Below are 55,133 nucleotides of genomic sequence, written 5' to 3'. Positions count from 1 at the left end.
GGTGAAGCCGTAGACCGCGCAGGGCATGCCGCCGGCCACCGCCTTGCCGGCGACCAGGAAGTCCGGCTGCAGCCCGAGCCGGCGCCCCAGTCCGCCGGGACCGCTCGACAGCGTGTGCGTCTCGTCGAGCACCAGCAGCGTGCCGTGGCGCCGGCAGGCCGCCTGCACCGCCTCCAGGAAACCCGGCAGCGGCGGCACCAGGCCGCAGTTGGTGAGCGCAGGCTCGGTCAGCACCGCCGCGATGTCGCCGCCGGCCAGCGCCGCCTCGACCGCCGCGGCATCGTTGAAGGGCACGACGACGGTGCCGATCGCCAGATCCTGCACCTGGCCGAGCAGACTGGCGCGGGTGAGCGTGCGCCCGTCGTCGGCGCGGTCGACCAGCGTGTCGTCGACGGTGCCGTGATAGCAGCCCTCGAAGACCAGCAGCTTCGGCCGCCCGGTGATCGCGCGCGCCCAGCGCAGCACGAAGCGGTTGGCGTCGGTCGCGCTCAGCGTGACCTGCCAGCGCGGCAGCCCGAACAGCGCAGCCAGCCGCCGGCCGATGTCGGGCAGCGTCCCGGGCGGCAACATCGCGGTCAGGCCGCGCCCGGCCTGAAGCGCCAGCGCCTGCGCCACCGGCGCCGGGCCGTGGCCGAACATCGCGCCGGTGTCGCCCAGGCAGAAATCGTCGTAGACATGCCCATCGACGCAGCGCAGCCGCGCGCCGCGCGCCTCGGCGACGAACAGCGGCCGCGGCGCCGGCCAGTCGCGCATCCAGTGCATCGGCAGGCCGTAGAGCCAGTGGCGGGTGGCCTCGTCGGCCAGCGCGACCGAACGCGGGTGGGTGTCGAGATAGCGCTGCACCTCGGCGGCGTGCAGGGCCTGCAGGGTTTCGGGCGAGGTCTTCATGCCGCGGATCTTGCACACTGCGGGCCTGATCGACCCTCGGTTCAAGCCATGAGCGACCACGCCTTCGCCTTCCTGTCCGCCCACACCTTCATGAAAGTGCCTGCCGGCCCGCAGCCCCGCCCCTTCGGCCTGGCCGGCATCGCCTGGGACGGCGCCGTCACCAACCGCCCCGGCGCGCGCTTCGGCCCGCGCGCGATCCGCCAGGCCAGCCACATGCTGTGCGACGGCATCCATCCGCTGTTCGACGTCTCGCCCGACGCGCTGCTGTGCGACCACGGCGACCTGGCGCTGCCCAACACCAGCCTGGAGCGCATGCGCGCGGCGCTGGAGCCGCAGGCCGCGGCGCTGCTGGCGCGCCAGCACATGGTCTGGCTCGGCGGCGACCACTCGATCACGCTGTCGCTGCTGCGCGCCCAGCGCCGGCAGCACGGCCGCCCGCTCGGCGTGCTGCACTTCGATGCCCACTGCGACACCTGGGAAGACCATTTCGGCGAGCCCAGCGGCCACGGCACCTGGGTGTACGAGGCGATCCAGGAGGGCCTGGTCGATCCGCAGGCGTTTGCGCAGATCGGCATCCGCAGCGCCGGCCACCGCGCCGCGCGCGACTACGTGTGCGACCAGGGCGGCCTGATCTGGACCGCGCGCGACCTGCGCGGGCGCGAGAGCGCCGCCCAGCTCGCCGAGGTCATCGACACGCTGAAGGCGCGCTGGGCCGCCCGCGGCCAGCCGCCGCTCTACCTCAGCTTCGACATCGACGCGCTCGATCCGGCCTTCGCACCCGGCACCGGCACGCCCGAGCCCGGCGGCCTGACCACCGCGCAGGCGCTGACGCTGCTCGAGGAGCTGGCCGGCGAGAACTGGGTCGGCATGGACTGCGTCGAGGTCGCGCCACCCTACGACCACGCCGATCTCAGCAGCAATGCCGCCGCGACGCTGGTCTGGACCTATCTGTGCGGCCAGGCGGCGAAGAAGGCACCAGAATGAGGCAAGATCGGCACGGATGCACCTGAAATGTGAATTTCCTCCGGACTGATCCCGGGTTGACCTCGCTCAACCCGCGTGCCGGCGACAGGCCAAGAATGGGCCCATCGCGCTGCTGCAGCGCACCACCCAGGAGTCGATCATGAGCCTGTCCGCATCCCTTGCCGCTGAAGCCGTCCTGCCGGTGCCGATCCCGGTCGAGCAGGAATTCGAGGCGCTGGACACCTGCCACCGCGAGGTGCTGGCGACGCTGCGCGACATGGCCGCCCTGGTCGATCATCTGGACGACAAGGGCGTCGATGCGGTGGCACGCCGCATGGCCTCCGACATCGTGCGCTTCTTCAGCCAGACCGCACGCGCGCACCATGCCGACGAGGAGCGGCTGGTCTTTCCCGGCCTGCTCGCCAGCGGCGACGCCGAGCTGGTGCAGCACATCCTGCGCCTGCAGCAGGATCACGGCTGGCTCGAGGAAGACTGGCTGGAGCTGTCGGCGCAGATCGATGCAGTCGCTCAGGGCTACAGCTGGTACGACATCGATGCGCTGCGCCAGGGCACCGCCGTCTTCACCGAGCTCTACAAGGACCACATCGATCTGGAGGAGTCGCTGATCTATCCGGAGGCGCGCCGCCAGCTGATGGTGCGCCCGCAGGCCGGCGAGGCCCGCGCCCGCCGCGCGCGGAGCAGAGACGCACGGAGCTGAGACACTCGGGGCATGTCCGCACTTGATCTGCCCCTGAACCTCTCCCATCTTCTGCTGCTGAGCGCCTCGGCGCTGGGCGCCGGCGCGCTCAACGCGATCGCCGGAGGCGGCAGCTTTCTCACCTTTCCTGCGCTGGTCTGGACCGGCCTGCCGCCGATCGTCGCCAATGCGACCAGCGCGGTGGCGGTCAGTCCCGGCTACCTCGGCAGCGCGCTGGGCTTCCGGCGCGAACTCGCCGAGCTGCCGGCCGCACGCCGCCATGCCGAGGCGCTGATCTGCGCGCTGGGCGGCCTGGCCGGAGCCGGGCTGCTGCTGGTCACGCCGGCCCGGCTGTTCTCGGCCGCGGTGCCGTGGCTGCTGCTGTTCGCTACCGTGCTGTTCGCGCTCGGACCGCGCCTGGTGGCCGCACGCCGGGCGCGGGACGCCAGCACGTCGGCGCCCTCGCCCTCTTCTTCCGCCTCCTCGCTGCGGGCGCAGCGGCTCGGCCTGTTCGCGGTGGCCGTCTACGGCGGCTATTTCAACGGCGGCCTGGGCATCCTGCTGATGGCGCTGTACACGCTGACCGGCGAATCCAGCCTCAACACCGCCAACGCGCTGAAGAACCTGAACTCGCTGGTGCTGTCGCTGCTGTCGGTGGCCGCCTTCGCCTGGGCCGGCGCAGTGGCCTGGCCGCAGGCGCTGGTGATGATGGTGGCCGCCACGCTGGGCGGCTTCATCGGCGCGCGGCTGGCACGACGGCTGCCGGCTGCCTGGGTGCGCACCGGCGTGGTGCTGACCGGCCTGGCGATGACGGCGGCCTTCCTGATGCGCGGTTGAGCCCTCAGGATCCGGAATGCTGGCCGAGCGCCCGGAGCTTGCGGTAGAGCGATCTCTCGCTGATGCCGAGCTGGCGGGCCAGCTCGGCACGTGTGCCTTGATGGCTGCGCAAGCGCTCCTGCAGCACGGCCAGCTCGACATCGCGCAGAGACCGCTGCGGCGGCACGGCCACAGGTTCGGGCGCCCGCGTGCCCAGGAGCGGCGCCGGCACCGACAGGGCATCGGCACCGAGCGCAGCCTCGATCTCGTCGACCCCGATCTCGAGCTCGTCGGCCAGCAGGGAGGCACGCTCGAGCACATTGCGCAGCTCGCGCACATTGCCCGGGAAGGCATGCCGCTGCAGTCGATCGAGCGCGCCGGCAGACAGCACCATGCGCGGCCGGGATGCCACCCGCTCGAGCAGGGCCTGCGCCAGCAGCGCAATGTCGCCCGCGCGTTCCCGCAGGGGCGGCAGCACGATCGGGAAGGCACTCAGCCGGTAGTAGAGATCCTCGCGAAAGCGCCCATCGGCCACCATCGCCTTCAGGTCGCGGTGCGTGGCCGCCACCACGCGCACATCGGTGCGCCGCAGCTCGGTGCTGCCCACGCGGCGATAGGTGCCGCTTTCCAGCAGCCTGAGCAGCTTGACCTGCATCGGCAAAGGAATGTCGCCGACCTCGTCCAGGAACAGGGTGCCGCCGCTGGCCGACTCCACCAGCCCCGGCCGGCTCGTGCCGGCCCCGGTGAAAGCCCCCCGCTCGTGGCCGAAGAGCTCGCTCTCGAACAGCGTCTCGGGCAGGCTGGCGCAGTCCACCACCACCAGGCAGTGCGCCGCACGCGGGCTGGCCTCGTGCACCGCCTGCGCCACCAGCTCCTTGCCGGTGCCGGACTCGCCCAGCAGCAGCACGCTGGCCCGTGACGGCCCGACCCGGGCCACCTGCGACAGCAGCCGCCGGAAAGGCTCCGAGCGGCCGATCAGGCCCTGGACCGCCGGCTGCCCCTGCGCGACACGCAAGGGCTCCATCTTCTCGATGAAGAAGGCCTGCTCGCCGCGGGCATCGCGCAGCGGCACCAGCTCGATGTTGACGTAGGACTCGCCCTGGGGCGTGTGGTGCAGGTGCAGCACACGCTCGCGCTGCCCGGACTCGCGCGAGCGCGCCAGCGGGCAGCTTTCCCCGGCCTGGTCGCAGGGCACGTCGAAGTGATGGGAGACCTCATGACAGGTGCGCCCGATCACCGATCCCTGCGGACTGAACTGGCGCCGATAGGCCGCGTTGGCCGCCATGATCCGGTACTGCCGGTCGAACAGGATGTGAGGCTCGGGCAGCCCTTCCAGATAGGACACCAGTTCGGGCAGGACAGCGGCCATCGGATTCATGCTCCAGGAAGATCGGCGGGGTGGGACCGAGTCTACGGCCATCATGACAGCGGCTGCATGAATGGCATGTCAATGCCATGAATGGCAGCCACTGAACTGCCAAACTGGCATGAACAAAGATCGATACTTCACAAGTCATTGTTCTGAAAGGATTTTTTCCAATCTCGATCCGTGGCACGCATCTTGAGAAAGAGAAGGCATGAACAAGCCCTCTGCCCAGGATCGCCTGGTCCGCCATCTGGCCGTCGCCATCGTGCTGAAGCTCATGGTGCTGACCGGCCTGTGGGCAGCCTTCGTGCAGGACGAACAGGTCAGCGTCGATGCCGATCGGGCTGCGGCCCACCTGGGCGGCCCTGCACCTGTCGTCACCCGCGGAGAACCCTCGTGATTCCGGAACAACTCGTCGACCTGTCGCGCCTGCAGTTCGCTGCCACCGCGATGTACCACTTCCTCTTCGTGCCGCTGACGCTGGGCATGGTGTGGCTGCTGGTGATCATGGAGAGCGTCTACGTGATGACCGGCCAGGTCATCTGGAAGGACATGACCCGCTTCTGGGGCAAGCTCTTCGGCATCAACTTCGCGCTTGGCGTCACCACCGGCATCACGCTGGAGTTCCAGTTCGGCACCAACTGGGCCTACTACTCGCACTACGTCGGCGACATCTTCGGCGCGCCGCTGGCCATCGAAGGATTGATGGCCTTCTTCCTGGAGTCGACCTTCATCGGCCTGTTCTTCTTCGGCTGGGACCGGCTGACAAAGACCCAGCACCTGATGGTGACCACGCTGATGGCCGTGGGCACCAACCTCAGCGCGCTGTGGATCCTGATCGCCAACGGCTGGATGCAGAACCCGGTGGGCGCGGAGTTCAGCTACCAGACGATGCGCATGGAAATGACGGACTTCTGGGCGGTCGTCTTCAATCCCGACGCGCAGGTCAAGTTCGTGCACACCGTCTCCGCGGGCTATGTCACCGGCGCGATGTTCGTGCTGTCGGTGTCGAGCTGGTACCTGCTCCGGGGCCGCGATATCGAGTTCGCCAAGCGCAGCTTCCGCGTGGCGTCGGCCTTCGGGCTGGCCAGCGTGCTGAGCGTGATCGTGCTCGGTGACGAAAGCGGCTACACCGTGGGCGAGGCCCAGCAGACCAAGATGGCCGCCATCGAGGCCATGTGGGAGACCGAGCCCGCGCCCGCCAGCTTCAACGTCATCGCGGGCATCAACGAGGCTGAACAGAAGAACGACTGGGCTGTCGAAATCCCGTGGGTGATGGGCCTGATCGGCACCCGCTCGGTGACGAAGCAAATCCCCGGCATCCACGAGATCAAGGCGAAGAACCGTGAGCGCATCGTCAACGGCATCACCGCCGTCGCTGCACTGGAAACCCTGCGCAAGAACCGCGACGACGCCGAGGCCAAGCGCGTGCTCGAAGCGACCAAGGGCGACCTCGGCTTCGGCCTGCTGCTGAAGAAGTACACCGCCGACGTGCGCCAGGCCACCCCCGCGATGATCGACCAGGCCATGCACGACACCGTGCCGCGCGTGACGCCGATGTTCTGGAGCTTCCGGATCATGGTCGGGCTGGGCTTCGCGATGCTGCTGCTGTTCGGCCTGAGTTTCTGGGCCACGCTGAAGGGCGAGTTCCAGACGCGGCCCTGGCTGCTGCGCGCTGCGGTGCTGATGCTGCCGGCGCCGTGGATCGCCTGCGAGCTGGGCTGGGTGGTGGCCGAATACGGCCGCCAGCCCTGGACCATCTACGGCGTGCTGCCGACGCACATGAGCGTCTCCACGCTCAGCGTGAACAGCCTGTACGGCTCGCTGGCGGGCTTCATCGGCTTCTACACGGTGCTGCTGATCGTCGAGATCTACCTGATGCAGAAGTTCGCGCGTCAGGGGCCCGGCTCACTGGGCACCGGCCGCTACCAGTTCGAACCCGCACACGCCTGAGGCACGCACCATGATCGACTATCCGACCCTCAAGATCATCTGGTGGCTGCTCGTCGGCGTGCTGCTGGTGGGCTTCGCCATCATGGACGGCCACGACATGGGCGTGGGCACGCTGCTGCCCTTCGTCGGCAAAGGCGATGAAGAACGCCGCGTCGTCATCAACACCGTCGGCCCGCACTGGGACGGCAACCAGGTCTGGTTCATCACCGGTGGCGGCGCCATCTTCGCGGCCTGGCCGCTGGTCTATGCCACGGCCTTCAGCGGCTTCTACTGGGCGATGCTGGCGGTGCTGTGGGCGCTGTTCTTCCGCCCGGTGGGCTTCGACTACCGCAGCAAGATCCACAACGCCACCTGGCGCAGCACCTGGGACTGGGGCCTGTTCGTCGGCGGGGCGGTGCCGCCGCTGATCTTCGGCGTGGCCTTCGGCAATCTGCTGCAGGGCGTGCCCTTCGGCTTCGACGACTATCTGATCAGCACCTACACCGGCACGTTCTGGCAGCTGCTCAACCCCTTCGCGCTGCTGGCCGGCGTGGTGAGCAGCGCGATGATCACGATGCACGGCGGCACCTACCTGGCGCATCGCACCGAAGGATCCATCCAGCAGCGCGCCGTGCGCGGTGCGGTGGGCGCGGCGCTGGTGATGGTGCTGGCCTTCGTCGGCGCCGGCCTGTGGCTGAAGTTCGGCGACATCGAGGGCTATGTCATCACTTCGCAGATCGATCCTGCCGCCCTGCCCGACCCGATGTCGAAGACCGTGGCACGCAGCGCCGACGCCTGGTGGCTCAACTATCGCCAGCAGCCGCTGCTGTGGCTGCTGCCGGCGCTGGGCATCGCCGGCGCGCTGGCCGCTGCCACGCTGGTGGCGGCGCGGCGCACGCTGAGCGCCTTCATCGCCTCGGCGCTGGCCCTGGTGGGCGTGATCGGCACAGCCGGCGCGGCGATGTTCCCGTTCGTGATGCCGTCGTCGAGCCAGCCCAACGCCAGCCTGACGGTGTGGGACAGCGTCTCCAGCCATCTCACGCTGGGCCTGATGTTCTGGGCCACGCTGATCTTCATGCCGCTGATCGTGTTCTACACCGCCTGGGCCTACCGGGTGATGCGCGGCAAGGTGACCGCGGAACACATTCGCGCCAACGAGCACACCGCGTACTGATCCCTGTCTCGACCTACGGAGCACGTCATGAACCCATCACTTCCCGTCGCCTGCCCCTCGATCGACACAGCGCCACATGATCCCGAGAAGCGGCTGTGGCTGATCGCCACGGGCGTGGCCGGCGGTGTCGCAGCCTTGACCACCGCCGTGCCCTTCGTGTCGACCTTCGCGCCCAGCGAGCGCGCCCGAGCTGCCGGCGGCCCGGTGGAGGTCGACATCTCCGACATTCCCCCCGGGGGATCCAAGACCGTGGAATGGCGCGGCAAGCCGGTATGGGTGGTGCGGCGCACACCCGAGATGATCGCGGCGCTGCAGGGCCACGACGACCAGCTGGTGGACCCGCAGTCCGCCCAGGCCCAGCAGCCCGACTACGCGCGCAACCCGGCGCGCGCCGTCAAGCCCGAGGTCTTCGTGGCCATCGGCATCTGCACGCACCTGGGCTGTTCGCCCAGCAACGCGCCCCAGGGCGGCAACAGCCCCAGCCTGCCGGCGGACTGGCCGGGCGGCTTCTTCTGCCCCTGCCACGGCTCCACCTTCGACGGCGCCGGCCGCGTCTTCAAGAACAAGCCGGCTCCGACCAACCTCGAGATTCCGCCGCACCGCTATGCGGGCGACACGCGAATCCTCATCGGCGGCGACGCTGCCTGAAAGGAAAGAGTCATGTGGTACTTCGCCTGGATGCTGGGGGTCGGCTTCGCCGTGCTGCTGGCGATCATGAATGCGATGTGGGGCGAGAACGAGGCTGCACGAGCACAAGCCACTCGCGACGGTGATGACGGAGCCATGCAATGAACACCGTGCACGTGCCGGTGCCCACGCCCTCCCGGATCCAGTGGCCCAGCCTGACAGTGGCCCTGTTGATCATGGTAGGCGGCACGCTGTACCCCCCGCTGATGGCCGATGCAGCCGGCAAGGCCGACCACAACCTGGCGATGGCGCTGTTCTGGGCCATGAGCGCGGGTTTCGTGCGCGGCGTCGGCTTCGTGCCGCGACGTTGGATCTGGCGCGCCATCTTCTCCGGGTGGGCCTGCGCCGCGGCGCTGCTGCTGGCCGCCGTGCTGAAGCTTCAGCACTGACAAGTGCCCAGGGAGCGATCCATGTACTTCCGACTCCTGCACGACGAACGCAGCGGTGCGGTGAGCTACCTGCTGGCCGATCTGGATGCCGGCGAAGCCGTCTTGATCGACCCGCGCGGCGCCGACGTTCCCCTGCTGGGAGCGATGCTCGACGAACACCAGCTGCGCCTGCGCTGGCTGCTGCGCACCCATGAGCACGACGCGCTGCTGACGGGCGAGGCCGCGGCGCTGGATGCGCTGGGTGCGCCCCGCATCCAGCACCACCTTCCCGCCGCGGCGGCAGCGGCAGCGGGCGAGGCCGAGCATGGCGTGCTGACCTTCGGCAACGAGCATGTCCAGGTGCTGCAGACACCGGGCCACACCGCCGGATGCCTGAGCTACCTGTGGCGCGACCGCCTGTTCTGCGGCGGCCTGCTGGCCGTGGACGCCTGCCCCTTCCAGCCGCGTCCGGCCCTGCCCGAGGCCTTGTGGGACAGCGTGGTGAACGACGTCTTCAAGCGGCCGGCCGAGACGCTGCTGTTCACCGGCCATGCCCAGCGCTCGCGTGCCGTCTCCAACGTGCTGGAACAGCGGCGCTGGCATCCCTGGTTCGGCGGCGCCACGCGCGACGAGTTCCTGGCCCGGGTGCGTGAGCTGCCTCTCGCCGAGCCCGCCTGACCCGCTCTGACCTTCACCCCAACACCGCCCCAACACCGAGCATCGAGCCCATGACCACCGCCTACGCCCTCACCATCGACCTGCCGCAGCCTCTGCCCTCTGCCATCGAGACCTTGAGGGCGGCACTTGCGGCCGAGCACATGGGCATCGTCAGCGAGGTCGACGTGCAGGCCACGCTCAAGGCCAAGCTGGGCCTGGACAGCCACCCGCAGAAGCTGCTGGGCATCTGCAGCCCCAAGGTGGCCCACTCGATCCTGAGTGCGGAGCCCGACATGGGCGCGATGCTGCCTTGTGGCTGTGGCGTCGCCGAGGCCCGTCCCGGCGTGACACGCATCGCGCTGCAGGACCCGGCGGTGATCGCGGCAGCCACCGACAACGCCGCCGTGCACGCCGCCTGCGAGACGGCCACCGCCGCGCTGCAGCGGGTGGTGGCGCGCCTGGCCAACGGCAATGAAGGCACGGCCAGCACAGCAGCGAACGCCTCATGACCGCTCGCAGCAACCCCGCCCACATCACCGTGCTGGGCGACGGTGGCCGTACGGTGCACACGAGCCTGGGCGAAGTGACCAACGATGCACTGGTCATCGCCACCGGCGGTCGCTTCATCAAGAGGCTGCCGGGCATCGAACACGCGATCACGCCCTGCGAGGGCATCACCGCGGCCGAGCGCATCCGCGACCGCCTGCGCGAGATGCAGGGCGGCACCATCGCGGTCGGCTTCGCCGGCAACCCGAACGAGCCGACCGCGGTACGCGGTGGGCCGATGTTCGAGTTTCTCTTCGGCATCGACGAGCAACTCCGGCGCGAAGGCCGGCGCGAACGCTTCGAGATCGTCTTCTTCAACCCCAGCACCGAGCCCGGTAACCGCCTCGGCCCCAAGGCCGTGAAGCACCTGCTGGGCGAGATGGCGCGGCGCGGCATCCGCACCCACCTGGGCTACAAGCTCAAGCGCTTCGACACCGACAAGGTCGTGACCGAGGGCGGCGAGTTCGCCGCCGATCTGATCCTCTTCATGCCCGGCATGACGGGCAACGCATGGTTCGACACCACCGGCCTGCCGCGCTCGCCCGGTGGCCTGCTGCAGGCCGATGCGCAGTGCCGCATTCCCGGCACCGAGCGCGTCTACGTGGTGGGCGACTCGGGCAGTTTCCCCGGCCCCGACTGGATGCCCAAGCAGGCGCACATGGCCGACCTGCAGGCCGCGGCGGCAGCGGAGAACCTGCTCGCCGACCTGCAGGGCAAGCCGTCCAGCGCCACCTTCAAGGTCGAGCTGATCTGCATCGTCGACGCCGTCGACCACGGCACGCTGATCTGGCGCACGCCCGAGCGCAACTGGCTGCTGCCGTCCACCCGTCTGTTCCATTGGGCCAAGCGCGGCTTCGAGTGGAACTATCTGCGTCAGTACCGGTGATCTGCCGCTGATTGGCGCTTGAACTTGCCGCTGAACCTGGAAACCCGACACACCATGACCGAAGCCCTGGCCGAAACTGCAGTCGCGACCGACAGCGTCTATGCCCGATTGGGCGGCGCATCGGCGATCCGCGCCCTGGTGGACCGCTTCTACGCGCTGATGGACGAGCTGCCCGAGGCCTACACGGTGCGCCGCCTGCACCCCGAGAGCCTGGTTGGCAGCGCGGACAGCCTCTTCAAGTACCTGAGTGGCTGGTTCGGTGGGCCGCCGCTGTACATCCGCGAGCGCGGCCACCCCCGACTGCGCATGCGGCACGCGCCCTACGCCATCGGCGTCATGGAGCGCGACGAGTGGATGCTGTGCATGCGGCAGGCACTGGCCGAGCAGGTGGCTGACCCAGCATTGCGTGAAGCGGTCGAGCGGGCCTTCACCGGCATGGCCGAGCACATGGTCAACACCGGCAACGCCGCACGGTACCCGCGATGAACCCGATGAATCCCCGCCAGCCTGGCATGCGCGCCGCCTGGGCCACAACCCTGACCGCGCTGATCTGTGCCGTGGCCTTGTCCTTGCCGCTGAGGGCAGATGCCGCGCCACTGACGGAAGGCTCGGCCATGCCCACACTGAGCCTGAACGACCAGCACGACAAGCCGGCTGCTGTCAGCTCCCAGACACGTTGGGTGATCTTCACGTCCGAGAAGCCGGTCAGCGACATGGTCAGTGCCGTGCTCGCTGCCGAGCCCGCCGGTGTGGCCGAGCGTATGCGCCTCGTCTACGTGGCCGACATCAGCGGCATGCCGGCGCTGGTGACCCGCATGTTCGCCCTGCCCAAGTTGCGCGAACTGCCCTTCCCGATCGCCCTCGTCCGCGAAGGCGCTCATCTCGCGCAGGTGGCCGACATCCCGCGCGTGAAGGGCGCCGCCACCGTCCTGCGGCTGGACAACGGCCGTGTGGCCCAGGTGGCCACGGTCCGACTGGCCGATGAACTGCGCACGCTGCTGGGCTTGCCTGCGAAGCCGACCACACTTTGACCAGCTTCAGCAAGACGTTTTTCTTTTCAACCCTGTTCCTCAACCCTGTCCACCCACCCCTGGAGTTCTGACCCATGAAGAAGTCTCTGATCATCGCCGCCGCCCTGCTGTCCACCGCCGCCGCGGTGCAGGCCGAGGAGCTGTTCGTCAACATCCACTCCGGCAATGCCATGGCGCAGGGCGCCGGGCTGGTGCTCGCGGGCCAGGCCCTGGAGCAGAAGGCCACGGTGCGGGTGCTGCTGTGCGACGCGGCCGGCGACATCGCGCTGACCGGCAAGGACATGCCCACGCTCAAGCCGCGCAACGTCACGCCGCAGCAGATGCTGCAGGGCGTGATCAAGGCCGGTGCGAAGGTCGAGGTCTGCGCCCTGTACCTGCCCAACACCGGCAAGCAGGCCAGCGACCTGATCGCCGGCGTGACCCCGGCCAAGCCGGCCGAAGTGGCGGCCCACCTGCTCAAGCCCGGCGTCAACACGCTGGCCTTCTGACCCCACCTCGAACAGCGCAGTCCACTGCGCGTCCGGGCCGGACCGCGGCCCCCACAAGGAGACAAGCATGAAGCAGAACCGCCCCACATCTGGCATGGACTCGTCCCGCCGACGCTGGCTGCAAGCGCTGACGGCAGCACCGGTCCTGGCAGGTGCCGCCGCAGGGCCGGCACCCGCGCGTGCCGCCGTCAAGACATCGGCCCGCATCGTCATCGCCGGCAGCGGCCTGGGCGGCATCGCCGTGGCCAACCGGCTGTCACGCATGCTCGATGGCGCGAAGATCACCATCATCGACCGCAAGGAAGAGCACAACTACCAGCCCGGCTACACGCTGGTGGCCACCGGCGTGTGGCCGGTGGAGAAGGTGCGCGACCGCAACGCCGACTACCAGCCTGCCGGCGTGGAGTGGGTGAAGGACATGGTGGCCGGCTTCGACCCGGCGGCCAACACCGTCGTCACTGCGGGTGGCCAGCGAATCCCGTACGACTTCCTGGTGGTGGCCACCGGCGTGCACCTGGACTTCGCGCAGATCGAGGGCATGGATGTCGGCGCCATCGGCACGGACAAGGCACCAGGCCTGGCCAGCGTCTACCCCAGCCCGCAGGCGGCACAGGCCACCTGGGCGGCCATGCAGGCCTTCACGGCCAAGGGCGGCAACGCCGTGATGACGCTGCCAGCCACGCCGCTCAAGTGCGCCGGCGCCCCCTTGAAGATGAGCTTCATGCTCCGCGACCGCCTCTTGAAGGCGGGCACGTTGGGCAACTCGAAGATCAGCTTCCAGTCGGCGCTGGGCAATGTCTTCGGTGTCAAGGTGGTCAACGACAACGTGCTGGAGCGATGGAAGTCGCTGGGCATCGATGTCGAGTTCTCGCGCAAGCTGGCCGCCATCGACATCGGCGCGCGCCGCGCCACCTTCGTCTCGCCCGAAGGCGAGAAGCAGGAGATGCCCTATGACTTCATCCACGTCGTGCCGCCGATGCGCGCGCCTGACGCCGTGAAGAACAGCGAGCTCGCCTGGAAGGAAGGCCCCTTCGCCGCCGGCGGCTGGCTGGAGGTGGACAAGAGCACGCTCCAGCACCGCCGCTACCCCAACGTGTTCGGCATCGGCGACATCAACGGCACGCCGCGCGGCAAGACCGCGGCCACGGTGAAGAAGAGTGCGCCGCTGGTGGCCCACAACCTGGTGGAGGTGATCGCCGGTCGCCAGGCCGACGAGACCTTCGATGGCTACACCTCGTGCCCACTGATCACACGCGAGGGCTCGGCAATGCTGATCGAGTTCGACTACGAAGGCCGGCTGACACCGTCGCTGCCGATGATCGAGCCGCTGAATGACAGCTTCTTCGCGTGGTTGATGAAGTACCGCATGCTCAAGCCCGCCTACATGGCGGTGCTCAAGGGCCGGGTCTGAACAGGAGAGACGACATGTACGAAATCTGGCTCGTGATGAACATCGTCTGGGAGATCGCGCTGGGCCTCTGGCCACTGCTGGCACTGGGTGCCCTGGCCTGGCTGGTGCTGATGATGCGGGCAGGGCGTCGGTCGATGGCGCAGTGGCGCAGCGCGCTGCCTCTGGCCGCGAGCACGGCAGCACTGGCTGCGGGAATCGGCTTTGTGGTGGTGCCGGCGGCGACGCGTTCTTCACTGCAGGAACTGACCTACTGGGTCGACTGGGCGAACCTGGCTGGCATCTCGCTGGGCATGGGCGCGGCCGCACTGGCCTTCGCCTGGCCAGTCATCACGCTGCGGCTTCACCATCCGGACACGCCATGAACCTGCAGACCGTGCCTCCGCCAGCCACGCGCCGTCTGCCGCGTGCGTGGCGTGCCCTGCTGCATGTCCTGCTGCTGCAGGGTCTGCGACCGACGCGCAGGCCACCGCCGCGCAACAGGTGGCTCGACCAGCAGCACGGCCAGGCGCTGACCCCGTTTGTCGTGCACGGCGCACGCGGTCAGCGCCTGGCCTGCTGGCGAGCCGAACCTCAGGGCGTCAGCACCGAAGAGCCCGTACCGGTGGTCGTGGCGGTGCACGGCTGGGGATCCCATGCCGCCATGCTGTCATCGCTGATCGTGCCACTTGTGGGCGCCGGCATGGCGGTGGTGCTTTTCGATGCGGCCAGCCACGGAGACAGTTCCCGCGAGGCCTTCAGCTCGCTGCCGCGTTTCGCGGAGGATCTGGCCGCGGTCCTGGAGGCGCTGCGCCGCTTCCCGGCGCTCGACACGCGCCGCGTCGGGCTGCTGGGCCATTCTCTGGGCGGTGCGGCCGTGCTGCTGCACGCGGCGCGCCATGGCGAGGTGAAGTGCGTCGCCAGCCTGTCGTCATTCGCCCATCCCCAGGAGGTGATGGAGCGCTGGCTTCGAGCGCATCGCATTCCCGGCCGCTGGATCGGCGCAGCCATTCTCGAGCATGTGCAGGAGGTGATCGGCGAGCGCTTCGATCACATCGCACCCGAGCGCCAGATGGCACGGATCGGCTGCCCGGTTCTGGTGGTGCACGGCGCCCAGGACCAGACGGTGCCGCTGTCAGACGCACTCCGACTGCATGAGGCGCTGCCCCGTGGCCATGGCAGGCTGCTGATCGTGGACGGCGATCATGATCTGCGGGCACCGCTGGTGCATCGCATCGATGAGCTTGTGGACTTTCTCGGCATGCATCTCGGGGTCAGGGCGGCGGCCGCACTGGCATGATGCTGGGCTCTCCCATCCTGGCGGTCCTTCCTCCATGGGCCGCCACAACTCCAAGGACTCCATGAAAGTCGACATGCACATCGTCGAGGCGGTCACCGGCCGCTGCACCGTCGAGCGGATCCGCGGCCCGCGCCGCGAGCTGCGCGCCCAGGTCCGGGCCTGCGTTCGTCGCGAGGGCGTGGCCTCGGCCTGGGCCTGGGCCACCAAGCCGCTGGCCCAGCAGAGCCAGAGAATGCTGGAGTCGGCGGACGCCGATCTCTGACCACTGACCACTGATCGGGTCGCTCCAGCGATCCAATGCGCGAAGCCCCTGGGGGAGAGTGATCTCCCAGGGGCTTCGTGCTTGTGTTGGGCGGATGTTCTGGCACAGGGCCAGCAAGCCGACTGGCCTGCCCGGAGGGACTCGAACCCCCGACCTGCTGCTTAGAAGGCAGCTGCTCTATCCAGTTGAGCTACAGGCAGAGCCCTGCATGATACCACCGGGGTTCAGATCCGCATGAATCTGCCGATACCGGAAAGCACGTTCAACCAGTGTCGATCACGGCAGGAACAAAAGACATGGCTCTCTGGCCCGCACCCGGCGTGACACGCCGCCAATATCTCTTTTCCATGCTGACGGTGACGCTGATGGCTGGCACGGCCGGCTTTTCATACTGGAAGCTCGGCGAAGCCAACGACATCGCCCGACGGACCGAAGCGGTGCGCACCGCGCAGCTGCGCGAGATCGCCCAGATCGAGCTGTATGTCACCCAGTCCTCGCTGCAGCTGCGCCACGGCATGCTGGCACGCAACGCCGACGAACGTCAGGCGGCGATCGACGACATCCTGAAGCGGCGCCAGCTCATCGAGCAGTCGACTGCCAGCTACGAGAGCAAGCTCTTCAGCGAGCAGGGGCGCCAGCGCTTCTCGAGCATTCCGGGCCTGATGAAGGCCTTCTGGACTCATGGCGAAGGCAATCTGGAGCTGGTGCGGCAAGGGCGCAGGGAGGAGGCATTCGCCTACCTGGTCGACCACACGATTCCTGCACGCAATGCGCTGCTGGCGGCCCTGCAGGACAACGTCGGCTACCAGGATGCGGCGCTGAAGAACGAGATCGAGCAGATCAACCAGGCGGTCAACCAGACCCTGACCGTGCTGCTGGCGATCCTGGCACTGCTGGCTGCAGGCATGCTGTGGAACATGGTGCAGCTCGGCCGCACGATGAGCCGGCGGGTCGAGGAGAGCACGCGCATCGCCGAGCGGGTGCGCGACGGCGATCTGGCCACCCCGGTGACCGACCGCGAGCATGACGAGTTCTCGCCGCTGCTGCGCGCGCTGCAGGAGATGCAGGCCTCGCTGACGCAGATCGTGAGCGGCGTGCGCGGCAGTGCCGAGACGGTCGCCCAGGCCAGCAACCAGATCGCCGAGGGCAACAACGACCTGAGCCGGCGCACCGAGGATCAGGCCAGCGCGCTGCAGCAGACCGCCGCAACGATGGACGAGCTGAGCAACACCGTGCGTACCAACACCGGCCATGCCCAGGAAGCCACCCGGCTGGCCCAGGATGCGGTGCAGATCGCCACCGGCGGCGGCACGCTGATGCGCGACGTGGTGCAGACGATGGACGGCATCAGCGAGTCCTCGCGCAAGATCGGCGACATCATCGGCGTGATCGACTCGATCGCCTTCCAGACCAACATCCTGGCGCTGAATGCGGCCGTGGAGGCTGCGCGCGCCGGCGAGCAGGGCCGGGGCTTTGCGGTGGTGGCCAGCGAGGTGCGCAATCTGGCGCAGCGCTCGGCCGAGGCGGCGCGCGAGATCAAGAACCTGATCTCGACCAGCGTCGGCCGGGTCGAGCAGGGCTCTGCGCTGGTGGGCCGCGCCGGCGCGACGATGGAAGACATCGTGCGCTCGATCGAGCGGGTCAGCAGCATCGTCGCCGACATCAGCGACGCCAGCCAGGACCAGAACGCCGCCATCGAGCAGGTCGGTCAGGCGATCACCCAGATGGACCGCAGCACCCAGCAGAATGCCGCGCTGGTCGAGGAGAGTGCCGCCGCCGCGCAGGACATGCGCGAGCAGGCCGGCGGCCTGCTGCAGGCGGTGGCCTCGTTCCGCACGCCGGCCTGAGGCCTGAGTCGCTGGCCGAAGCCGGCCGCAAACGAAAACGCCCCGCATGGCGGGGCGCTGGATTCGGTGGTCGGGGTGGTGGGATTCGAACTCACGACCCTCTGCTCCCAAAGCAGATGCGCTACCAGACTGCGCTACACCCCGACGAAGACCGCGATCATAGCAAATTCTCAGACCTGGGCGCGCAGCTCGGCGCGGCGCGGCAGATCCGGGCCGCGTCGGGTGCAGGTGATCGCCGCAGCCCGGGCGGCGAAATCGGCCACCCGACCCACTTCATCGGGCGTGATGTCCGCCAGCGCCTGCGGCGACAGCCGCCCGATCTCGGCCAGCGCGATCAGCGTCGCGGCCTGGAAGGTGTCCCCGGCGCCGACGGTGTCCTGCACCGTGACCTTCGGCGCGGCGACCTGCACCCGCCCGGCCCTCGTCCAGGCGAAGGCGCCCTCGCCGCCGCGGGTCATCATCACCAGCGCCACGCCGGCACCCAGCCAGCGCTCGGCCAGCGCCTCGATGTTCTCGCCCGGGTACAGACGCTCGAAATCCTCGTCGCTGAGCTTGAGCAGATGGGTACGCGAGGCCATCCACTCGATGTGCTCGCGCCAGACCGCATGCGAGGGCTCGACATTCAGGCGCACGTTCGGGTCGAAGGAAATGACCGTGTCGCGGTGGCGTGCCTCGACCAGCGCACGCAGCGTCGAGCCGATCGGCTCGACCACGCAGCCGTAGGAGCCGAAGTGGATCGCCGCGACCTGGGCCGGCAGCGCCGCCAGATGCGCGGGCAGCAGCTGGCGGTCGGCGCCGCCGTGGCCGTAGAAGCGGTAGCTCGGCACGCCGGCGGCATCCACGCCGACCAGGCTCAGCGTCGTCGGTGCGTCGCAGCGCACCAGTGCCTCGGTCGAGATGCCTTCCTGCTCGATGCTGGCGAGGATGCGGTCGCCGAGAAAGTCGCGCGAGACCGCGCCCAGGAAGACCGCGCGGCCGCCCATGCGCTGCACGCCGGCGGCGACATTCAGTGGCGAGCCGCCCACGACGGCATCCAGGTGCAGTCCGTTGGGGGTCGTGCCGTTCTGGAACACATCCAGCAGGGATTCGCCACAGATGACGATGGGCAGGCTCGCGCTCATGGGTCTTGTCCGGTTCTTGTCCTGTTGAGGAGGCGACGCAATGGTTTGCGTGTCGTGTGGGCAATCATCGTCTCATTTCAGGCTCGGCAAGACACTAGGGAAAGCACTAAATCAAGCTAGTTGATTTAATTAGTCCCAAGGACAAGAATTCATCCCACACCTCACCTCACCACCGGGCCTGCCAAGCGGGTCGTTCCTAGCGCAACGGAGACAACACCATGAAGCGTCTTTCCACCCTGAGCATCGCCGCCGCTCTGGCCTGCATGGCCTCGTCGTCGATGGCGGCCGAGCCGGTCATCGGCCTGATCACCAAGACCGAGACCAATCCCTTCTTCGTCAAGATGAAGGAAGGCGCCCAGGCCGAGGCCAAGAAGCTCGGCGCCAAGCTGCTGAGCGGCGCGGGCAAGACCGACGGCGACAACGCCGGCCAGGTCACCGCGATGGAGAACATGATCGCCGCCGGTGCCAAGACCATCCTGATCACCCCGAGCGACTCGAAGGCCATCATCCCGGCCATCAAGAAGGCGCGCGACAAGGGCGTGATGGTGATCGCGCTGGACAGCCCGACCGATCCGGTCGACGCCACCGATGCGCTGTTCGCCACCGACAACTACAAGGCCGGCGTGCTGATCGGCCAGTACGCCAAGGCCGCGCTGGGCGGCAAGGCCCCGGTGATCGCGACGCTGGACCTGTTCCCCGGCCATCCAGTGGGTGCGCAGCGCCACAACGGCTTCCTGCAGGGCTATGGCCTGCAGTCCTTCGACGCGAAGAACAACGAGCTGGCCAAGCCGGCCGAGGTGGTCTGCATGGCCGACTCCTTCGGTGACCGCGCCAAGGGCCAGACCGGCATGGAGAACTGCCTCCAGAAGAACCCGAACATCAACCTAGTCTACACGATCAACGAGCCGGCCGCTGCGGGTGCCTACAACGCGCTGAAGGCCGCCGGCAAGGAAAAGGATGTGGTGATCGTGTCGGTCGACGGTGGCTGCGATGGCGTCAAGGACGTCGCCGGCGGCAAGATCGCCGCGACCTCGCAGCAGTACCCGCTGAAGATGGCCGCCATGGGCGTGGCCGCCGGCGTCGAGTACGCCAAGACCGGCAAGAAGGTCAGCGGCTATGTCGACACCGGCGTGACCCTGATCGCCGCCAAGCCGGTGGCCGGCGTCGACAGCAAGGACACCAAGGTCGGCGTCGACCTGTGCTGGGGCAAGAAGTGATCTGACGGTGATGGCCGCCGGCGCTGATCCGCGCCGGCGCCCAGACCTCGCCCGGTGCCCGACGCGGCACCGCGGCGCCCCTTCCGGTTCTCCTCCATGGCCCTCGCAAGAGGGCCTTTCGGCTCCTGCCGTGCCGCGGCCGGCGCTCGGCCTCGTGCCGCCCGTCGCCCGCCTTTTTCGCCCTCTCTCCTCCTCTTGCGCAAGGATTCCCGCGTGACTACCTTGAAAGACAAGCTGCCGCCGGTCAGCCAGCTCGGGCCCTTCATCGCCCTGGCGATCGCCTGCACCATCTTCGGGCTCACCACCGACAACTTCTTCAGCGGCGCCAACTTCGCGCTGATCCTGCAGCAGGTCATGGTCGTGGGCGTGATCGCCATCGGCCAGACGCTGATCATCCTGACCGCCGGCATCGACCTGTCGTGCGGCATGGTCATGGCGCTGGGCTCGATCGTCATGACCAAGGTCGCCGAGGACTTCGGCATTCCCGCGCCGCTGGCCATCCTGCTGGGCATTGCCGTCACCGCCGGCTTCGGCCTGGTCAACGGCCTGCTGGTGACCCGCATCAAGCTGCCGCCCTTCATCGTGACGCTGGGCACCTTCAACATCGCCTTCGCGATCACGCAGCTCTACTCCGGTGCGCAGACCGTCACCAGCGTGCCTGACGCCATGCTGTGGCTGGGCAACACCTTCAAGATCGGCGACACCCCGATCGCCTACGGCACGGTGCTGATGGTGCTGCTCTATCTGGGCGTCTGGTTCTGGCTGCGCGACACGCCCTCGGGCCGCCATGTCTACGCGGTCGGCAACAACCCCGAGGCCACCCGCCTGGTGGGCATTCCGACCGACCGCGTGCTGCTGGGCGTGTATGTGCTGGCCGGCGCCTTCTACGGCGTCGCCTCGCTGCTGGCGGTGGCCCGCACCGGTGTGGGCGATCCCAACGCCGGCCAGACCGAGAACCTGGACGCGATCACCGCGGTCGTGCTGGGCGGCACCAGCCTGTTCGGCGGCCGAGGCGTGATCCTGGGCACGCTGGCCGGCGCCATCGTCGTCGGCGTGCTGCGCAACGGCCTGACGCTGATGGGCGTGTCCTCCGTCTACCAGGTGCTGATCACCGGCATCCTCGTCATCATCGCCGTCACCGTCGACCAACTGTCTCGCAAGGGAGCCCGCTGAAATGAGCGCCACCCCGAATCAACACAAGATCGTCATGCAGGCCCGCGGCCTGGTGAAGCGCTACGGTCAGGTCACCGCCCTGGACGGCGCCGACTTCGAGCTGCGCGCCGGCGAGATCCTGGCGGTCATCGGCGACAACGGCGCCGGCAAGTCCAGCCTGATCAAGGCGCTGTCGGGTGCGACCGTGCCCGACGAGGGCGAGATCCTGCTCGAAGGCCGCCCGGTGCGCTTCCGCACCCCGATCGAGGCCCGCCAGGCCGGCATCGAGTGCTGCTACCAGGATCTGGCAGTGGCCCCGGCGATGACCATCGCCGAGAACCTCTTCCTGGGCCGCGAGCTGCGCCGCGAGGGCTTCGCCGGCAATGTGCTGCGCATGCTCGACAAGAAGAAGATGCTCGAGCAGAGCATCGCCCGGATGAACGACCTGAAGGTGGGCATCCGCTCGATGACGCAGGCGGTGGAGACGCTCTCGGGCGGCCAGCGCCAGTGCGTGGCGGTGGCGCGCGCCGCCGCCTTCGCCAAGCAGGTGGTCATTCTCGACGAGCCGACCGCGGCGCTGGGCGTCAAGGAAGGCAACATGGTGCTGGAGCTGATCCGCCGGGTGCGCGACAAGGGCCTGCCGGTGATCCTGATCTCGCACAACATGCCGCATGTCTTCGAGATCGCCGACCGCATCCATGTCGCCCGCCTGGGCCGGCGCGCCGCGGTGCTCGACCCGAAGAAGATCAGCATGAGCGACACGGTCGCGGTGATGACCGGCGCGATGCCGCCGGAGCAGATCCCGGCCGAATGCCTGGCGCACTGAAGAAAAACCCCGGAGATCCTTCGTCATGCTCAAGGGAATCGATCCGCTGCTGACGCCGGACCTGCTGAAGGTGCTGGCCGAGATGGGTCATGGTGATGCCATCGTCATCGCCGATGCCAACTTCACCGCCGCCCGGCTGGCCACCGAAGGCCGCAGCAAGCCGGTCATCCATCTGCCCGGCGCCGATGTGCTGCGCGCCTCGCAGGCAGTGCTGTCGCTGATGAATCTGGATGCGGCGGTCGAGCAGCCGGTGGCCTACATGCAGGTCTGCACCATGCCCGACGGCTACCGCAGCCGGCTGCAACGCGATGTGGTGGCGATGCTCGAGCAGGGCGGCCATGCCCGCTCCGAGCAATGCGAGGCGGTGGAGCGTTTCGCGTTCTATGATCGCGTCCGCGAGGCCTTCGCGATCGTGCTGACCTCCGACCTGCAGCCCTACGGCAACTTCCTGTTCAAGAAGGGCGTGATCGGAGAGCCGCTCGACGTCTGAGGCTCGGCAGCACCCGCCTCATTCCTCGAGACCGGCCCGCCTTCGTGCGGGCCTTCTGCCATGGTGAATCCGGATCAGCCCTTCCCTGACGCCCCCTCCTCTTCCAGCCGCCGCCCGCCGCGCGGCTCGAACCAGAACGGCATGCGCCAGTTCAACGAGCGGGTGGTGCTGCAGGCCATCCGGCTGCACGGCGAGCTGCCCAAGGCCGAGCTGGCGCGGGTCACCGGGCTGAGCACCCAGACGATCTCGATGATCGTCAACGCGCTGCTCGACGAGGGCCTGCTGCTCAAGCGCGAGCCGCTGCGCGGGCGCATCGGCCAGCCCTCGGTGCCGATCGCGCTCGATCCGGAGGGCGCCTGGGCGATCGGCGTCAAGGTCGGGCGCCAGCATGCGGATGTGCTGCTGGTCGACTTTCTCGGCCGGGTCCATCACCGCGAGGGCCTGCCCTACGCTTGGCCCGATCCCGAGCATCTGCCCGCGGCGCTGCTGGCGATGATCCGGCGCTGCCGCGAGGCGCTGAGCGCACGCATGCTGCCGCTGGACCGGCCGGAGCGGCTGTGCGGCATCGGCGTGGCCGCACCGCTGTCGATCGGCGGCTGGACCGGGCTGTTCGGCATGCCCGAAGCCCAGGCGCGGACCTGGGAGACGCTGGACCTGGCCGGCCATCTGGCCACGGCGACCGGCCTGCCGGTGCATGCCGCCAAGGACACGGTGGCCGCCAGCCTGGCCGAGCTGGTCGGCGGCGAGGGCCGTCGCCTGCGCAACTTTCTCTACATCTTCGTCGACACCTTCAGCGGCGGCGGCCTGGTGCTCGACAGCCGGCTGCATCCCGGCGCCCACGGCAATGCCGGCGCGATCGGCTCGATGCCGCTGGCGGTGCCTGGCGCAGGCACCGCCAGCACGCAGCTGCTGGGTGCGGCCTCGCTGCTGAACCTGCAGCGCCTGTACGAGACCGCCCGGATCGATCCCTCGGCCGCGCTGGACGAGCGCGCGCTCGAGCCGCCCTGGCATCCGCACACCCAGGCCTGGCTGGGCCATGCCTCGCGGGCGCTGGCGATGGCCATCGTCGGCGCCAGCTGCGTGCTCGACATCGACGATGTCGTCATCGACGGCGTGATCGACCGCCGCCTGCTGGCCCGGCTGATCGCCCAGAGCGGCGATGCGCTCGATGCGCACTGCTGGGAGGGCGTGCGCCGCCCTCGCCTGCATGCCGGCAGCATCGGCTCGGACGCGCGGGCGCTGGGCGGCGCGCTGCTGCCGCTGCACGCCGACTTCGCGCCGCACCCCGAGGTCTTCCTGAAGGCCGACCCGCGCCGACAGGACAGCGACTGAGGCGCCTCAGGCCGAGGCCGAGCCGCCCCGCAGCTTGCCGACCACGAACAGCAGCACCACCGCACCGACCACCGAGGCGATGAAGCCGGCCGGCTGGCCGACGCTGTACCAGTTCAGCGCCTGGCCGACATAGCCGGCCGCCAGCGAGCCGCCGATGCCCAGCAGCGTGGTCAGGATGAAGCCCAGCGCCTGCGTGCCGGGCAGGATGGCGCGGGCCAGCCAGCCCACCAGAAAACCGATCACGATCGTGCCGATGAGACCCATGGTCACTGTCCTTCCAGAAAGGATTGCGCCACCGGTTCGATGGCGTTCCGATTCTGATGGAAAATCGTGACGGATGTCACGACCAAGGTTGTGGCATCACATCGACATCTGCGCCCAGACCTTGTCCAGCCGCTTGGTGCTGACCGGCTGCGGCGTCTTCAGCTCCTGGGCAAAGAAGCTGATGCGCAGCTCCTCCATCAGCCAGCGGTACTCGTCGAGGCGGGCATCGGGCGCGCCCTTGAGCTCGGCCACCCGCCGGCTCCAGCGCTGCTCGAGCGGGCGCAGCTCGGCCAGGCGCTGCGCATCGCGCGCCGGATCGCCGCGCAGCTTGTCGAGCCGCAGCTGCACGCCCTTGAGGTAGCGCGGCAGGTGCTGCAGCTGCGCCCACGGCGTCGTGGCGATGAAGCGCTTGCCCATCAGGCGCTGCAGCTGTGCGGCGATGTCGTCGGCGACCTCCCTGGGCGCGCGGGCGTCCTTGAGCTTGCGCTGTGCCGCGGCGAACTCCAGCAGCACCGTGCCGGCCTGACGGGCGATTTCCTGCGCGATCAGGTTAAGCCGGGTGCGGCCCTCGTCGATGCGCGCCTGGAAGGAGGCGGCGTCATGCGGCAGCGGCTCGGCCAGGAAGGCGCGCTCCAGCGCCACATCGATGATCTGGGTGCGCAGTTCCTCCTGCGTGCCCAGCGGCATGAAGGCCACCGCCATCTTCTGCAGGTCGGGAATGTTCTTCTCGAGGTACTTCAGCGGCTCCTTGAGATTCAGCGCCAGCAGACGGCGCAGGCCGGCGCGGTGCTTCACGGCCGCGGCGGCCGGCTCGTCGAAGACCTCGATCTCGACCTGCGTGCCGCGGTCGATCAGCGCGGGAAATCCGATCAGCGTCTGGCCGGCCTTGCGGATCTCCATCAGCTCGGGCAGCTCGCCGAAGGTCCAGGCGGTGTAGGCCTGGGGCGCAAGCGGCTCGGGCGCAGCCGGCGGCGGCGGACTGACCTTCGCGCTGCGGCTGCCCGCCGACACGGCCGTCGGCGCCGGCGTGACCGCGGCGGCCGGGGACGTCGGGCCACTGCCCGTCTTCAGCGCCGCCAGCGCCTGGAAGGCCGAACGCGCCTGCCCGCCCAGCTCGGCCTTCAGCGCCGCCAGGTTGCGTCCGGTGCCGAGCTGGCGGCCATGCTCGTCGACGACACGGAAGTTCATGAACAGGTGCGGCGCCACCATGTCGAGCTTGAAGTCGTTGCGTTGCACCGCCAGCTGGGTGCGCTCGCGCACCGCCTTCAGCAGCGTCTCCAGCAGCGGCCCCTGCGCGAACGGGTTCAGCTCGACGAACTCGGCGACGAACTCGGCCAGCGGCATCAGCCGCGAGCGCGGGCGCTGATGCAGGCTCTTGACCAGCGCCAGCACCTTGGCCTCCAGCATGCCGGGCACCAGCCAGTCGCAGCGCTCCTCGCTGACCTGGTTGAGCGCGTAGATCGGCACGGTGACGGTCACGCCGTCCTTGGCATCGCCCGGCGCGTGCAGGTAGGTGGCGGTGCAGTCGATGCCGCCGAGGCGGATCGTCTTCGGGAAGGCCGCGGTGGTGATGCCGGCGGCCTCGTGGCGCATCAGCTCGTCGCGCGTCAGATGCAGCAGCTTCGGGTTGAGCTTCTGCTCATGGCGGTACCAGCGCTCGAAGCTCGCGCCGCTGACCACCTCCTGCGGCAGCTGCGCGTCGTAGTAGGCGAAGATCAGGTGCTCGTCGACCAGCACATCCTGGCGGCGCGACTTGTGCTCCAGCTCCTCGACCTGGCGGATCATCTTCTGGTTGTGGGCCAGGAAAGGCAGCCGCGTCTCCCACTCGCCGTTCACCAGCGCCTCGCGGATGAAGATCTCGCGCGCGGCCACCGGGTCGACCAGCCCGAAGTTCACCCGGCGCTGGTTGTAGACGACGATGCCGTAGAGCGTGGCGCGCTCGAAGGCGACCACCTCGCCCGCCTTCTTCTCCCAGTGCGGCTCGAGCAGCTGTTTTTTAAGCAGATGGCCGGCGATCGGCTCGATCCACTGCGGCTCGATCGCCGCCAGCCCGCGCCCGAACAGGCGGGTGGTGTCGACCAGCTCGGCGGCGATCAGCCAGCGCCCCGGCTTCTTCGACAGGTGCGCGCCCGGATGGCGCCAGAACTTGATGCCGCGCGCGCCCAGATACCACTCGTCATCGTCGGCCTTGCAGCCGATGTTGCCCAACAAGCCCGCCAGCATCGACTGGTGCACCTGCTCGTAGGTGGCGGGCGTGCCGTTCAGGCGCCAGCCGTGCTCGGCCACCACGGTGTGGAGCTGGCTGTGGATGTCGCGCCACTCGCGCACCCGGCGCGGGTTGACGAAGCTCTCGCGCAGGCGCTGCTCCTGCTGGCGGTTGCTGAGCTTGTGGGTGTCGACCTTCTGCCCGGCCTTGGCTGCATCGGCGTGGCCGTGGCTGCCGCGGCCCTCCTCGATCCAGTTCCAGAGCTTCAGGTAGCCCATGAACTCGGAGCGCTCGTCGTCGAATTTCCTGTGCTTCTCGTCGGCCGCCTGCTGGGCCTCCAGCGGGCGGTCGCGCACGTCCTGCACGCTCAAGGCACTGGCGATGACCAGCACTTCATGAAGCGCCTCGCGGCTGCGCGCCTCCAGGATCATGCGGCCCACGCGCGGATCGAGCGGCAGCCTGGCGAGTTCCCGGCCGATGGCGGTCAGCTCGTTGGCCTCGTCGACCGCGCCCAGCTCGCCCAGCAACGCGTAGCCGTCGGCAATCGCCTTGCGCGGCGGCGGCTCGATGAAGGGAAAGTCCTCCACCAGCCCCAGGCCGAGCGACTTCATCCGCAGGATCACCCCGGCGAGCGAGGAGCGCAGGATTTCCGGGTCGGTGAAGCGCGGGCGGCTCTGGAAGTCCTTCTCGTCATAGAGCCGGATGCAGATGCCGTTGGCCACGCGGCCGCAGCGGCCGGCGCGCTGGTTGGCCGCCGCCTGGCTGACCGGCTCGACCTGCAGCTGCTCGACCTTGTTGCGGTAGCTGTAGCGCTTGACGCGCGCGGTGCCGGCGTCGATCACATAGCGGATGCCCGGCACCGTCAGCGACGTCTCGGCCACGTTGGTGGCCAGCACGATGCGCTTAGCGCCGCCGGTCTCGAAGACGCGGTCCTGCTCGGCCTGCGACAGCCGCGCGAACAGCGGCAGGATGTCGGCATGGCGGTGCAGCGGCTGGTGGCTGAGGTGCTTGCGCAGGTGGTCGGCGGCCTCGCGGATCTCGCGCTCGCCCGGCAGGAAGATCAGGATGTCGCCCCCGCCGGCGCCGCGCCAGAGGTCGTCGACCGCGTCGGCGATCGCGTCGTTCAGGTCGTAGTCCTTCGCCTCCTCGAAGGGCTTCCAGCGCTGCTCGACCGGAAAGGTGCGGCCGCTGACCATGATCACCGGCGCCGGCCCCTGGCGCGAGGCGAAGTGCTGCGCGAAGCGCTCGGCGTCGATGGTGGCCGAGGTGACGACGATCTTCAGGTCCGGCCGGCGCGGCAGGATTCTCCGCAGATAGCCAAGCAGAAAGTCGATGTTGAGGCTGCGCTCGTGCGCCTCGTCGATGATCAGCGTGTCGTAGGCCTTCAGCAGCGGATCGGTCTGCGTCTCGGCCAGCAGGATGCCGTCGGTCATCAGCTTGACCGAGGCGCCGGCCTGCAGCCGGTCCTGGAAGCGCACCTTGTAGCCGACCACCTCGCCCAGCGGCGACTTCAGCTCCTCGGCGATGCGCTTGGCCACCGAACTGGCGGCGATGCGGCGCGGCTGCGTGTGGCCGATCAGGCCGGAGCCGCCCGCGCCCAGGCCGCGGCCCAGCTCGAGCGCGATCTTGGGCAGCTGCGTCGTCTTGCCCGAACCGGTCTCGCCGCAGACGATGACCACCTGATGATCGCGCATCGCCTGCGCGATCTCGTCGCGGCGCGCGCTGACCGGCAGGCTGTCGGGATAGGTGATCGGCGGCACCGGATTGGGCGCCACCGGCGGGCGCGCAGCACGGGGCGGACGGGAGGAACGCGGCGGGCGGGCCGGCGGCGGGGCGGTCGGGGAAACGGTCGGTGCAGTCACGGGGCGGGATTATCCGCGCTCAGCCTGCACCCACCCGGCCCAGGGCCAGCTCGAAGCGGCCGGTCGCCTCGGCACGGCCGGGCAGCGCGCGCAGCCGCCCACCGTGGCGCCGCGCCACGATCTGCACGAACTGCAACCCCAGGCCGACCCCGCCGGCATCGCCCGAGGGCAGGCCCTCGTCGCCCTGGTTCAGCCGTTCGCGCTGTTCGGCCGACAGGCCCGGCCCCTGATCGCACACCGTCAGAGACAGCGCGTCCTCCGCATGGAGGTCGGTGTCAGCATGGGTGCGCACCCAGATCACGACCTCGCCGCCGGCCGGGCTGTGCTTGATCGCGTTGGAGACCAGATTGCCTACCGCGCGCTGCACCAGCGCCCGGTCCATCGGCCAGACCGAGGCAGATCGACCCGCCGTCGGATCGGTCTGCCAGCCCAGCCGGATCTGCGCGGCCAGGGCCTGGGGCCGGAAGTCCGCCACCACCTCGTCGAGCAGCGCAGCCAGCGCCACCGGCTGGCATTGCAGCGGCCGGGTCTCGACATGCGCGACCCGGACAAAGTCGTCGGCCAGCTGCTGGGTGCGCGCGCCCAGGCGCTGCACCTCGTCGAGAAAGGCTTCCTGCGTCATGTCCATGCGCCCGCGCCGGTACAGATCGGCCATCAGCATCAGCGCATTGGCCGGCGAGCGCAGATCGTGCGAGACGAAGGCCAGCGCGCGGTCACGGCGTCGCTGGGCCTGGCGGATGGCGCTCACATCCGAGAAGGTCACCACCCAGCGCTGCTGGCCGAGCAGCAGCACCGGCGCAAAATGCAGCAGGAAGTCACCCAGGCGCTCGGCGCGGGCCTCGACCACGCAGGCCGCCGGCGCGGTCGGTCCGGGCTGGAAGATCGCCTCCAGCTCCGTCACCGGCGCGCCCGGCACCGGCATGAACTCCACCAGCAGGCCCGGCAGCTCCAGGCCGGGCATGTCTTCGGCCCGATCCAGCTCGAAGAGCTGCGCCGCCAGCGCATTGGCCAGCAGCACCCGGCCGCGCTCGTCGGTCACCGCCATCGCGGTGGGCAGGCCGGCCAGCGCATCCGACAGGAAACGCCGCGCGCTGCGCACCGTGTCGGTGGCCGCATGCAGCGCATCGAGCCGCAGCGCCAGCGCATCGCGCCGGCGCGAGGGCAGCGGCGCCGGCGCACCCGGACTCAGGCCGGCCTCCGGACCGAGAAGGCCGATCTCGGCATCCAGCGCATCCACCGCCTGCTGCAGCCGCCGCCAGCTCCACAGCGGATAGGCCAGCACCGCCGCCAGCCCCCAGGGCACCGGACTCCACCACACTCCGGCCCCGAGCGCCGCCAGGCTGATGCCGACGACCAGCGGCACCGAGCCCACCGCCAGCACCAGCGCACCCCGACCGGCACCGAGCCGCTCGATGCCCGCCAGCAGCGCCAGCACCAGCGCCGCCGACAGCGTCGCCCCCTCCAGCGGCGAGAGCGGCCGCACGGTATCGCCGCTGCGCAGCGTGTGCAGCGTGTGGGCGAGCACCTCGACACCCGGCATCGCATGGTGCTGGCGGTTGACCGGCGTGGCCACGGTGTCGCCCAGGCCGGTGGCGGTCATGCCGACCAGCACATAGCGACCGGCCAGGCGCTCAGGCGGCACCGCGCCGCGCAGCACATCCAGATAGGAGACCCGCTCGATGTGGCCGGGCGGGCCGGCATAGCGCACCAGAAAGCGCTGCTGGCGCAGCCAGGGCGCCCGACCGGCCACCGGCACCTGCTCGTCCTGCACGGCCACCGGCAGACCCGGCGCCGGTGTCTCGCCACCGGCGCGCAGCAGCGCCAGCGCCATGTGCGGCAGCGGGGCCGCCGCCGGCCCGGCGCCCAGGAAGGCATGGCGCATCACCCCGTCGGCATCGACCGAAGCCTCGGCCGTGCCCAGGCTCACGCCGGGCGGCAGACCGGTGACCGGCGCCAGCAGCTGCGGGGTCTGGCCGGGTCCGGCGATCACCCAGTCCACCGACATCACCACCGGCGCGGCCGCCGCGAGCTGACGCGCCAGCAGCGCATCCTGTGCCGGATCGGCGTCGGGCTCGCTGAAGGTCACGTCCAGGCCGATCGCCCGGGGCCGGGCCGCGGCCAGACGGGCCAGCAGCGTGCTGTGCACCGCACGCGGCCAGGGCCAGCGCCCGATGGCCGCCACGCTGGCATCGTCGATCGCGACGATGACGATGCCTTCGGGCACCGGGCGGCGCCAGAAGGACAGGCCGATGTCGTAGACCAGCCGGTCGGCGCGCCAGGTCCAGCCGCCCAGCGCCAGCGCAAAGGCCAGCGCGGCCAGCACCACCGCGACGCCGACGCCCGCGGGCCAGCGCGGCCGCACGGCCGCACCGTTCATGGCGAGATCAGCACCGAGCCCCCGTCCGCCCCGCCGACGCAGCGCTGCTGACCATCGCGCAGACAGTTCGGAACGGTGAAGGCCTGCGGCGCGGTGTAGGGGCCGACGAAGCCATCGGGGTCGCGCGCGCGCATCCGGACCCAATAGCGGCCGGTGCCCGGCAGCCTCAGCTCCAGCGCGGACTGCTCGGTGCGGCGGGTCAGCTCCAGCACGGCAAAGTCGGCACTGCGCGCGAACTCGACCTCGAAGGTCTGTCCCGGCAGGCCCTCCCAGGCCAGTTTCAGACTGTCCTCGCCCACGCGTGGCGGCGGCAGCGGCGCAGGCAGGGCCCGCAGCTCGACCCGCTGCACCGGACCGAACGGGCCCTGGTCGGTGGCACTGCGCTCGCTGGCCAGTCGCCAGAAATAGACGCCGGGCGCCAGCGCGTCCACCGACCAGGCCGTACCCGCCAGGGCGCGCTGGTCCCGGAGCGGCTCGCGCATGGCCTCGTCGCGAGCCAGCTGCAGGCGGTAGCTGCGAGCCTCGTCGACGGACGCCCAGGCCAAGTCCAGCCGCGCACCGGACACGACAGCCTTGGGCCCCGGACCCGTGGGCAGCGGCGGCTCCGGACGGGCCTTGAGGGTGAAAAGATGCAGCGCATCCCGGCCCTGCAGGCCTTGCGCGTCCTCGGCCCGAACCCGAATCCGGTAGTCGCCATCCGGCAGATCGACCAGACGCAGCTCGGCGCCGGTGCTTCGCACATCCTGGAGCACCCGCTCGAAAGCCGGGTCGGCGGCCGCAGCCACCTGCGCCCGGTACGCCACCACTGCCGGCTGCGGCCGGATCGGGAAGCGCACCAGCACCCGCTCCTGCAGCGCCGGCCAGGCAGACACATCGGGCGGCGCCAGCAGCCGCACCGGCGGCGTCACCGTGCCGCTGCGGTCGACCACGACGCCGAAGCCCGCCGCCACGCTGCGGCCCGCACGGCCGTCGCGGCCTTCGGTCATCACCTGGCCTTCGAGCACCTCGTTGCGGGTGGTTTCCGCGCGGGCATCGACGCTCACCCGGAACTCGGTGCCGCGCACGCCCAGCAGGCCCTGCGGCGTGCTGATCTGGAAGCCGGGCGCGCCCGCGCCAGGGCGCTTCTGCGCCTGGACCTCCACCTGACCGGCCTCGACCTTGACGCCCGACAGCACCTCGCCCGATCGGGGCAGGCGCCGCGAGGTCTCGACCTGGACGGCGCTGCCCGCACGCAGCCGCAGCACGGTGCCGTCGACCAGCTGCAGCGTGGCCTGGCCACCGTCGCCGGCCTGCAGGCGGGCGCCCTGCGGCAGGGCCTGACCCGCCGCCACCGCCACGCCCTGCGGGCCGGACACCTCGCCAGAGGCCGACAGCACCCGCGCCGGCACCGGCTCGGTGGCCAGCAGGCGCACCGGAATCTTCAGCACCGTGCCGACCGGAATGCGGCGCGCGTCCACGATCCGGTTGTGCTGCTGCAGCTGCGGCCACTGGCGCGGATCGGCCAGCAGGCGCCGGCTCAGCGCGATCAGGGTCTCCTCACGGGTGACCACATGAGTGAAGACCGGTTCACCAGCCGACACCGCGGCGGCCGCCATCGTCAGCCCGATCGCCGCCAGCTGCAGCGCTCGGCCCCAGGCATTCCACGAAAGAAGATGCATGCCCTGCTGCCCTTCAGACCTTCAGATCGTCAATCTTCAGCGCCGCGTCGGCCGACGCGGCCAGATCGGCGATCAGATCGTCGACCGACTCCAGGCCGATGCACAGCCGCACCAGCGTGCCCCGGTAGGGCGTGGCCAGGCTGCGCATCGCGCGGGCCTCGTAGGGCACGGCCAGACTCACCGGCCCGCCCCAGGACCAGGCGATGCGGAAGAAACGCAAGCCGTCGACAAAGGCATCGACCGCGGCCCGGTCGAAGCGCGGATCAAGCTCCAGCGTCAGCAGCCCGGCGGCCGAGCGGCACAGCGCCGCCCAGTGTTCGTGGCCGGGCGAGCCCGGCAGCGTCGGGCTGAGCACCCGCACGAACTCCGGCCGGCCCTGCGCCCACTGCGCGATGCGCCGCGCCGCGGCGTCCTGCGCCTCGTAGCGCAGCCGCATCGACGGCAGCCCGCGCAGCACCGCCTCGACATCGTTCAGCCCCACGCCCAGGCCCAGGCGCGCATGCGCCAGCGCCAGCCGCCGGTACAGCGCCTCGTCCCGGCAGGCGACCGAGCCCATCAGCACGTCGGCGCCGCCCGAGGGGTACTTGGTCAGCGCATGCACCGTCAGGTCCACCGCCAGGCCCTCGCCCAGGTCGAAGGCATCGAAGGCCAGGCCCGCGCCCCAGGTGTTGTCCAGTGCGATGAGCGCCTGCGGCGCGCGCTCGCGCACCCGCCGCACCAGGCCGCGCAGGTCCGGGAACTCCAGCGTGACCGAGCCCGGCGCCTCCAGCCAGACCAGCTTCGTGGCGGGCGTCAGCGCCGCCTCCAGCGAGGCCGGGTCCATCGGGTCGTAGATCCGGTGCGCGATGCCCCAGGCCTGGAGCTCGTGCGTGGCGAAGCTGCGGCTCGGGCCGTAGACGTTGTCGGGCAGCAGCAGCTCGTCGCCGCGGGCCAGCAGCGCGATGTCGACCAGCGTGATCGCCGCCAGGCCGCTGGGGGCCAGCAGGACATGGTTCGCGCCCTCCAGCGTGGCCAGCCGCGCCTGCAGCGTCAGCGTGGTAGGCGTGCCGTGCAGGCCGTAGGTGTAGCCGCTGCCGTCGATCCACTCGGTGCGGCGCAGCGCCTCGACCGACGGGAAGAACACCGACGAGGCCTTGTGCACCGCGGGCAGCTGGGCATCGAAGCCCGCCGGCGCGGCGTACGGGTGGTGGACCTGCGCGGTCTCCGGCTGCATCGGGCGGCTGGAAGCGCTCACAGCAGCTCGCCGATCAGGTCGTGGCCGAGCACGCCGCTGATGCGCACCCGCGCGAACTCGCCGACCTTCATCGTGCGCGAGGCCTTCGACGGCGGCAGGATCTTCACGGTGCCGTCGATCTCGGGCGCGTCGGCGTAGGTGCGCGCCACGCCGCCCTTGCGGCCCAGGGCCGGCGCGCTGTCGACCAGCACCTGCATCGTCGCCCCCACGCGCGACTTCAGCTTCTCGATCGAGACCTGCTCGGCCACCGCCATGAAGCGCGCGCGGCGCTCCTCGCGCACCGCGTCGGGCAGCGCGCCGGGCAGCTCGTTGGCGGCGGCCCCGTCGACCGGCGAGTACGCGAAGCAGCCGGCGCGGTCGATCTTCGCCTCCTTCAGGAAGTCGAGCAGGTACTCGAACTCGGCCTCGGTCTCGCCGGGGAAGCCGGCGATGAAGGTCGAGCGCACCACCAGGTCCGGGCAGAGCTCGCGCCACTTCTGCAGGCGCTCGAGGTTGCGCTCGCCGCTGGCCGGGCGCTTCATGCGCTTGAGCACATCCGGATGCGCGTGCTGGAAGGGCACGTCGAGATAGGGCAGCACCAGACCCTCGGCCATCATCGGAATGATCTCGTCGACATGCGGATACGGGTAGACATAGTGCAGCCGCACCCAGGCGCCATAAGGCTTGGCGATCTCGCCCAGCTTCGCCACCAGGTCGAACATACGGGTCTTGACCGGCGTGCCGTCCCAGAAGCCGGTGCGGTACTTCACGTCCACGCCATAGGCCGAGGTGTCCTGGCTGATGACCAGCAGCTCCTTCACGCCGCCCTCGAACAGCGCGCGGGCCTCGCTCAGCACATCGCCCACCGGGCGCGAGACCAGGTCGCCGCGCATCGACGGGATGATGCAGAAGCTGCAGCGGTGGTTGCAGCCCTCGCTGATCTTCAGATAGGCGTAGTGCTTCGGGGTCAGCTTGACGCCGGCGGCCGGCACCAGGTCGATGAAGGGGTCGTGCGGCTTCGGGACATGCTGGTGCACCGCGTCCATCACCTCCTGGGTGGCGTGCGGGCCGGTCACCGCCAGCACCTTGGGGTGGACCTGGCGCACCAGGTTCTCGCCGCCGTCGGCGGTGCGCGAGCCCAGGCAGCCGGTCACGATGACCTTGCCGTTCTCGGCCAGCGCCTCGCCGATGGTGTCCAGGCTCTCCTTGACCGCATCGTCGATGAAGCCGCAGGTGTTGACGATCACCAGGTCGGCGCCCTGGAAGGTCTTGCTGGTGGCATAGCCCTCGGCCGAGAGCTGGGTCAGGATCAGCTCGGAGTCGGTCAGGGCCTTCGGGCAGCCGAGGCTCACGAAGCCGATCTTCGGGGCGGCGGAGGTGGAGGAAATGTTCTGGAGGTCGCTCATGGGCCGGATTGTCCCAGAGAGCGCAGCCGCCGGCGCAGACACCGCCGCCCGCCCGGCATCACGGCTTGCGGAACGCGTCGTGGCAGCTGCGGCAGCTGCCCTCCACCTGGCTGACCGCCGCCTTGATGCGATCCAGGTCGGAACCCTGGGCCGCGGCCACCAGCGCATCCACCTTCTGCCGGTAGTCGGCGCTGGCCTGGGCGAACTCGGCCGGCTTGTCCCAGACCGCCGACAGCGCGCGGGTCGGCGGGTAGTTGCTGTCGGCCGGGAACAGCGCCCAGGGCTGATCGGCCAGCTTCTGCAGTGCCTGCGCCTGCGCCAGGAATTCGGCCGCCTGGTAGGGCTTGCGGTCGCGCGCGACCTGGCCGATCGGCTCGAAGTTGCGGGTGAAGGACTTGAAGATCTCGCGCCGCTTGCTCACCGGCTGGTCGGGATGGGTGTCGGCCGGCTCGGCCGAGCAGCCGGCCAGCGTCACGGCCAGCGTGCCGGCACCGGCCAGCATCAGCAGGGAGCGTGAGAACAAACGGTTCGTGGAGCGGTTCGATGTCATGTCAGGACGCAGGCGCCAGAGGCAAAAGCCGCAAGTGTGCCCTGCCCGTCCGGGCCGCACCGCAATCCCCGACAATGCCGCCCCGATGAACGCTGCTGCCCCGATCTCCCCCGCCCGCATCGACCTGCTGCCCGACGGCACCCCCTGCGCGCCCGACTACGGCGATGTCTACCACGCCACCGCCGGCGCCTTCGCTCAGGCTCGCCATGTCTTCCTGGCCGGCAACGGCCTGCCCGGGCGCTGGCAGGGCCGCGAGCGCTTCGTGGTGCTGGAGACCGGCTTCGGCCTGGGCAACAACTTTCTCGCCACCTGGGCGGCCTGGCGCGCAGATCCGCAGCGCTGCGAGCGGCTGGTCTTCATCTCGCTGGAAAAGCACCCGCTCACGCCCGAGGACATGGCGCGCGTACACCGCAGCAGCGAGGAGGCAGCGCTGGCGGCCAAGCTGGTCGCGCAGTGGCCGCCGCTGACGCCCGACCTGCACGCGCTCGACTTCGAGGGCGGCCGGGTGCAGCTGCTGCTGGTCTTCGGCGACGCGCTGCAGACGCTGCCCGGGCTGCAGGCCGAGGCCGACGCGCTCTACCTGGACGGCTTCGCGCCCGCGCGCAATGCCGAGCTGTGGAGCGCCGAGCTGTTCCGCCGGCTCGCCCGCCTGGTCGCGCCCGGCGCCACCGCTGCGACCTGGAGCGCGGCGCGGGCGGTGCGCGACGGGCTGGCCTCGATCGGCTTCGCGGTCGAGCGCGCGCCCGGCTTCGGCGGCAAGCGCGACATCACGGTGGCGCGGCACGCGCCGCGCTTCGTGCCGCCACGGCCCGCCGCGTGGCGCCCGCCGCACGCCGGACCGCGCCACGCACTGGTGATCGGCGCGGGCCTGGCCGGCGCGGCTGCCGCACACGGCCTGCTGCGCCAGGGCTGGCAGGTCGAGGTGATCGACCGCCAGGCCACGCCGGCGGCCGAGACCTCGGGCAATCCCGGCGGGCTGATGCACGGCATCTTCAATGCGCCCGACAGCCTGCACGCACGCTGGTTCCGCGCCGCCGCGCTGCGCACCGCGCGGCTGGCCGCACCGGCGCTGGCGCAAGGGCGCGTGTCCGGCCGGCTCGACGGCTTCCTGCGGCTGGAGCCGCGGCTGGACGAGGCCCGCGCCCGCGCCCAGCTCGCCACAGTCGGCCTGCCCGCCGACTGGATCGACTGGCAGGACGCCGCGGCCGCAGCCGCCTTCAGCGGCCTGCCGATCGGCATTGACGGCGGTGACGGCTGCGGCGGCTGGCAGTTCGGCCAGGGCGGCTGGCTCTCTCCGGCCGACTGGAGCCGCCACCTGCTGCAAGGCGCCACCTTCCGCGGCGGGCTGGCGGTGCAGCATCTGAGGCGCGAAAACGGCCTGTGGCAAGCGCTGGATGCGGACGGCCGGGTGCTGGCGGCCGCGCCGGTGCTGGTGGTCGCGGCCGCGCTGGGCAGCCCGGCGCTGCTGCAGGACCGCGCCCGGCTGTCGCTGGCACCGGTGCGCGGCCAGACCACGGTGCTGCCCGCGGGCTGGCCGGGGCTGCGGGTGGCGCCATCACGGCTGCGCCCGCTCTCCGGCCAGGGCTATGCCCTGGCGCTGCCCGACGGCCGGATCTTGACCGGCGCCACCACCCAGCATGACGACCCCGATCCCCAGGTGCGTGCGGCCGACCACCGCCACAACCTGCAGCGCGCGCAGCGCCTGGGGCTGGTCGAAGCGAACGCCGCCCTGGAAAGAATCGAGGATCTGGCGGGCCGGGTCGGCTGGCGCGCGGTCACGCCGGACCGACTGCCGCTGGCCGGGCCGCCGGTGGACGAAGCGGCCCTGGCCGCCGCCGCCGCGGCCGGGCGCCAGCGCCTGGACGCGCTGCGGCTGCGCCCGCGTCGGCATGACGAAGAAGGCGGCCTCTACCTGCTGGCCGGCCTGGGCTCGCGCGGGCTGGCCAGCGCGGCGCTGGCCGGGGAGGTGCTGGCGTCCTGGATCACCGGCGCGCCCTGCCCGGTCGCGGCCGACCTGCGCGACGCGATCGACCCGGCGCGTCAGTCCTCGGCGCGGTCGCCGGGGGGCCGCTCGTCCGTCAGCCCCTCGACCGAGCGCAGCTGACGCGCCATCGCGCGGGTGCGCACCTCGGCCGACTCGATGCTGGAGCTGGCCTCCTGGAGCTTGCGCCGGGTCTTCTCGAGCACCTCGCCGAAGCGGGCGAACTCGGTCTTGACGCCACCGAGGATCTTCCAGACCTCGGTCGAGCGCTGCTCCAGCGCCAGCGTGCGGAAACCCATCTGCAGGCTGCCGAGCATCGCCAGCAGCGTGGTGGGCCCGGCCAGCGTCACATGGTGCTCGCGCTGCAGCCGCTCGAACAGGCCGGGGCGGCGCAGCAGCTCGGCATAGAGCCCTTCCGTCGGCACGAAGAGCACCGCGAAGTCGGTGGTGTGCGGCGGCGCCAGGTACTTGGCGGCGATGGTGCGCGCCTCGTCGCGGATGCGCGCTTCCAGCGCCCGCGCGGCGGACTCGGCCGCATCGCGGTCGGCGCGGTCCTGCGCGTCGAGCAGCCGCTCGAAATCCTCGCGCGGGAACTTCGCGTCGATCGGCAGCCAGACCGGCGCCTCGCCCGCCCGCGCGCCCTGTCCGGGCAGACGGATCGCGAACTCGACACGCTCGCGGCTGCCGGGCACGGTCGCCACATTGACCGCAAACTGCTGCGGCGTGAAGACCTGCTCGAGCAGCGCCGCCAGCTGCACCTCACCCAGGATGCCGCGCGTCTTGACATTGCCCAGCACCCGGCGCAGGTCGCCCACGCCCTGCGCCAGCGTCTGCATCTCGCCCAGGCCGCGGTGCACCTGCTCGAGCCGCTCGGCCACCTGTCGGAAGCTCTCGCCCAGGCGGGTCTCCAGCGTCGATTGAAGCCGGTCGTCGACGGTGGCACGCATCTGGTCGAGCTGCTGCTCCACCATCTGCTGCAGCGCCTGCAGCCGGCGCTCGCTGGCCTCGGCCAGGCGGTGCAGGTGCTCGTCCTGGGTGCGCAGCGCCTCGCCCGACTGGGTCATCAGCAGACGCTGAAGCTGCACGAGCTGCGCGTTCGACTCCTGGCGCAGGCCGCGGGCGCTGGCCTGGATCTCGGCGCGCAGCTCGCGCTCGACACGCTCGCTGTGCGCGTGGCCGGCGTCGATCACCGCGTCGCTCAGCTCCTGCAGCCGCTCGGCCAGCCGGGCCTCCAGCTGCGCATCCACCGCAGCCGGCGGCGCCGGGCGCAGCAGCAGCCAGACCAGCAGGCCGGACTGCGCCAGCCCCAGCGCCAGCAGCGCCGTCTCGAGACCGCTCATGCGCTGCCGGGCGTCAGACCTCGATGCCCAGCGCAGCGGCCAGGCGGTCCAGGCGCGCGCGCAGCTCGGCCACCTCGGCGCGCAGCACCGCGACCTCCTCGGCCAGGCCGGCGTCGGCGGCTGCAGCCGTCGCGCCCGGCTCGGCGCCGGTCGCCTCGATCTGCACCTCGCCGCACAGCAGATGCACCCAGCGCGACTCGCGCGCACCCGGCGCACGCGGCAGCTTGCGCACCATCGGCTCGGCCTTGCCGGCCAGCTCGTCGAGGAAGCCCTCGACCGAGGACACGTCGGCGAAGCGGTGCAGCCGCTCGCTGTGCAGGCGCAGCTCGGCTGCGGTCTGCGGGCCGCGCAGCATCAGCGTGGCCAGCAGCGCCACCGCCGCGCCCGGCACGCCCAGCGCGCGGCCGAGGTTGTGCTCGAACTTGACGGTGCGCGTGCCGCTGATCTCGACGACCAGGCTCAGCGCCTTGAGCTCCTCGATCGCGGCCAGGGCCTGCGCCTCGTTCACGCTCATGACCGGATCGCGGGCGGTCTTCTGGCTGCAGCCCGCGCACAGCGCGTTGAGCGACAGCGGATAGGTATCGGGCACGGTCGATTCCTTCTCGACCAGCACCGCGACGATGCGGGCTTCCAGCGCGGTCAGCGTGCGGCGGATCATCACGGTCCTTTGCATCACAGGCCGAAGCCGTCGTCGGCCTGAATCACCGCGCCGTTGACGAAGTGGCTCTCGTTGGCACAGAGCATCAGCAGCACCAGGTCGAGGTCTTCCGGCTTGCCCAGGCGCTTGCGCGGCAGCATGTTCACCAGCTTGTGGCCGGCCTCGGTGTCCCAGTGGTGGTGGTTGATCTCGGTGTCGATGTAGCCCGGGCAGATCGCGTTGACATTGATGCCGAACTTGCCCCACTCCAGCGCCATCGCGCGGGTCATGTGGATCACCGCGGCCTTGCTCATCGCATAGGGCCCGATCTGGCTGAGCACGCGCAGGCCGGCCATCGAGGCGATGTTGACGATGCGCCCGCCGGTGTAGGTGCCGGGCGCGGCGCCGCGCGCGCGCGCCACCATGCGCCGGCCGACCTCCTGCGCGACGAAGAAGGCACCGCGCACATTGGTGTCGAAGATGAAGTCGAAGTCGTCGGGCGTGACATCGAGGATCTTCTGGGTCGCACTGACGCCGGAGTTGTTGATCAGGATGTCGAGCACCCCGACCTCGGTCTCCGCATGCGCCACCGCCGACTTGATGCTGTCGAGATCGGTCACATCCAGCTCGACGACATGCGCGTCGCCGCCCTGGCCCTCGATCTCGGCCCGCAGCTCCTTGAGCCGGTCGGAGCGCCGGCCGCCCAGCACCACCGCGGCACCGGCCTGCGACAGCACGCGGGCGAACTGGGCGCCCAGGCCGCTGGACGCGCCGGTGATCAGCGCGACACGGCCGGACAGGTCGATCGAATAGCTCATGACATGCTCCTGGTCAGGTGGGAATCTGCCGAAACTTGCGCTTCGGGTGGTCGCTGACGATAGCATGTCGCCCGCTGCCGGCCCGGCGCTGCAGCGGGAGGCGGGCGATGTCCTGCTGCAGACCGTCGACCAGGCGCTGCACCTCGCATCGATCGCCGAACAGGATCTCGATCTCGCGGCGTGCCAGGTCGCTGGCCGGTCGCGCGGGCGGCAGCGGCAGATCCTGCGCCGGCAGCAGCAGCGGATCGAGCAGATCGGCATGGCGCTGGTAGAGCGTCGGATGCACATGCTGGATGCGGCGCACCAGCCGCGACGCAAAGACCCGCACCAGCTCTCGAGGAGACTCTCCGGTGCGCAGCGCCAGCGCATCGATCAGCACCTCGAGCTGCTCGGCCGGATAGCCGTCGAGCGGCTGCACCGGATCACGCGCCGGCACATCGGTCGCGAACATCAGCACATCGGCCATGACCGCACCATGACGCGCCTCGACCATTCCGACCAGTTCTGAAACCAGCAGTCCCAGCATGACACCTACCCCTGTTGCCTGGGCGCTCGCCGATCGACCGGACTCCTCCGGGTTTGCACTGACTGCGCCTGATGTCGGGAGAATAGAAATATCGCCCGGTACCAGGTGCACGGAAAAGGCCGCGTGCACAGGGGCATCTCGCCGCGCCCGTGGCGTGCAGCGCTGTGGCGCATCCGCATCGCCACTAAAAAGAACGGTCGTTCTTTTTTTGTACCCGGACCGTTAGAATTCACGCCGCTCCAACAACACAGGACAACCCTCATGACTCCCCAGGAGATCCTCGCCCAGTACGGCCCGCGCGACGCGATGGAATATGACGTCGTCATCGTCGGTGCCGGCCCGGCCGGACTGGCTGCAGCCATCCGTCTCAAGCAGCTCGCCAGCGCAAAGGGGCAGGAACTCTCGGTGGTGGTCATCGAGAAGGGCTCGGAGCCGGGCGCGCACATCCTGTCGGGTGCGGTCATGGACCCGATCGCGATGAACGAGCTGTTCCCGGACTGGAAGGAGCGCGGCGCACCACTGAACCAGCCGGTCACCGCCGACGAGGTGCTGTTCCTGAACGAGACGGGCGCCACCAGGACGCCCGACTTCCTGGTGCCGGACTGCTTCCACAACGCCGGCAACTATGTCATCAGCCTGGGCAGCGTGGTGCGCTGGATGGCCGAGCAGGCCGAAGGCCTGGGCGTGGAGATCTTTCCCGGCTTCGCAGCGGCCGAAGTGCTCTACAACGACGACGGCAGTGTCAAGGGCATCGCCACCGGCAACCAGGGCGTGGGCAAGGACGGCGAGCCCAGCGACGCCTTCCAGATCGGCATGGAGCTGCACGGCAAGTACACCCTCTTCGCCGAGGGCGCACGCGGCCATCTGGGCAAGCAGCTGATCGCCCGCTTCCAGCTCGACGAAGGCAAGGATCCGCAGAGCTACGGCATCGGCATCAAGGAGCTGTGGGAGATCGATCCGGCCAGGCACAAGCCCGGTCTGGTGGTGCACACCGCCGGCTGGCCGATGCAGCCCGACACCTACGGCGGCGGCTTCCTCTACCACCTGGAGGACAACAAGGTCACGCTGGGCTTTGTCGTCGGCCTGGACTACAAGAACCCGTGGCTGAGCCCGTTCGAGGAAATGCAGCGCTGGAAGACGCATCCGTCGATCCGCCAGTACCTCGAGGGCGGCAAGCGCCTGAGCTACGGCGCACGCGCGATCACCGCCGGCGGCCTGCTGAGCCTGCCCAGGACGGTGTTCCCGGGCGGCGCGCTGGTCGGCTGCGACGCCGGCTACCTGAATGCCGCACGCATCAAGGGCAGCCACGCCGCGATCAAGACCGGCATGCTCGCCGCCGAAGCTGCCTTCGACGCGCTGGCCGCCGGCCGCCAGAGCGACGAGCTCTCCGCCTACCCCGAGGCGTTCGAGGCCAGCTGGCTGCACAAGGAACTCGACCGCTCGCGCAACTTCAAGCAGTGGTTCAAGAAGGGCGTGTGGGTCGGCTCGCTGATGACCGGCATCGAGCACTGGCTGCTGCCGAAGATCGGCCTGGAGGCGCCGCCGTGGACCATCCACCGCACCGAGCCAGACCACGCCCGCCTGCTGCCGGCCGCCGAGTGCGAGAAGATCGAATACCCGAAGCCGGACGGCGTCATCACCTTCGACCGCCTCAGCTCGGTGTTCGTCTCCAACACCAACCATGAGGAACACCAGCCCGCGCACCTGACGCTGAAGGACGCGCGCGTGCCGGTCGAGACCAACCTGGCGGTCTACGCCGGGCCGGAGACCCGCTACTGCCCGGCCGGCGTGTACGAGTTCGTCAAGACCGACAACGGCCACGACAAGCTCGTCATCAACGCGCAGAACTGCGTGCACTGCAAGACCTGCGACATCAAGGACCCGACGCAGAACATCGTCTGGGTCACGCCGGAAGGCGGCGGCGGTCCGAACTACGCCGGCATGTGAGGCAGGCGGGGCGCGGGCAGCGCCTCGAAGCCGGGGCGGCCGAACAGGTAGCCCTGGAACAGCTCCACGCCCTCGCCGGCCAGCCAGCGGTATTCCTCGGGCGTCTCGACGCCCTCGGCGACTGCCTCGATGCCCAGGTCGAGACAGGCGCCGAGCACCGCGCGCACGATCGCCTGGCGCGGCCCGCTGCGCTCGATGCCGCGCAGCAGCGCCATGTCGAGCTTGAGCAGGTCAGGCTGGAACTCCGCCAGCAGGTTCAGCCCGCAGTGGCCGGCGCCGAAGTCGTCGATCGCCAGCTGCAGACCCAGCGCCCGCACCCGGCGCATGCGCTGCGCGAAGCCGGCCAAGTCGCCGATCGCCTCGCTCTCGGTCACCTCCAGCACCAGCCGCTCCAGCGGCAGGCCGTGGCGCTGCGCGGCGAGAAACATCGCCTCGAGCACCCCGTCGTCCTCGCCCAGGCTGCGCGGCAGGAAATTGAGGTTGAGCCGCCCCTGCAGCCCGAGCCGCACCGCCAGGTCGATTGCGCGGCCGCGGCCGGTCGCATCGAGCCGGTGCAGCGCCGGCTCGTCCAGGCCGGACAGCACCTGCCCGGCCGGCTCGCCCGCCGGACCGCGGATCAGCGCCTCATGCGACCAGACGCGGCCGCTCGGCGCATGCACGATCGGCTGGAACGCGAAGGAGAAGGCCGAGCGGTCCATGGTCGTCGACCTCAGGCGGCGCCGTCTCGCCGGTGCCAGCGGCCGGCGCCGAAGGCCTGCAGCAGCTTGCGCGCGCGGCCACTGTCGATCGCGCTCAGCGCGGTGCCGCCGCGGAAGAAGTCGTTGGTGCCCTCGACGCTGCGCAGCAGCTCGTCGTCGACCTGCACGAAGCCCATCGACCACTGGCCGAAGCTGCGCCGCGCGACCGGCTCATGGATGATGCGCACGATCTCCGCATGGCGGGCATCGGCGGCGATGCGCGCGTACAGCGCGTCGACCTTCGCCCCCGGGCCCTCCAGCACCTGGAAGAAGCTGCCCCGGTCATGCAGCAGCATGCCGGTCACGCCCAGCGCGGCGTTGTTGCGCCGCGCCACCGCCAGCAGATCGACCAGCTGGTCGAACGAGAAGGGCCGGGTGGCCGAGCTGGCGTAGATGCAGTGGACGAGATCAGGCTCGGTCGCCATCGTGGACTCCTGGTGACGGGACGGCCGGTTCTTTCGGCCGTTGATGCCAAGGACTTGATCGGTACCGCTGCGCAGGGGCGCCGTCTCAGTCCGGGCGGGCCCAGGCCGGCGGGCGCTTGTCGATGAAGGCCTGCACGCCCTCGAGCGCGCTGTCGTCCATCATGTTGCAGGCCATGGTCTGCACCGCGCTCTGGTAGGCGGCCTCCTGACCCATCTCGAGCTGGCGGTAGAACAGCGCCTTGCCCATCGCGATGGCGGTGCGCGGCTTGGCCAGGATGCTGTCGACCAGCCGGGCGACCTCGGCGTCCAGCGCCTCGGCCGGCACCACGCGGTTGACCAGGCAGCGCTGGCGCGCCTCCTCGGCGGAGATGAACTCGCCGGTGACCAGCATCTCGAAGGCCTGCTTGCGCGGCACGTTGCGCGACAGCGCCACGCCGGGCGTGGCGCAGAACAGGCCCAGGTTGACGCCGCTGACCGCGAAGCGCGCGCGGTCGACGGCCACCGCGAGGTCGCAGGCCGCCACCAGCTGGCAGCCGGCGGCGGTGGCCACGCCCTGGACCTTGGCGATCACCGGCACAGCCAGGCGCTGGATCGTCGTCATGACCCGGCCGCAGCGGCCGAACAGATCGCGGTAGTAGTCCAGCGCGGGCTCGGCGCGCATTTCCTTCAGGTCATGGCCGGCGCAGAAGGCCCGGCCGGAGGCGGCCAGCACCACCGCGCGCAGCGTCTCGTCGCCGGCCAGTGCGTCAAGCTCGGACTGCAATGCCGCCAGCATCGCCTCCGACAGCGCGTTGAAGGCGTCGGGGCGGTTCAGTGTCAGCGTGACGACGCCATGCGCGTCGCGCTGGCTCAGCAGGATCGGGTCGGACAGGCTGTCCTGGCTGTTGTTCATCGGGGTCTCCTCAGGTGGGGGCACGGCGCAGCTTAGCGCCAGCGGCGACAATCACGCCATGTCAGCAACCCCGAACCCGATGCGCCGCCGCCTGACGGCGCGGCTCGCCACCGCGGCTGCCGCCCTGGCGGTCGCCCCGGCCCTGGCCACCGCCCAGACCGTGCCCTCGCCGCCGCCCGGCTACGAAGGCCGGGAGGATGTTTCCGCCTTCGTGCGCCAGCTCGTCAGCCGCCATCCCCAGCTCGACGACGAGGTGGTCGCCACCGCGCTGGCCGACGCGCGCTACCAGCCGCAGGTCGCGCGGCTGATCATGCCGGCGGCCAGTCCGGCGGCGAAGAACTGGAAGGTCTACCGCTCGCGCTTTCTCGACACGCTGCGAGTGCGCGAGGGCGTGAAGTTCTGGCGCGACAACGAGGCGGTGCTGGCGGCGGCCGAGGCGCGCTGGGGCGTGCCGGCCGCGGTGATCGTGGCGATCATCGGCGTGGAGACGATCTACGGCCGCCAGACCGGGGGCTTCCGCGCGATCGACGCGCTCTCGACGCTGGCCTTCGATTTTCCGCGCGGGCGCAGCGACCGCTCGGCCTTCTTCCGCGACGAGCTCGAAGCCCTGTTCGTGCTGGCCGCGCGCGACCGGGTCAACGTGATGACGATCCGCGGCTCCTATGCCGGCGCGCTGGGCATGCCGCAGTTCATGCCCAGCTCCTGGCTGAAGTTCGCGGTCGACTTCGACGAGGACGGCCGCGTCGACCTGCACCGCAGCATCGCCGATGTGGTCGGCAGCGTGGCGAACTTCCTGTCGGTGCATGGCTGGCAGCGCGATCTGCCGACCCATTTCGACGTGCTGCCGCCGCCCGAGGGTCCGGATCGCGAGGCGCTGCTGGCGCCCGACATCCTGCCCAGCTTCAAGGCGGCGGACATGGCCGCGCGCGGCGCCACGCTCAGCCCGGCAGGACAGCAGTTCGCCGGCCCGCTCGCGCTGGTGGAGCTGCGCAACGGCGTCGAGCCGCCCTCCTTCGTGGCCGGCACCGGCAACTTCTGGACGATCACCCGCTACAACTGGTCGGCCTACTACGCGATGGCGGTCATCGACCTGGCCGACACGCTCTTGGCGCTGAAGCTCGTCGCCGATCAGCGCTGAACCCGACTTTCCCATGCTCCAGTTCAAGAACATCACGCTGCGTCGCGGCACGAAGCTCGTGCTCGACGACACCTCGTTCACGCTCCAGCCCGGCGAGAAGGCCTCGCTGGTCGGGCGCAACGGCGCGGGCAAGTCCTCGCTGTTCGCGCTGCTGACCGACCGGCTGCACCCGGATGCCGGCGACATCGAGATGCCGCCGCGCTGGCGCATCGCCGAGGTCGCGCAGAACATGCCCGAGACCGAGACCGGCGCGACCGAGTTCGTGCTCGAGGGCGACGCGCCGCTGATGGCCGCGCGCACCGCGCTGGCCCAGGCCGAGGCCAGCGGCGACGGCCACGCCATCGGCGAGGCCCATGCGCGCCTGGCCGAAGCCGGCGCCTTCGACGCCCGCTCGCGTGCGCAGGCGCTGCTGCTCGGCCTGGGCTTCCGGGTCAGCCAGCTGGATCTGCCGGTCAACAGCTTCTCGGGCGGCTGGCGCATGCGGCTGCAGCTCGCGCGCGCGCTGATGTGTCCGGGCGACCTGCTGCTGCTCGACGAGCCCACCAACCACCTGGACCTGGACGCGCTGGTCTGGCTGGAGGCCTGGCTCTTGCGCTTCGAGGGCACGATGCTGGTCATCAGCCACGACCGCGAGTTCCTCGACACGGTGACCCGGGTCACGCTGCACCTGGACGAGGCCCGGGTGACCCGCTATGGCGGCAACTACACCACCTTCGAGTCGATGCGCGCCGAGCGCATGCTGCAGCAGCAGGCCGCCTACAGCCGCCAGCAGGAGAAGGTGGCGCAGCTGCAGCGCTTCATCGACCGCTTCAAGGCCAAGGCGACCAAGGCCAAGCAGGCGCAGAGCCGGGTCAAGGCGCTGGCCCGCATGGAGAAGCTCGCGCCGGTGCTGACCGCCGCCGACTTCGAGTTCTCCTTCCGCGAACCGCTGAGCCTGCCCAACCCCATGCTGGTGATGGATGCGGTCGAGGTCGGCTACGGCGAGACGGCGATCGTGCGCGGCGTGACGAAATCGGTGCTGCCGGGCCAGCGCATCGGCATCCTGGGCGCCAACGGCCAGGGCAAGTCGACGCTGGTCAAGACGCTGGCCGGGGCGCTCCCACGCCTGTCGGGTCGGGTCCAGGAGGGCAAGGGCCTGGCGATCGGCTACTTCGCGCAGCAGGAAATGGATGTGCTGCGGCCCGAGGAGGGGCCGCTGGCGCACATGATCCGCCTGGCCAGGGAGGTCAGCCCGCAGGCGCGCGAGCAGGAGCTGCGCGACTTCCTCGGGCGCTTCCGCTTCGTCGGCGACATGGTCAATCAGGAAGTCGGCTCGCTCTCGGGCGGCGAGAAGGCGCGCCTGGTGCTGGCGATGCTGGTCTGGCAGCGCCCCAACCTGCTGTTGCTCGACGAGCCGACCAACCACCTCGACCTCACCACCCGCGAGGCGCTGAGCATGGCGCTCAACGAATACGAGGGCACGGTGATGCTGGTCAGCCACGACCGCGCGCTGCTGCGCGAGGTCTGCGACGAGTTCTGGCTGGTGACCGGCGGCCAGGTCGAGCCCTTCGACGGCGATCTGGACGACTACCAGAAATGGCTGCTCGAGCAGAGCCGCGAGATCGCCCGGCGCGCCCGCGAGGAAGACCGCGCCGCGCAGGAGCAGGCCCGCGCCGCCAGCCAGCCGGCCGCCGCAGTGCCGGCCGCACCGTCCAGCCGCGACGAGCGCAAGGCCCAGGCCGCCGCCCGCATGAAGCTCGCCGAGCTGACCCGGCCGCTGAAGAAGCGCCAGCAGCAGGCCGAGCAGGCGCTGGAGAAGGCCCAGGCCGAACATGCCGCGCTCCTGGAGGCGATGGCCCGCCCGGACCTGAGCCCGGCCGAGCGCGCCGATCAGGGCCGCCGCCTCAAGGAGCTTGCCGATCGCATCGAGACGCTCGAGATGGAGTGGCTGGAGATCGGCGAGCAGATCGAGGCGATGGAGGCGGCCTGAGCCACGCGGCCGAAGAAGCGGGCCGTCACTCCAGCGCGAACACCTCGTCACCCGGCTCCGGCATGCAGTCGTCGCTCAGCGGCGCCCAGCCCCGGCGCAGCACGCCACGGGCGCCGGCATGGCAGAAGGCCAGCCGCTCGGCCGCCGGCCAGCGCTGGCGCAGGAAGTCCTCGAGTGCCGCCGGCAGGCTGACCTGCATTCGCCCGGCGGCAAGATCTTCGGGCGGATGGTCGTCATGGTGCAGCCAGGGCACCAGGCGCGTGAGGTCGACCGCCCAGAGCGGCAGCTCGATGCGGCTGGGCTGGTAGCCGGTGCGGCGCAGCCAGGCCTGCGCGGCCTCGCGCCCGGGACCGGCGCCACCGGCGGCCGCGATCAGCTCGATCGCCCACTGGTTGCAGTTCTGGTAGCGGGTCGAGAAGGCGTGCGCATTGGGGCTGTAGACCGTGCCCAGCACCTCGAGCGAGCGGCCGGCATCGAGCAGCGCCGTCTCCAGCGCGGCCTCGTCGGCGCGGGCCTCCAGCGGCAGCAGCACCACCGACAGATGGCCGCGCTCAGGCCGCTCGGCACCGGCCAGGAAGCCGGCCAGCCCCTGGTCGAACAGGCGCGAGCGTCCCTCCTCGCAGGCGTAGTAGAGCTGGCGCACCGACCACGGCCCGTCGGCGCTGGCACGCACGCTGAAGCCGGCATGCGAGAAGCGGTGGCCGATGCGATCCAGGTCAAGACCGGCGCGCGACACCAGCGCGACCCGACGCCCGGAGGATTCCAGCGTGCTGCGCACCCGCTCGGCCAGCATCAGCATCCGGCCGATGGCGCGCGGCCCCGGATCCGGCGCGACCGCGCACGGCCGCAGCAGATCCGCCCGGGCCGGCGGCGCCAGCAGCAGCAGCAGCGGGATCAGCAGCGCCAGCGGCCAGGCCGCCGCCCGGATCACAGCGTGACCGGGCGCGAGCCGAGCTCGCGGTGGCGCATGTCGTCCAGCACCAGGAAGAAGGGTTCGGCGGCGCCGGCACGGGCCAGCTCGAAGCCCCAGCCCTGACGGCGCACGTTCAGCAGCGCGCCGGTGCCCAGCACCTGGCGCTCGGCCAGCACGCGCGGCAGCTTCAGCACCAGCTCGGCGCCGCCGGGCTCGGCCTGCAGCGTCAGCGCCAGCAGCGCGCGCCCGGGCTCGGCGGCGTCAGGCGCCAGCTCGGCGACATCGGTCACCCGCCAGTCGCCGGCGGCCAGATCGCCGCCCGACGAGCTTCGGCTGGACTGGCCGATCGAGGTCGACAGGCTGCCGACCGACGAGGAGGCGCTGTCGAGCGCCGAGGAAGCCGCCGTGCTGGCCGCGACGGCAGGCACCGCCGCAGTGGCCTGAGCCAGTGCGAGCAGCACAGGCAGCGTGCAGACGCGCAGCAGACGGGACGGGATCGAGGAATCGTTCATGCGCAGGACGTTAGCAGCGACAGGCAGGAGTCGACTCCCCGATCTGAGCGGTGTTCCGCGTCGACTTCGGTTAGTGTCACAACCCTTCATCGAATCTTCAGGTCCATTTCCTGTTCCGACGTGTCCCTGCTCCGCCCCCGCCCCATCACCTTGGCCAGCATTGCCAGCGTTGTTGCACTGCTGCTGTCGAACACCGATCTGAGCTCTTATCTGAAGTCCCTGCTGCCACAGTCGGGCGAGGCGACGCCCCCTGCCGCGCCCGCCGCCGGGGGCCCGCTGGGCTATCCTGGCAGCAGCAGCCGCTGCCCGCAGTTCTTCCCGCAGAAGAGCGTGCTGCCACGCATCGACCTCAGCCCGCAGCGCCGGCTGCGCGAGCTGTGCTTCGATGCCTTCGCGGTCATTCACTCCGGCCAGAGCCGCACGCCGGTGCTGGTGATCGAGCGGCTGACACGGCGCCAGCTGCAGGACGCGCGCGGCGAGGAGCGCACCAACCGCTTCTATCCGGAGGCCCGCCTGCCCTCGGCCGACCGGGCCACGCCGGACGACTACCGCAACTCCGGCTTCGACCGAGGCCACATGGCCCCGGCGGCCGACATGCCCACCGCGCAGGCGATGGCGCAGAGCTTCTCGATGGCCAACATGGTGCCGCAGGCGCAGCAGAACAACCGCGGCCCCTGGGCCGACATCGAGCAGGCCACCCGCAAGTACGTGATGCGCAGCAAGGGCGCGGTCCAGGTCTACACCGGCCCGATGTTCCCGAAGCGGCCGCGCACCATCGGCGACAACCAGGTCTGGGTGCCCTCGCAGCTCTACAAGCTGGTCTACGACGAGGCCGAGAACCGCGCCTGGGCCTACTGGATCGACAACCGCGACGAGGCACCGATGCCGCGCCCGATCAGCTATGCGGAGCTGGTCAAGCGCACCGGCATCGAGTTCCTGCCTGGCCTCAATCCGGGGCATTGACATCCTCCCCGCCCTAAAGGACGGGGATTCCGGCAGACACGACCGCTTGCGCGGCCGAGCCTTCGGCGGGTTCCTGCTTCATTGCGGCTGCGTGTCGTCCCCTCACGGGTCTGGCACGTCTGACCTCCGCTCCACAGGCTTCGGGCCTTGCGACCCAGACCGCGTGTCCCGCGGCCAGTACGTTCTTCGCGGCGTTCAGGTCCGCGTTCTCACTGTGCCCGCACGCTTCGCACTCGAAGCGGGCTTGCGTCGGCCGGTTCTCCCTGGCCGTGTGCCCGCAGGCGCTGCACCGCTGGCTCGTGTACGCCGGGTCCACGGGCACCACTGCACCGCCTCGGGCCGCTGTCTTGTACTCCAGTTGTCGCCGTGCCTCGCCCCACGCCTGATCGAGGATCGAGCGGTTCAGTCCCGCTTTCTGCCGCACTCGTTGCCCTGGCTCGGTGGCTGTGCCCTTGGCGCTGGCGCTCATCGCCGCCACCTTCAGATCCTCGATGGCGATCACCGGATGCGCATCTGCCCACTTCGTCGTCAGCTTGTGCAGCCAGTCCTTGCGCTGCGCCGCGATCCGGGCATGCACTCTGCCCAGTCGGTCAATCGCCTTGCGCCGGTTCTTCGACCCCTTCACCTTGCGCGAGACACTGCGCTGGACCCGCTTCAGGTACTTCTGCTGCCGCTTCAGCGCATTCAGCGGCGCCACGCACTCACCGTCCGTCGTCGCCGCGAACAGTGCCACCCCGAAGTCGATCCCTAGCGTCGGCACCAGTCCCGCCGCCGGGATCACCTCCGGTTGTTCCACCTGGATCGACACGAACCAGCGGCCTCGCTCCTGCGTCAGCGTCCAGTTCCGAACCTCACCCTCGACCGCCTGCGACTGGCGCATCCGCATCCAGCCCAGCTTCGGTGGCTTGATGCGCTGGTTCTCAGCGTCGAGCTTGCAGTCCGAAGCCTTCGGAAACCGCAGCCCCGCATCCTGGCCCCGACCCCGGAACCTCGGATAGCCGCCCTGGCCCTCGAAGAAGCGCCGGTAGCTCGCCTCCAGTCGCTTCAGGGTCTGCTGCTGCGCCTGCACGGGGGTTTCGGCCAGCCATGCCGTGTCCGGGTCGTTGCGCCACGCCGTCAGCCAGCGGCACATCGCAGCAAAGCCCGAGAACTTCTCGCCCGCCTCCCTCAGCCGCTGCTGTTCGCCGATGGCCCGGTTCCACACCCAGCGGCACGACCCAGCGAACCGGCGCAGGGTGTGCGCGGTGCCGGGTGTGGGGCGCAACTGGAAGCGGAAGGCTCGAATTGGCTCGACCACCAAGCCAATGGCTCGCTGCGCGAGCCTGCGCTCTACCTCCCCGCCCTGAAGGACGGGGCTTCTCGCGCCTTCTGGGTGAGCGCGCCCTGCTCGCCGGCCAGATCGGCCAGAAGCACCTGCAGATGTTCGGCCAGGTCTGTGCACGGCCCGGCCAGACTGGCACACCAGTCGCGCAGCCGATGCCCGCCCGGCGGCGGCAGGCCCGCCGCCAGCGCCTTCTCGGCCTGGGCGGCCAGCCGGGACAGGTCGGCAGCCCCCATGGTCGCGGCCAGGCCCTTGAGCGAGTGCATCTGCCGCACCGCCTCGGCCTGCTCGCCCCGCGACAGATGCGCCTCGAGCTGCGCGCAGCAGCCCTGCAGGGTCGGCACCAGCGCAGCGGCAAAGCGGCGCAGCACATCGAGACGGCCTGACATGCGATCGAGCGCGCCATCCAGATCCAGACCGGCCCGGGCCGCGTGCAGGCGCATCGACTCGGGCAACCTGAGGGCCTGAGCGGCCGGCCGTGCGCCCATCCGCCGACCGGTCAGGCGCAGCAGCACCCGCACCAGCGCATCGAAGTCGAAGGGCTTGCCGACATGCTCGTTCATGCCCGCGGCCAGACAGGCGATCCGGTCGCCCGGCATCGCGTTGGCCGTCATCGCGACGATCGGCAGCCGCGTCAGGCCCAGATCGGTCCGAATGCGGCCGGTGGCGGTCAGGCCGTCCATCACCGGCATCTGCAGGTCCATCAGCACCAGGTCGAAGCCGGGATCGGCCGAGGCCACCGCCTGCACACCCTGCTGGCCGTCAGCGGCGATCGTCACCTGCGCGCCCTCGCCCTCGAGCAGCTCGCGCGCAACCTGCTGGTTGTTCGGGTTGTCCTCGACCACCAGCAGCCGCAGGCCGTCGAGCCGGTGCTCGGCCGCCACCGTGGCCGCCGGCGGCGACTCGCCACGCCGCTCGGCCGCCACCGCCGCCACGGTGTCGCGCAGCACCGGAGCGATCAGCGGCCGCACCAGGCAGCCGTCCAGGCCATCACGCTGCGACAGTGGCTGCGAGGCCAGCGCCATCCGGCCGCCGGCGTTTTCCAGCGACAGCAGCATCAGATCCTCGTCATGGCCGCGCAACGTGCGGCACAGCGTGCGTGCCGCCGCAGCCGGCAGCCCGTCGACCAGCGCCAGCGTCACCCGCGGCCCGGACGCCAGGCCACGGCGGACGGCCTCGACCGCCGCGTCGGCGTTCGCCACCGCCTGCGCCGGCCAGCCCAGCGACGCCGCCATCGCGACCAGAATCTCGCGCGTGCCGGCATGGTCGTCGACCACCAGCACCTGCGGCGCCGGCCCGTCCAGCCGCGCAGACGGCACCGGAGCCTGCTCGTCCGAGGCGATCTCCAGCGCCAGCTCGAAGCTGAAGCGGCTGCCCGGCCCGGGCCGGCTCTCGAGCGCCATCTCGCCGCCCATCAGCGCGACCAGCCGCTGGCAGATCGACAGCCCGAGCCCGGTGCCGCCGAAACGCCGGGTGGTGGAGGTCTCCGCCTGCGAGAAGCCGCTGAAGATGCGCTGGCAATGTTCCGGCGCGATGCCGATGCCGGTGTCGCTCACCGCGAACTCCAGCAGCACATCGGTCAGGTTGAGCAGCACCGGCCGCACCGTCAGCCGGACCTCGCCGGCCGGGGTGAACTTGATCGCGTTGCCCAGCAGGTTGATCAGCACCTGCTGCAGCCGCAGCGCGTCGCAGACCAGCCAGGGCGGCGTGGCCGGATCGATGTCGAAGATCACCTCCAGCGCCCGCTCGCCGACGCTGGCGGCCACCAGATCGGCCAGATCGCGCAGCAGCCGCTCCAGCGCGAAGGGCTGGGGATCGAGCTCGAGCTTGCCGGCCTCGATCTTCGAGAAGTCGAGAATGTCGTCGAGCAGGCCGAGCATCGCGCGTGCGGCCCGGCCGGCCTTGTCGGTGTAGTCCTGCTGCGCCGGGCTCAGCGCGGTGCCCTGCAGCAGCCTCAGCATGCCCAGCACCGCATTCATCGGCGTGCGGATCTCGTGGCTCATGTTGGCCAGGAACTGGCTCTTGGCCACGCTGGCCTCCTCGGCCTGGGCCTTGGCACGCAGCAGCGCCGCATGCTGGACGCGCTGCTCGCTGATGTCGACATAGCCGACGACCACGCCAAGCTCCTCATGCGCGGCCGGCATCGCGCTGACCGACAGCCAGACCGGGCGCTGGTCGGGCGCCAGCACCTGCATCACCGCGTCATGCACCGGCTGGCCGCTGCGCAGGGCCTGCAGGCTGGGGTATTCGTCGGGCGGCATCGGGCTGCCGTCCGCGCGCAGGATGGTCCAGCGCGCGTCGTCGCAGTCGCGGCCGACATGCTCGGTGCGGCTCAGGCCGAGCATGCGCTCGGAGGCCGGATTGCAGTCGATGATGTGCCCGAAGGGATCGGTCACGGTGATGCCCACCGGCAGGATGGCGTGAATGGCCTGCAGCCGTGCCAGCGCCTTGCGGCTCTCGCGCGAGGCCGCCTCGGCGCGCTCGCGCGCCAGCACCAGCTCGGTGATGTCGATGCGGAATCCCACCAGATGGCCGTCGGGCATGCGCCGCTCGATGATGCGCAGCCAGCGCCCGTCATCGAGCTGCTGCTCGACCACGCCATCAGCGGCGCGGTGCACCGCCATGCGCTCGGCGATCCAGGCCTCGACGCGGCCGGCCGCGGCCCGGTACTGGCCGCGCTCGGCCCCCGCCCGAATGATCGACTCGAAGCTCGCCCCGGGCAGGATCAGATCGGCCGAGGTGGCGTAGAGCTCGCGGTACTTGTCGTTGCAGAACACCAGCCGGTCCTGCGGGTCGTAGACGACGAAGGCCTCGTTGACCGCGTCGATCGAGCCGCGCAGCAGCGTCTCGGTCAGCTTGTGGTCGGTGATGTTGACGTAGGTGGTGACGAAGCCGCCGCCGGGCAGCGGCGCGCTGCGGATGTCGAGCGTCAGGCCGTCCTCGCGGGTGTGCTCCATGCGCTGCAGCATCGGCTGGCGCGCCACCGCGATGCGCGCGGCCACCAGCGCGTCGAGGTCGCCAGCGCCGTAGTCGCCGCGCTCGGCCTTGCACGCACGATCTGCTCGTAGGAGGTGCGTGCGCCCGAGAACAGCGTTTCGGGCAGGTCGAGCAGCTGGCGGTATTCGGCATTGCAGATCATCAGATCGAGCGCGTCGTCGAACACCGCCAGCCCGCAGGGCACGTTCTCGAGCATGCCGCGCAGCATCGCGTTGGTGTGCGCCAGGGCCTGCTCGGCCTGATGGTGACGGGTGATGTCATGGCATAGCGCCAGATAGCGCTGCGGCCGGCCCTCGCGGCCCGGCAGCGGCACGACGATCGTGTCGACCCCGAGCAGCGGCGCCAGGCCCGGCCCGCGCAGGATCTCGCCGCGCCAGGGCAGACCGGAGGCCACGACGCAGCGCATCTCGCGCCAGCGGCGCCGCTCCAGCGCCCCGGCGACCAGGCCGCGATGCCCGCGCCCGATCAGGGTTCGGCGCGGCTGCCCCACCAGACGGCAGAAAGGATCACTGACCTCGACGAAACGGCCCCGTGCGTCCAGCAGGGCCACCGGCGCATGGCGACGCAGCGCCTGCAGCAGGCTGTCATCGCCGGCCTGCTGCGACGTGTCCCGATGCGGCTGCGGCTGCCGATGCGGCGAATCCAGCCGTACCGCACCGCGCCACAGCACCAGCGGCGCGGCCAGCAGCAAACCGGCCGGCAGCGCCCACATCGCCGCCTCATGCGACAGCCACGTGGTCAGCAGCCACAGCGCCAGCGTCTGGGCCAGCAGCACCAGCAGCAGGCCCTCCAGCACGAGGCGCCAGGCCTCAGAAGAATTCGACCGCACCCTGGGCTGCCGGCGGATTCGATGCCGATGCCGATGCCGTGACGGCAGCGGTCGCGGCGAAGGCCGGCATCCGGGCGACGGACGTCGACCCCGGCGCGGACACGGCCTCGCTCATGCCGGAGAGCCTGAACTGCGCCAGCACCCCGTCCAGATCGCGCGCCTGGGCCGCCAGCACGTCCGCGATCGCGAAGGTCTCGGTGGCCAGCTGCAGGTTCTCGC

52 protein-coding genes, 2 tRNA genes and 1 pseudogene (2 of these 55 cut by a window edge) are annotated in these 55,133 nt (G+C 70.4%); 30 read left to right on the top strand and 25 right to left on the bottom strand.

All coding sequences use genetic code 11. From position 1 onward, the window contains the following. On the bottom strand, positions 1-888 hold the 5' portion of the coding sequence (locus HZU84_RS05990) for a transaminase (RefSeq protein ID WP_149503499.1). Its footprint begins 468 nt before the window's first position; the window shows 888 of its 1,356 coding nt (coding positions 1-888); it begins with the start codon at positions 886-888; its stop codon lies off the left edge, out of view. A 48-nt stretch (positions 889-936) separates the two neighbouring features. On the opposite strand from HZU84_RS05990, the gene speB reads away from it, so the two are divergent. The 3 genes from speB (at position 937) to HZU84_RS05975 (ending at position 3,385) form a co-directional block, all read left to right on the top strand. After that, positions 937-1,872, top strand: coding sequence for an agmatinase (gene speB / locus HZU84_RS05985; RefSeq protein WP_149503498.1), 936 nt, complete (start codon positions 937-939; stop codon positions 1,870-1,872). A 139-nt stretch (positions 1,873-2,011) separates the two neighbouring features. Next, positions 2,012-2,569, top strand: a complete 558-nt coding sequence (locus tag HZU84_RS05980; protein WP_149503497.1) for a hemerythrin domain-containing protein — start codon at positions 2,012-2,014, stop codon at positions 2,567-2,569. Between the two features lie 12 nt (positions 2,570-2,581). After that, entirely contained in the window at positions 2,582-3,385 is an 804-nt protein-coding gene (locus tag HZU84_RS05975; RefSeq protein ID WP_149503496.1) for a sulfite exporter TauE/SafE family protein, read from the top strand. 4 nt (positions 3,386-3,389) lie between these two features. Here the strand turns inward: HZU84_RS05975 and HZU84_RS05970 are convergent, their stop codons facing one another. After that, on the bottom strand, positions 3,390-4,733 hold the full coding sequence (locus tag HZU84_RS05970) for a sigma-54 interaction domain-containing protein (protein ID WP_149503495.1): 1,344 nt from the start codon (positions 4,731-4,733) through the stop codon (positions 3,390-3,392). Positions 4,734-4,941: 208 nt separating this feature from the next. On the opposite strand from HZU84_RS05970, the gene cydP reads away from it, so the two are divergent. The 16 genes from cydP (at position 4,942) to HZU84_RS05890 (ending at position 15,448) form a co-directional block, all read left to right on the top strand. Then, on the top strand, positions 4,942-5,130 hold the full coding sequence (cydP, locus tag HZU84_RS05965; RefSeq protein ID WP_149503494.1) for a cytochrome oxidase putative small subunit CydP: 189 nt from the start codon (positions 4,942-4,944) through the stop codon (positions 5,128-5,130). Then, positions 5,127-6,683, top strand: a complete 1,557-nt coding sequence (locus HZU84_RS05960) for a cytochrome ubiquinol oxidase subunit I (protein WP_149503493.1) — start codon at positions 5,127-5,129, stop codon at positions 6,681-6,683. The genes cydP and HZU84_RS05960 overlap by 4 nt, the downstream gene beginning before the upstream one ends. 10 nt (positions 6,684-6,693) lie before the next feature. After that, complete coding sequence (cydB, locus tag HZU84_RS05955) at positions 6,694-7,836, top strand: cytochrome d ubiquinol oxidase subunit II (RefSeq protein WP_149503492.1); 1,143 nt, start codon at positions 6,694-6,696, stop codon at positions 7,834-7,836. A gap of 27 nt (positions 7,837-7,863) precedes the next feature. Beyond that, complete coding sequence (gene petA, locus HZU84_RS05950) at positions 7,864-8,484, top strand: ubiquinol-cytochrome c reductase iron-sulfur subunit (protein WP_149503491.1); 621 nt, start codon at positions 7,864-7,866, stop codon at positions 8,482-8,484. A 12-nt stretch (positions 8,485-8,496) separates the two neighbouring features. Further along, entirely contained in the window at positions 8,497-8,628 is a 132-nt protein-coding gene (gene cydX / locus HZU84_RS05945) for a cytochrome bd-I oxidase subunit CydX (protein WP_149503490.1), read from the top strand. Then, a complete protein-coding gene (locus HZU84_RS05940) occupies positions 8,625-8,912 on the top strand; it encodes a cyd operon YbgE family protein (protein WP_149503489.1) in 288 nt (95 codons plus the stop codon). Before cydX ends, HZU84_RS05940 begins: the two co-directional genes overlap by 4 nt. A gap of 21 nt (positions 8,913-8,933) precedes the next feature. Next, positions 8,934-9,569 (top strand): MBL fold metallo-hydrolase, encoded by a 636-nt coding sequence (locus tag HZU84_RS05935; RefSeq protein WP_149503488.1) that lies wholly within the window; start codon positions 8,934-8,936, stop codon positions 9,567-9,569. Between the two features lie 50 nt (positions 9,570-9,619). Beyond that, positions 9,620-10,057 (top strand): DUF302 domain-containing protein, encoded by a 438-nt coding sequence (locus tag HZU84_RS05930; protein ID WP_149503487.1) that lies wholly within the window; start codon positions 9,620-9,622, stop codon positions 10,055-10,057. Beyond that, positions 10,054-10,980 (top strand): NAD(P)/FAD-dependent oxidoreductase, encoded by a 927-nt coding sequence (locus HZU84_RS05925; protein ID WP_244954478.1) that lies wholly within the window; start codon positions 10,054-10,056, stop codon positions 10,978-10,980. The genes HZU84_RS05930 and HZU84_RS05925 overlap by 4 nt, the downstream gene beginning before the upstream one ends. Positions 10,981-11,034: 54 nt before the next feature. Then, a complete protein-coding gene (locus HZU84_RS05920) occupies positions 11,035-11,466 on the top strand; it encodes a group II truncated hemoglobin (RefSeq protein WP_149503486.1) in 432 nt (143 codons plus the stop codon). Continuing rightward, on the top strand, positions 11,463-12,011 hold the full coding sequence (locus HZU84_RS05915) for a hypothetical protein (RefSeq protein ID WP_149503485.1): 549 nt from the start codon (positions 11,463-11,465) through the stop codon (positions 12,009-12,011). The genes HZU84_RS05920 and HZU84_RS05915 overlap by 4 nt, the downstream gene beginning before the upstream one ends. Before the next feature lie 74 nt (positions 12,012-12,085). Beyond that, on the top strand, positions 12,086-12,499 hold the full coding sequence (locus HZU84_RS05910; protein WP_149503484.1) for a DsrE family protein: 414 nt from the start codon (positions 12,086-12,088) through the stop codon (positions 12,497-12,499). A 67-nt stretch (positions 12,500-12,566) separates the two neighbouring features. Beyond that, positions 12,567-13,910 carry an NAD(P)/FAD-dependent oxidoreductase gene (locus HZU84_RS05905; RefSeq protein ID WP_149503483.1) on the top strand — a complete coding sequence of 448 codons (1,344 nt, stop codon included), beginning with the start codon at positions 12,567-12,569 and terminating at the stop codon, positions 13,908-13,910. A 14-nt stretch (positions 13,911-13,924) separates the two neighbouring features. Next, positions 13,925-14,272: a hypothetical protein gene (locus tag HZU84_RS05900; protein WP_149503482.1), complete on the top strand. Its 348-nt coding sequence runs from the start codon at positions 13,925-13,927 to the stop codon at positions 14,270-14,272. Further along, positions 14,269-15,186: an alpha/beta hydrolase family protein gene (locus HZU84_RS05895; RefSeq protein ID WP_149503481.1), complete on the top strand. Its 918-nt coding sequence runs from the start codon at positions 14,269-14,271 to the stop codon at positions 15,184-15,186. The genes HZU84_RS05900 and HZU84_RS05895 overlap by 4 nt, the downstream gene beginning before the upstream one ends. Before the next feature lie 61 nt (positions 15,187-15,247). Further along, on the top strand, positions 15,248-15,448 hold the full coding sequence (locus tag HZU84_RS05890; RefSeq protein WP_139330908.1) for a hypothetical protein: 201 nt from the start codon (positions 15,248-15,250) through the stop codon (positions 15,446-15,448). Positions 15,449-15,571: 123 nt separating this feature from the next. Here HZU84_RS05890 and HZU84_RS05885 read toward each other — a convergent pair. Beyond that, positions 15,572-15,648 (bottom strand) — tRNA-Arg (locus HZU84_RS05885). Positions 15,649-15,744: 96 nt separating this feature from the next. Here HZU84_RS05885 and HZU84_RS20935 point away from each other — a divergent pair. Next, entirely contained in the window at positions 15,745-17,295 is a 1,551-nt protein-coding gene (locus HZU84_RS20935) for a methyl-accepting chemotaxis protein (RefSeq protein ID WP_149503480.1), read from the top strand. Between the two features lie 67 nt (positions 17,296-17,362). On the opposite strand, the gene HZU84_RS05875 is transcribed toward HZU84_RS20935, so the two are convergent. Together HZU84_RS05875 and HZU84_RS05870 are read right to left on the bottom strand one after the other, a co-directional pair. Then, positions 17,363-17,439: transfer RNA gene (locus HZU84_RS05875), tRNA-Pro, on the bottom strand. Positions 17,440-17,465: 26 nt separating this feature from the next. Beyond that, positions 17,466-18,416, bottom strand: coding sequence for a carbohydrate kinase family protein (locus HZU84_RS05870; RefSeq protein WP_149503479.1), 951 nt, complete (start codon positions 18,414-18,416; stop codon positions 17,466-17,468). 218 nt (positions 18,417-18,634) lie between these two features. Here HZU84_RS05870 and HZU84_RS05865 point away from each other — a divergent pair, with 218 nt between their 5' ends. From HZU84_RS05865 to HZU84_RS05845, 5 genes are all read left to right on the top strand, one after another. Next, a complete protein-coding gene (locus HZU84_RS05865) occupies positions 18,635-19,633 on the top strand; it encodes a sugar ABC transporter substrate-binding protein (RefSeq protein ID WP_149503478.1) in 999 nt (332 codons plus the stop codon). A 213-nt stretch (positions 19,634-19,846) separates the two neighbouring features. Beyond that, positions 19,847-20,806 (top strand): ABC transporter permease, encoded by a 960-nt coding sequence (locus HZU84_RS05860; RefSeq protein ID WP_149503477.1) that lies wholly within the window; start codon positions 19,847-19,849, stop codon positions 20,804-20,806. 1 nt (position 20,807) lies between these two features. Continuing rightward, positions 20,808-21,611, top strand: a complete 804-nt coding sequence (locus HZU84_RS05855) for an ATP-binding cassette domain-containing protein (RefSeq protein ID WP_149503476.1) — start codon at positions 20,808-20,810, stop codon at positions 21,609-21,611. Positions 21,612-21,636: 25 nt separating this feature from the next. Beyond that, the gene (locus HZU84_RS05850) at positions 21,637-22,101 is read left to right on the top strand and encodes an RbsD/FucU family protein (RefSeq protein ID WP_149503475.1); all 465 of its coding nucleotides are present in this window, start codon (positions 21,637-21,639) and stop codon (positions 22,099-22,101) included. 60 nt (positions 22,102-22,161) lie between these two features. Further along, positions 22,162-23,433 carry an ROK family transcriptional regulator gene (locus HZU84_RS05845; RefSeq protein ID WP_149503474.1) on the top strand — a complete coding sequence of 424 codons (1,272 nt, stop codon included), beginning with the start codon at positions 22,162-22,164 and terminating at the stop codon, positions 23,431-23,433. Between the two features lie 6 nt (positions 23,434-23,439). Here the strand turns inward: HZU84_RS05845 and HZU84_RS05840 are convergent, their stop codons facing one another. From HZU84_RS05840 to HZU84_RS05810, 7 genes are all read right to left on the bottom strand, one after another. Beyond that, entirely contained in the window at positions 23,440-23,697 is a 258-nt protein-coding gene (locus HZU84_RS05840; RefSeq protein WP_037483506.1) for a GlsB/YeaQ/YmgE family stress response membrane protein, read from the bottom strand. A 96-nt stretch (positions 23,698-23,793) separates the two neighbouring features. Then, the gene (gene hrpA, locus HZU84_RS05835; protein ID WP_180692812.1) at positions 23,794-27,765 is read right to left on the bottom strand and encodes an ATP-dependent RNA helicase HrpA; all 3,972 of its coding nucleotides are present in this window, start codon (positions 27,763-27,765) and stop codon (positions 23,794-23,796) included. A gap of 19 nt (positions 27,766-27,784) precedes the next feature. Then, on the bottom strand, positions 27,785-30,142 hold the full coding sequence (locus tag HZU84_RS20930) for a CHASE2 domain-containing protein (protein ID WP_149503473.1): 2,358 nt from the start codon (positions 30,140-30,142) through the stop codon (positions 27,785-27,787). Continuing rightward, entirely contained in the window at positions 30,139-31,800 is a 1,662-nt protein-coding gene (locus HZU84_RS05825) for a FecR family protein (protein ID WP_149503472.1), read from the bottom strand. The genes HZU84_RS20930 and HZU84_RS05825 overlap by 4 nt, the downstream gene beginning before the upstream one ends. Positions 31,801-31,813: 13 nt before the next feature. After that, a complete protein-coding gene (locus HZU84_RS05820) occupies positions 31,814-33,013 on the bottom strand; it encodes a PLP-dependent transferase (RefSeq protein ID WP_149505222.1) in 1,200 nt (399 codons plus the stop codon). 17 nt (positions 33,014-33,030) lie between these two features. Continuing rightward, positions 33,031-34,419 (bottom strand): 30S ribosomal protein S12 methylthiotransferase RimO, encoded by a 1,389-nt coding sequence (gene rimO, locus HZU84_RS05815; RefSeq protein WP_149503471.1) that lies wholly within the window; start codon positions 34,417-34,419, stop codon positions 33,031-33,033. 58 nt (positions 34,420-34,477) lie between these two features. Next, positions 34,478-34,942 (bottom strand): c-type cytochrome, encoded by a 465-nt coding sequence (locus tag HZU84_RS05810; RefSeq protein ID WP_180692811.1) that lies wholly within the window; start codon positions 34,940-34,942, stop codon positions 34,478-34,480. Between the two features lie 112 nt (positions 34,943-35,054). Between HZU84_RS05810 and mnmC the strand changes: the two genes are divergently transcribed. Beyond that, positions 35,055-37,073, top strand: a complete 2,019-nt coding sequence (gene mnmC, locus HZU84_RS05805; RefSeq protein WP_149503469.1) for a bifunctional tRNA (5-methylaminomethyl-2-thiouridine)(34)-methyltransferase MnmC2/FAD-dependent 5-carboxymethylaminomethyl-2-thiouridine(34) oxidoreductase MnmC1 — start codon at positions 35,055-35,057, stop codon at positions 37,071-37,073. Here mnmC and HZU84_RS05800 read toward each other — a convergent pair. The 4 genes from HZU84_RS05800 to HZU84_RS05785 are packed head-to-tail and all read right to left on the bottom strand — an operon-like array spanning position 37,010 to position 40,271. Continuing rightward, positions 37,010-38,290, bottom strand: a complete 1,281-nt coding sequence (locus HZU84_RS05800) for a DNA recombination protein RmuC (protein WP_149503468.1) — start codon at positions 38,288-38,290, stop codon at positions 37,010-37,012. The two genes, mnmC and HZU84_RS05800, sit on opposite strands and share 64 nt — an antisense overlap. A gap of 13 nt (positions 38,291-38,303) precedes the next feature. Beyond that, on the bottom strand, positions 38,304-38,963 hold the full coding sequence (locus HZU84_RS05795; RefSeq protein WP_180692810.1) for a YceH family protein: 660 nt from the start codon (positions 38,961-38,963) through the stop codon (positions 38,304-38,306). Then, positions 38,963-39,745: an SDR family oxidoreductase gene (locus HZU84_RS05790; protein WP_149503467.1), complete on the bottom strand. Its 783-nt coding sequence runs from the start codon at positions 39,743-39,745 to the stop codon at positions 38,963-38,965. Before HZU84_RS05790 ends, HZU84_RS05795 begins: the two co-directional genes overlap by 1 nt. 13 nt (positions 39,746-39,758) lie before the next feature. After that, positions 39,759-40,271 carry a hypothetical protein gene (locus HZU84_RS05785; RefSeq protein ID WP_149503466.1) on the bottom strand — a complete coding sequence of 171 codons (513 nt, stop codon included), beginning with the start codon at positions 40,269-40,271 and terminating at the stop codon, positions 39,759-39,761. A gap of 261 nt (positions 40,272-40,532) precedes the next feature. Here HZU84_RS05785 and HZU84_RS05780 point away from each other — a divergent pair, with 261 nt between their 5' ends. After that, positions 40,533-42,218: an electron transfer flavoprotein-ubiquinone oxidoreductase gene (locus HZU84_RS05780; RefSeq protein WP_149503465.1), complete on the top strand. Its 1,686-nt coding sequence runs from the start codon at positions 40,533-40,535 to the stop codon at positions 42,216-42,218. Here the strand turns inward: HZU84_RS05780 and HZU84_RS05775 are convergent. The 3 genes from HZU84_RS05775 to HZU84_RS05765 form a co-directional block, all read right to left on the bottom strand. Further along, a complete protein-coding gene (locus HZU84_RS05775; protein ID WP_149503464.1) occupies positions 42,203-42,916 on the bottom strand; it encodes an EAL domain-containing protein in 714 nt (237 codons plus the stop codon). The genes HZU84_RS05780 and HZU84_RS05775 overlap by 16 nt on opposite strands. An 11-nt stretch (positions 42,917-42,927) precedes the next feature. Beyond that, complete coding sequence (locus HZU84_RS05770) at positions 42,928-43,380, bottom strand: BLUF domain-containing protein (RefSeq protein ID WP_149503463.1); 453 nt, start codon at positions 43,378-43,380, stop codon at positions 42,928-42,930. 85 nt (positions 43,381-43,465) lie between these two features. Then, on the bottom strand, positions 43,466-44,272 hold the full coding sequence (locus tag HZU84_RS05765; RefSeq protein WP_149503462.1) for an enoyl-CoA hydratase: 807 nt from the start codon (positions 44,270-44,272) through the stop codon (positions 43,466-43,468). Between the two features lie 58 nt (positions 44,273-44,330). Here HZU84_RS05765 and mltB point away from each other — a divergent pair, with 58 nt between their 5' ends. Both mltB and abc-f read left to right on the top strand, forming a co-directional pair. Then, the gene (mltB, locus tag HZU84_RS05760) at positions 44,331-45,410 is read left to right on the top strand and encodes a lytic murein transglycosylase B (protein WP_149503461.1); all 1,080 of its coding nucleotides are present in this window, start codon (positions 44,331-44,333) and stop codon (positions 45,408-45,410) included. A 13-nt stretch (positions 45,411-45,423) separates the two neighbouring features. Beyond that, positions 45,424-47,379 (top strand): ribosomal protection-like ABC-F family protein, encoded by a 1,956-nt coding sequence (abc-f, locus tag HZU84_RS05755; protein WP_149503460.1) that lies wholly within the window; start codon positions 45,424-45,426, stop codon positions 47,377-47,379. A gap of 25 nt (positions 47,380-47,404) precedes the next feature. Here the strand turns inward: abc-f and HZU84_RS05750 are convergent, their stop codons facing one another. Both HZU84_RS05750 and HZU84_RS05745 read right to left on the bottom strand, forming a co-directional pair. Further along, the gene (locus tag HZU84_RS05750; protein ID WP_149503459.1) at positions 47,405-48,310 is read right to left on the bottom strand and encodes a DUF2145 domain-containing protein; all 906 of its coding nucleotides are present in this window, start codon (positions 48,308-48,310) and stop codon (positions 47,405-47,407) included. Beyond that, positions 48,307-48,804, bottom strand: a complete 498-nt coding sequence (locus HZU84_RS05745) for a hypothetical protein (RefSeq protein WP_149503458.1) — start codon at positions 48,802-48,804, stop codon at positions 48,307-48,309. The genes HZU84_RS05750 and HZU84_RS05745 overlap by 4 nt, the downstream gene beginning before the upstream one ends. 150 nt (positions 48,805-48,954) lie before the next feature. Between HZU84_RS05745 and HZU84_RS05740 the strand changes: the two genes are divergently transcribed. Beyond that, on the top strand, positions 48,955-49,767 hold the full coding sequence (locus HZU84_RS05740; protein WP_244954477.1) for a DNA/RNA non-specific endonuclease: 813 nt from the start codon (positions 48,955-48,957) through the stop codon (positions 49,765-49,767). A 13-nt stretch (positions 49,768-49,780) separates the two neighbouring features. Here HZU84_RS05740 and HZU84_RS05735 read toward each other — a convergent pair whose 3' ends face one another. The 4 genes and pseudogenes from HZU84_RS05735 to HZU84_RS05720 all read right to left on the bottom strand — a co-directional run. After that, positions 49,781-51,064 carry an RNA-guided endonuclease InsQ/TnpB family protein gene (locus HZU84_RS05735; protein ID WP_244954514.1) on the bottom strand — a complete coding sequence of 428 codons (1,284 nt, stop codon included), beginning with the start codon at positions 51,062-51,064 and terminating at the stop codon, positions 49,781-49,783. 32 nt (positions 51,065-51,096) lie between these two features. Then, on the bottom strand, positions 51,097-53,916 hold the full coding sequence (locus HZU84_RS05730) for an ATP-binding protein (RefSeq protein ID WP_338054793.1): 2,820 nt from the start codon (positions 53,914-53,916) through the stop codon (positions 51,097-51,099). 78 nt (positions 53,917-53,994) lie between these two features. Continuing rightward, positions 53,995-54,797, bottom strand: a pseudogene (locus HZU84_RS21090) (PAS-domain containing protein); the annotation flags it as partial. 97 nt (positions 54,798-54,894) lie between these two features. Then, on the bottom strand, positions 54,895-55,133 hold the end of the coding sequence (locus tag HZU84_RS05720) for a methyl-accepting chemotaxis protein (RefSeq protein ID WP_180692809.1). 1,138 nt of this gene lie beyond the right edge of the window; only the last 239 of its 1,377 coding nucleotides appear in the window; its start codon lies beyond the right edge, outside the window; its stop codon occupies positions 54,895-54,897.

The organism is Sphaerotilus sulfidivorans (assembly GCF_013426975.1).
In the GTDB taxonomy this organism is placed as follows: Bacteria; Pseudomonadota; Gammaproteobacteria; order Burkholderiales; family Burkholderiaceae_C; genus Sphaerotilus; species Sphaerotilus sulfidivorans.
Note: the sequence above shows the minus strand (reverse complement) of the source record. Positions and strands in the feature narration are given on the sequence as shown.

Excerpts from the sequence above, each read along its gene's own strand:
- HZU84_RS05890 (WP_139330908.1), top strand. The coding sequence starts at position 15,248 with ATGAAAGTCGACATGCACATCGTCGAGGCGGTCACCGGCCGCTGCACC.
- HZU84_RS05975 (WP_149503496.1), top strand. The coding sequence starts at position 2,582 with ATGTCCGCACTTGATCTGCCCCTGAACCTCTCCCATCTTCTGCTGCTG.
- HZU84_RS05865 (WP_149503478.1), top strand. The coding sequence starts at position 18,635 with ATGAAGCGTCTTTCCACCCTGAGCATCGCCGCCGCTCTGGCCTGCATG.
- cydP (WP_149503494.1), top strand. The coding sequence starts at position 4,942 with ATGAACAAGCCCTCTGCCCAGGATCGCCTGGTCCGCCATCTGGCCGTC.
- mltB (WP_149503461.1), top strand. The coding sequence starts at position 44,331 with ATGTCAGCAACCCCGAACCCGATGCGCCGCCGCCTGACGGCGCGGCTC.
- HZU84_RS05895 (WP_149503481.1), top strand. The coding sequence starts at position 14,269 with ATGAACCTGCAGACCGTGCCTCCGCCAGCCACGCGCCGTCTGCCGCGT.
- cydB (WP_149503492.1), top strand. The coding sequence starts at position 6,694 with ATGATCGACTATCCGACCCTCAAGATCATCTGGTGGCTGCTCGTCGGC.
- HZU84_RS05770 (WP_149503463.1), bottom strand. The coding sequence starts at position 43,380 with ATGGCGACCGAGCCTGATCTCGTCCACTGCATCTACGCCAGCTCGGCC.
- HZU84_RS05900 (WP_149503482.1), top strand. The coding sequence starts at position 13,925 with ATGTACGAAATCTGGCTCGTGATGAACATCGTCTGGGAGATCGCGCTG.
- HZU84_RS05870 (WP_149503479.1), bottom strand. The coding sequence starts at position 18,416 with ATGAGCGCGAGCCTGCCCATCGTCATCTGTGGCGAATCCCTGCTGGAT.
- petA (WP_149503491.1), top strand. The coding sequence starts at position 7,864 with ATGAACCCATCACTTCCCGTCGCCTGCCCCTCGATCGACACAGCGCCA.
- HZU84_RS05935 (WP_149503488.1), top strand. The coding sequence starts at position 8,934 with ATGTACTTCCGACTCCTGCACGACGAACGCAGCGGTGCGGTGAGCTAC.
- HZU84_RS05940 (WP_149503489.1), top strand. The coding sequence starts at position 8,625 with ATGAACACCGTGCACGTGCCGGTGCCCACGCCCTCCCGGATCCAGTGG.
- HZU84_RS05925 (WP_244954478.1), top strand. The coding sequence starts at position 10,054 with ATGACCGCTCGCAGCAACCCCGCCCACATCACCGTGCTGGGCGACGGT.
- HZU84_RS05915 (WP_149503485.1), top strand. The coding sequence starts at position 11,463 with ATGAACCCGATGAATCCCCGCCAGCCTGGCATGCGCGCCGCCTGGGCC.
- HZU84_RS05850 (WP_149503475.1), top strand. The coding sequence starts at position 21,637 with ATGCTCAAGGGAATCGATCCGCTGCTGACGCCGGACCTGCTGAAGGTG.
- HZU84_RS05840 (WP_037483506.1), bottom strand. The coding sequence starts at position 23,697 with ATGGGTCTCATCGGCACGATCGTGATCGGTTTTCTGGTGGGCTGGCTG.
- HZU84_RS05820 (WP_149505222.1), bottom strand. The coding sequence starts at position 33,013 with ATGCAGCCGGAGACCGCGCAGGTCCACCACCCGTACGCCGCGCCGGCG.
- HZU84_RS05790 (WP_149503467.1), bottom strand. The coding sequence starts at position 39,745 with ATGAGCTATTCGATCGACCTGTCCGGCCGTGTCGCGCTGATCACCGGC.
- HZU84_RS05920 (WP_149503486.1), top strand. The coding sequence starts at position 11,035 with ATGACCGAAGCCCTGGCCGAAACTGCAGTCGCGACCGACAGCGTCTAT.
- HZU84_RS05910 (WP_149503484.1), top strand. The coding sequence starts at position 12,086 with ATGAAGAAGTCTCTGATCATCGCCGCCGCCCTGCTGTCCACCGCCGCC.
- HZU84_RS05800 (WP_149503468.1), bottom strand. The coding sequence starts at position 38,290 with ATGAGCGGTCTCGAGACGGCGCTGCTGGCGCTGGGGCTGGCGCAGTCC.
- HZU84_RS20935 (WP_149503480.1), top strand. The coding sequence starts at position 15,745 with ATGGCTCTCTGGCCCGCACCCGGCGTGACACGCCGCCAATATCTCTTT.
- HZU84_RS05775 (WP_149503464.1), bottom strand. The coding sequence starts at position 42,916 with ATGGACCGCTCGGCCTTCTCCTTCGCGTTCCAGCCGATCGTGCATGCG.
- HZU84_RS05785 (WP_149503466.1), bottom strand. The coding sequence starts at position 40,271 with ATGCTGGGACTGCTGGTTTCAGAACTGGTCGGAATGGTCGAGGCGCGT.
- HZU84_RS05825 (WP_149503472.1), bottom strand. The coding sequence starts at position 31,800 with ATGCATCTTCTTTCGTGGAATGCCTGGGGCCGAGCGCTGCAGCTGGCG.
- speB (WP_149503498.1), top strand. The coding sequence starts at position 937 with ATGAGCGACCACGCCTTCGCCTTCCTGTCCGCCCACACCTTCATGAAA.
- HZU84_RS05980 (WP_149503497.1), top strand. The coding sequence starts at position 2,012 with ATGAGCCTGTCCGCATCCCTTGCCGCTGAAGCCGTCCTGCCGGTGCCG.
- HZU84_RS05745 (WP_149503458.1), bottom strand. The coding sequence starts at position 48,804 with ATGAACGATTCCTCGATCCCGTCCCGTCTGCTGCGCGTCTGCACGCTG.
- HZU84_RS05780 (WP_149503465.1), top strand. The coding sequence starts at position 40,533 with ATGACTCCCCAGGAGATCCTCGCCCAGTACGGCCCGCGCGACGCGATG.
- HZU84_RS05855 (WP_149503476.1), top strand. The coding sequence starts at position 20,808 with ATGAGCGCCACCCCGAATCAACACAAGATCGTCATGCAGGCCCGCGGC.
- HZU84_RS05845 (WP_149503474.1), top strand. The coding sequence starts at position 22,162 with ATGGTGAATCCGGATCAGCCCTTCCCTGACGCCCCCTCCTCTTCCAGC.
- mnmC (WP_149503469.1), top strand. The coding sequence starts at position 35,055 with ATGAACGCTGCTGCCCCGATCTCCCCCGCCCGCATCGACCTGCTGCCC.
- HZU84_RS05905 (WP_149503483.1), top strand. The coding sequence starts at position 12,567 with ATGAAGCAGAACCGCCCCACATCTGGCATGGACTCGTCCCGCCGACGC.
- cydX (WP_149503490.1), top strand. The coding sequence starts at position 8,497 with ATGTGGTACTTCGCCTGGATGCTGGGGGTCGGCTTCGCCGTGCTGCTG.
- HZU84_RS05970 (WP_149503495.1), bottom strand. The coding sequence starts at position 4,733 with ATGGCCGCTGTCCTGCCCGAACTGGTGTCCTATCTGGAAGGGCTGCCC.
- HZU84_RS20930 (WP_149503473.1), bottom strand. The coding sequence starts at position 30,142 with ATGAACGGTGCGGCCGTGCGGCCGCGCTGGCCCGCGGGCGTCGGCGTC.
- HZU84_RS05795 (WP_180692810.1), bottom strand. The coding sequence starts at position 38,963 with ATGCAAAGGACCGTGATGATCCGCCGCACGCTGACCGCGCTGGAAGCC.
- rimO (WP_149503471.1), bottom strand. The coding sequence starts at position 34,419 with ATGAGCGACCTCCAGAACATTTCCTCCACCTCCGCCGCCCCGAAGATC.
- HZU84_RS05930 (WP_149503487.1), top strand. The coding sequence starts at position 9,620 with ATGACCACCGCCTACGCCCTCACCATCGACCTGCCGCAGCCTCTGCCC.
- HZU84_RS05765 (WP_149503462.1), bottom strand. The coding sequence starts at position 44,272 with ATGAACAACAGCCAGGACAGCCTGTCCGACCCGATCCTGCTGAGCCAG.
- abc-f (WP_149503460.1), top strand. The coding sequence starts at position 45,424 with ATGCTCCAGTTCAAGAACATCACGCTGCGTCGCGGCACGAAGCTCGTG.